The organism is Desulfosarcina sp. (assembly GCF_055467485.1).
In genome coordinates this window covers 1-42,503 of sequence record NZ_JBUOIV010000043.1, presented here as the reverse complement: position 1 = coordinate 42,503, position 42,503 = coordinate 1, and the positions used below count along the sequence as shown (strand labels likewise).

Annotated in this window: 39 protein-coding genes and 2 tRNA genes; 12 read left to right on the top strand and 29 right to left on the bottom strand. The window is 57.7% G+C overall.

Features of this window, described 5'->3' with window-relative positions; genetic code table 11:
* A partial coding sequence (locus tag ACZCED_RS17890) for a hypothetical protein (RefSeq protein ID WP_464861344.1) occupies positions 1-208 on the top strand: 208 nt, incomplete at its 5' end.
* Between the two features lie 186 nt (positions 209-394).
* Here the strand turns inward: ACZCED_RS17890 and ACZCED_RS17885 are convergent.
* The 24 genes from ACZCED_RS17885 to murJ form a co-directional block, all read right to left on the bottom strand.
* Positions 395-469, bottom strand: a tRNA-Cys gene (locus tag ACZCED_RS17885).
* Between the two features lie 14 nt (positions 470-483).
* Positions 484-558 (bottom strand) — tRNA-Gly (locus tag ACZCED_RS17880).
* A gap of 53 nt (positions 559-611) precedes the next feature.
* Positions 612-1,175, bottom strand: coding sequence for a CDP-diacylglycerol--glycerol-3-phosphate 3-phosphatidyltransferase (gene pgsA / locus ACZCED_RS17875; RefSeq protein WP_462970600.1), 564 nt, complete (start codon positions 1,173-1,175; stop codon positions 612-614).
* Between the two features lie 46 nt (positions 1,176-1,221).
* Entirely contained in the window at positions 1,222-1,866 is a 645-nt protein-coding gene (gene fsa / locus ACZCED_RS17870; RefSeq protein WP_462970599.1) for a fructose-6-phosphate aldolase, read from the bottom strand.
* A 118-nt stretch (positions 1,867-1,984) separates the two neighbouring features.
* Positions 1,985-2,242: a hypothetical protein gene (locus tag ACZCED_RS17865; RefSeq protein ID WP_462970598.1), complete on the bottom strand. Its 258-nt coding sequence runs from the start codon at positions 2,240-2,242 to the stop codon at positions 1,985-1,987.
* A 114-nt stretch (positions 2,243-2,356) separates the two neighbouring features.
* Entirely contained in the window at positions 2,357-2,884 is a 528-nt protein-coding gene (gene folK / locus ACZCED_RS17860) for a 2-amino-4-hydroxy-6-hydroxymethyldihydropteridine diphosphokinase (RefSeq protein WP_464861343.1), read from the bottom strand.
* Positions 2,872-3,702, bottom strand: coding sequence for a diaminopimelate epimerase (dapF, locus tag ACZCED_RS17855; protein ID WP_464861342.1), 831 nt, complete (start codon positions 3,700-3,702; stop codon positions 2,872-2,874). Before dapF ends, folK begins: the two co-directional genes overlap by 13 nt.
* Positions 3,699-4,208, bottom strand: coding sequence for a hypothetical protein (locus ACZCED_RS17850; protein WP_462970595.1), 510 nt, complete (start codon positions 4,206-4,208; stop codon positions 3,699-3,701). The genes dapF and ACZCED_RS17850 overlap by 4 nt, the downstream gene beginning before the upstream one ends.
* Positions 4,189-5,583: an argininosuccinate lyase gene (gene argH, locus ACZCED_RS17845; RefSeq protein ID WP_464861341.1), complete on the bottom strand. Its 1,395-nt coding sequence runs from the start codon at positions 5,581-5,583 to the stop codon at positions 4,189-4,191. Before argH ends, ACZCED_RS17850 begins: the two co-directional genes overlap by 20 nt.
* A 9-nt stretch (positions 5,584-5,592) precedes the next feature.
* Entirely contained in the window at positions 5,593-6,801 is a 1,209-nt protein-coding gene (locus tag ACZCED_RS17840; RefSeq protein WP_462970593.1) for an argininosuccinate synthase, read from the bottom strand.
* 183 nt (positions 6,802-6,984) lie between these two features.
* Entirely contained in the window at positions 6,985-8,169 is a 1,185-nt protein-coding gene (locus tag ACZCED_RS17835) for an acetylornithine transaminase (protein WP_462970592.1), read from the bottom strand.
* Positions 8,170-8,261: 92 nt separating this feature from the next.
* Entirely contained in the window at positions 8,262-9,158 is an 897-nt protein-coding gene (gene argB / locus ACZCED_RS17830; RefSeq protein ID WP_464861340.1) for an acetylglutamate kinase, read from the bottom strand.
* Positions 9,159-9,246: 88 nt separating this feature from the next.
* Positions 9,247-10,611 (bottom strand): ATP-dependent protease ATPase subunit HslU, encoded by a 1,365-nt coding sequence (gene hslU / locus ACZCED_RS17825; protein WP_464861339.1) that lies wholly within the window; start codon positions 10,609-10,611, stop codon positions 9,247-9,249.
* Positions 10,612-10,614: 3 nt separating this feature from the next.
* Positions 10,615-11,172, bottom strand: a complete 558-nt coding sequence (gene hslV / locus ACZCED_RS17820) for an ATP-dependent protease subunit HslV (protein WP_462970589.1) — start codon at positions 11,170-11,172, stop codon at positions 10,615-10,617.
* Positions 11,173-11,192: 20 nt separating this feature from the next.
* Entirely contained in the window at positions 11,193-12,128 is a 936-nt protein-coding gene (locus ACZCED_RS17815) for a tyrosine recombinase XerC (RefSeq protein WP_462970588.1), read from the bottom strand.
* Complete coding sequence (locus tag ACZCED_RS17810) at positions 12,125-12,697, bottom strand: 5' nucleotidase, NT5C type (RefSeq protein WP_462970587.1); 573 nt, start codon at positions 12,695-12,697, stop codon at positions 12,125-12,127. Before ACZCED_RS17810 ends, ACZCED_RS17815 begins: the two co-directional genes overlap by 4 nt.
* Positions 12,698-12,729: 32 nt before the next feature.
* Positions 12,730-13,053 carry a transcription termination factor Rho gene (locus tag ACZCED_RS17805; protein ID WP_462970586.1) on the bottom strand — a complete coding sequence of 108 codons (324 nt, stop codon included), beginning with the start codon at positions 13,051-13,053 and terminating at the stop codon, positions 12,730-12,732.
* Positions 13,054-13,186: 133 nt separating this feature from the next.
* Positions 13,187-13,945: a slipin family protein gene (locus tag ACZCED_RS17800; protein WP_464861338.1), complete on the bottom strand. Its 759-nt coding sequence runs from the start codon at positions 13,943-13,945 to the stop codon at positions 13,187-13,189.
* A gap of 93 nt (positions 13,946-14,038) precedes the next feature.
* Positions 14,039-15,352 (bottom strand): NfeD family protein, encoded by a 1,314-nt coding sequence (locus ACZCED_RS17795; RefSeq protein ID WP_464861337.1) that lies wholly within the window; start codon positions 15,350-15,352, stop codon positions 14,039-14,041.
* Positions 15,353-15,393: 41 nt separating this feature from the next.
* A complete protein-coding gene (locus ACZCED_RS17790; protein WP_464861336.1) occupies positions 15,394-16,101 on the bottom strand; it encodes a uracil-DNA glycosylase in 708 nt (235 codons plus the stop codon).
* Between the two features lie 52 nt (positions 16,102-16,153).
* Positions 16,154-17,371, bottom strand: coding sequence for a bifunctional phosphopantothenoylcysteine decarboxylase/phosphopantothenate--cysteine ligase CoaBC (coaBC, locus tag ACZCED_RS17785; protein WP_462969601.1), 1,218 nt, complete (start codon positions 17,369-17,371; stop codon positions 16,154-16,156).
* A 10-nt stretch (positions 17,372-17,381) separates the two neighbouring features.
* Positions 17,382-17,663 carry a hypothetical protein gene (locus ACZCED_RS17780; RefSeq protein WP_462969600.1) on the bottom strand — a complete coding sequence of 94 codons (282 nt, stop codon included), beginning with the start codon at positions 17,661-17,663 and terminating at the stop codon, positions 17,382-17,384.
* A gap of 1 nt (position 17,664) precedes the next feature.
* A complete protein-coding gene (locus ACZCED_RS17775) occupies positions 17,665-17,964 on the bottom strand; it encodes an FtsB family cell division protein (protein WP_462969599.1) in 300 nt (99 codons plus the stop codon).
* Positions 17,961-19,568, bottom strand: a complete 1,608-nt coding sequence (gene murJ / locus ACZCED_RS17770) for a murein biosynthesis integral membrane protein MurJ (protein ID WP_464861335.1) — start codon at positions 19,566-19,568, stop codon at positions 17,961-17,963. Before murJ ends, ACZCED_RS17775 begins: the two co-directional genes overlap by 4 nt.
* A 110-nt stretch (positions 19,569-19,678) precedes the next feature.
* On the opposite strand from murJ, the gene rpsT reads away from it, so the two are divergent.
* Positions 19,679-19,942, top strand: a complete 264-nt coding sequence (gene rpsT / locus ACZCED_RS17765) for a 30S ribosomal protein S20 (protein WP_462969597.1) — start codon at positions 19,679-19,681, stop codon at positions 19,940-19,942.
* 89 nt (positions 19,943-20,031) lie between these two features.
* On the opposite strand, the gene lptE is transcribed toward rpsT, so the two are convergent.
* Positions 20,032-20,553 carry an LPS assembly lipoprotein LptE gene (gene lptE / locus ACZCED_RS17760; RefSeq protein ID WP_462969596.1) on the bottom strand — a complete coding sequence of 174 codons (522 nt, stop codon included), beginning with the start codon at positions 20,551-20,553 and terminating at the stop codon, positions 20,032-20,034.
* A gap of 168 nt (positions 20,554-20,721) precedes the next feature.
* Entirely contained in the window at positions 20,722-23,316 is a 2,595-nt protein-coding gene (leuS, locus tag ACZCED_RS17755; protein WP_462969595.1) for a leucine--tRNA ligase, read from the bottom strand.
* Positions 23,317-23,621: 305 nt separating this feature from the next.
* Here leuS and ACZCED_RS17750 point away from each other — a divergent pair, with 305 nt between their 5' ends.
* The 9 genes from ACZCED_RS17750 (at position 23,622) to ACZCED_RS17710 (ending at position 36,023) form a co-directional block, all read left to right on the top strand.
* A complete protein-coding gene (locus tag ACZCED_RS17750) occupies positions 23,622-25,115 on the top strand; it encodes an Rne/Rng family ribonuclease (RefSeq protein ID WP_464861334.1) in 1,494 nt (497 codons plus the stop codon).
* A gap of 183 nt (positions 25,116-25,298) precedes the next feature.
* Positions 25,299-25,670 (top strand): preprotein translocase subunit YajC, encoded by a 372-nt coding sequence (gene yajC / locus ACZCED_RS17745; RefSeq protein WP_464861333.1) that lies wholly within the window; start codon positions 25,299-25,301, stop codon positions 25,668-25,670.
* A 165-nt stretch (positions 25,671-25,835) separates the two neighbouring features.
* On the top strand, positions 25,836-27,386 hold the full coding sequence (gene secD / locus ACZCED_RS17740) for a protein translocase subunit SecD (RefSeq protein WP_462969592.1): 1,551 nt from the start codon (positions 25,836-25,838) through the stop codon (positions 27,384-27,386).
* Positions 27,387-27,460: 74 nt separating this feature from the next.
* On the top strand, positions 27,461-28,495 hold the full coding sequence (gene secF, locus ACZCED_RS17735; RefSeq protein ID WP_462969591.1) for a protein translocase subunit SecF: 1,035 nt from the start codon (positions 27,461-27,463) through the stop codon (positions 28,493-28,495).
* The gene (gene dprA / locus ACZCED_RS17730) at positions 28,496-29,647 is read left to right on the top strand and encodes a DNA-processing protein DprA (protein ID WP_462969590.1); all 1,152 of its coding nucleotides are present in this window, start codon (positions 28,496-28,498) and stop codon (positions 29,645-29,647) included.
* A complete protein-coding gene (gene topA / locus ACZCED_RS17725; protein ID WP_462969589.1) occupies positions 29,640-31,934 on the top strand; it encodes a type I DNA topoisomerase in 2,295 nt (764 codons plus the stop codon). The genes dprA and topA overlap by 8 nt, the downstream gene beginning before the upstream one ends.
* A gap of 94 nt (positions 31,935-32,028) precedes the next feature.
* Positions 32,029-34,326, top strand: coding sequence for a Tex family protein (locus ACZCED_RS17720; protein ID WP_462969588.1), 2,298 nt, complete (start codon positions 32,029-32,031; stop codon positions 34,324-34,326).
* A 21-nt stretch (positions 34,327-34,347) separates the two neighbouring features.
* Positions 34,348-34,779, top strand: coding sequence for a D-aminoacyl-tRNA deacylase (dtd, locus tag ACZCED_RS17715; protein ID WP_462969587.1), 432 nt, complete (start codon positions 34,348-34,350; stop codon positions 34,777-34,779).
* A 284-nt stretch (positions 34,780-35,063) separates the two neighbouring features.
* Complete coding sequence (locus tag ACZCED_RS17710) at positions 35,064-36,023, top strand: P-loop NTPase (RefSeq protein WP_462969586.1); 960 nt, start codon at positions 35,064-35,066, stop codon at positions 36,021-36,023.
* Between the two features lie 5 nt (positions 36,024-36,028).
* Here ACZCED_RS17710 and ACZCED_RS17705 read toward each other — a convergent pair whose 3' ends face one another.
* Complete coding sequence (locus ACZCED_RS17705; RefSeq protein WP_462969585.1) at positions 36,029-37,462, bottom strand: mannose-1-phosphate guanylyltransferase/mannose-6-phosphate isomerase; 1,434 nt, start codon at positions 37,460-37,462, stop codon at positions 36,029-36,031.
* Between the two features lie 85 nt (positions 37,463-37,547).
* Entirely contained in the window at positions 37,548-38,855 is a 1,308-nt protein-coding gene (locus ACZCED_RS17700; RefSeq protein WP_464861332.1) for a CinA family nicotinamide mononucleotide deamidase-related protein, read from the bottom strand.
* A gap of 194 nt (positions 38,856-39,049) precedes the next feature.
* On the opposite strand from ACZCED_RS17700, the gene ACZCED_RS17695 reads away from it, so the two are divergent.
* The gene (locus ACZCED_RS17695) at positions 39,050-40,504 is read left to right on the top strand and encodes a TrkH family potassium uptake protein (protein WP_462969583.1); all 1,455 of its coding nucleotides are present in this window, start codon (positions 39,050-39,052) and stop codon (positions 40,502-40,504) included.
* Positions 40,505-40,631: 127 nt separating this feature from the next.
* On the opposite strand, the gene trkA is transcribed toward ACZCED_RS17695, so the two are convergent.
* Positions 40,632-42,038: a Trk system potassium transporter TrkA gene (gene trkA, locus ACZCED_RS17690; protein ID WP_464861331.1), complete on the bottom strand. Its 1,407-nt coding sequence runs from the start codon at positions 42,036-42,038 to the stop codon at positions 40,632-40,634.
* Between the last annotated feature and the right edge of the window lie 465 nt (positions 42,039-42,503).

Below are 42,503 nucleotides of genomic sequence, written 5' to 3'. Positions count from 1 at the left end.
TGGGAATCAATTTCTTTCATCTCTGAAATTCGTATTTCAAAATTGTAATTTAAAGTCAATGTTCCCCTGCGAAGCAGGTGACTTGGATTTCCGGTTAACGGTTATAAAAAGGATAGAGGCCGGCAGGTTTATGGTCGAATTTGCAATCCGCTGGCGTGGCTCTGGATGGCGCGAATGGAGTTTGGGACCATCGGCAACGGTCGCCTAAACCGGCAGGTGGGTTGATTTGGAAAATGAACTACCCCGCTGCAGGCAACGGGGTATCCAGCGGAAAATTATAATCACCCCAAGGGGCGGGGAATTAAACCCTCGTCCGCCGAAGGCGGATTAAGGCGACCCAAACAAAAAAAGCTTCCAGGATGCTCAATTACCCTGAAAGCCCTTAATGCGGTAATGGAGGCGGCATCCGGATTTGAACCGGAGAATGGAGGTTTTGCAGACCTCTGCCTTACCACTTGGCTATGCCGCCCGTATAAAAAAAAATGGAGCGGGAAACGGGATTTGAACCCGCGACTTCGACCTTGGCAAGGTCGCACTCTACCACTGAGTTATTCCCGCTCAGTTGAAGTGGCACTTTTATAAATTAATGGTCTCCATGTCAACAGAAAATTTCAGCCGCGGAGTAATTTTCTGAACCGAAGGAAGTAATCCGTCCCCGACCAGAGGGTGAATATCAGGGCTCCCCAGAGGAAAACCATACCTACCGCTTGAAAGTCCAATCCAAAGACCGGATAATGAAACATCAGGGGAATAATGGCAGCAATCTGGAAGCCGGTCTTGTATTTGCCCAGGCTGGACGCGGAGACGTCAATTTTATTCTGGGCAATGATGTTCCTGAGCCCCGTAACGGCCAGTTCGCGCCCGATAATGATGCAGGCGATCCAGGCAGGCATCCATCCCAGGGCGGTGAGCATGATCAGCGAGCAGGAAACCAGCAGTTTGTCTGCCACCGGGTCCATGACTTTTCCCAGATTGGAGACCAGCCCGTATCGACGCGCCAGGTATCCGTCAAAATAGTCGGTGATGGCGGCGGCACTGAAAATAATACCGGCCAGCAGCGCCGTGAAGCGGTTGGGTACCATCAGCAGCAGCACGATGATCGGCACAGAGATGACCCTGAACAGCGTCAGCGTGTTGGGATGGGTGAGAAATGAGTTGATTCGCTCGTTTTTCATTTGCGTCAGATTGATGGTCCAATCGGTCCGGTTACCGGTTCAACCGCTATTTCTGGGCCTTGTTCCAATCGGCCAGGAAGGCACTGATGCCCTTGTCCGTCAGCGGGTGAGCCGCCAGTTTGTTCAGCACGTTGAATGGGATGGTTGAGATATCCGCTCCTGCCAGGGCCGCGTCCAGCACATGCAGGGGATTGCGGATGCTGGCCACGATGATCTCGGTATCGTAGGCGTAGTTGGAAAAAATTTCGACGATCTGTTCAACCAATTGCATGCCGTCCTGCGAAAGGTCGTCCAGCCTCCCGACAAAAGGGCTCACATAAGCGGCCCCGGCCTTCGCCGCCATCAATGCCTGAAGTGGAGAGAAGATCAGGGTGACGTTGGTCTTGATCTTCTCCTGGGCAAGCTGGCGGGTCGCTTTGAGGCCATCCACGGTCATGGGCACCTTGATGACGATATTCTTGTGGATTTTAGCCAACTTCCGTCCCTCGTTGACCATCCCCTCGGCCTCCAGACTGATCACCTCGGCACTGATGGGGCCGTCGACGATCTCACTGATCTCCTTGATGACCTCTTCGAAAACGCGCCCCTCTTTGGCGATCAGCGACGGGTTGGTCGTCACCCCGTCCACCATGCCCATGCTGAGGGCCTCTTTGATTTCATCAACATTGGCGGTATCAATAAAAAATTTCATATTCGGATTCCTTCCTGAGTATCACCTGTTAATCGGCAATGCCGGATTCTGTGCGCCTGATTGTAGATGCTTTTTCATCATGTGCAATGTGCGCGAACAACGGTCAGTCGCGATGGCGTTATTCGTGCTTCGGTTCCTTCAAATACCGGTCACGGCAGGCCGCGGAGCAGAACAGGATCGTCTGCCCACCGTGGTTTAATGCCACCCCTTCCCGCTGGGGGAAGTAAATCCCGCACACCGGGTCCTTGACCATCACATCATCGATGCTGGGGTGGCGGGCCCCGTTCTGGTCAGGGGCCTGCAGATTTCGCATCACCCACGATTTGACGACCCGATAGGCCAGGTAGGCGATGATGATCAGCAGAAGCAGTTTCACGGCGGCCTGCCTTGCATAAGAGTTGCGAAAGTTAATGTGGGCTGCGTTAGCGGTCGTCGCGGTGCTGCCATGCGGCCGGTTCCCTCTGCCGTTCCCGATGAACCATCCAAAGTCCTACAACAGTGTGGGTTGGTCCTCCAGTGGAATGACCCGCTGGTCCTCATCGTCAAGGTGGCTGAGCAGATCGGCGACCGTCTGTCCCAGCACCGGATGAATGATCGACGGGTTTATATCACAGATGGGCTGTAAGACAAAGGCTCTTTTGTGCATGCGCGGATGCGGGATCGTCAGCCTCGGCATGCGGATGACCCGGTCGTCGTATAACAGGATGTCCAGATCCAGCACCCGCGGACCGAACCGGACGGCATCGGCTTTTCTCCCCATCCGGCGCTGAATGGCAACCAGTTTATCCAGCAGAGCCAGCGGCGCCATCGTTGTCCTGATTTCTATGGCTGCATTGACGAACCAGTCCTGGTCCGCGTAGTCCACCGGCGATGTCCGGTAAAACCGGGAGACCCCCGCAAGCGACGATTCGCCGGATTCGGTCAGGGCGGCGATGCCGCTCAGGCAGTTGTCCAGTTTGCCGCCCAGGTTGGACCCGATGGAAACGAACACGGCGTGATCCGTCTTCACGGCCGCCATGCTTCCTCCCACAGGTCGCCGCGGTAAATCACCCGCGCGTCGCCTTCCAGGAACACATCCTGGAAGCGGCCGCCTTGTTTGTTGAAATGAACCGTCAGTTTCCCCCCGCTGCGGGTCGTCAGCGTAACCGGCGAGGCCAAACCCTGTTCATGGGCCAGGATCAGCGCTGCAGCCACATTTCCCGTTCCGCAGGCCAGGGTTTCATCCTCGACGCCGCGCTCATAGGTACGGATGAAAATCGTCCCGTTTTCCTTTACAGACACAAAATTCGCATTGGTGCCGCCGCCAGGGGCAAACGTCGGGTGATAACGAATAAGCCGCCCCGCTTTAACCACATCCACCGCTTCGATGTCGTCAACGACCATTACGACATGGGGCACACCGGTGTTCACGCTGCCGACGGTCGCTGGCGTTCCCTCTATGTCCAAAATGGTTCCGGTCTGAATATCCCCCGGCTCGGTCATGCGGATCTTCACGGTGTCGTCGCCCACGGTGGCCTCAATCGTTCCGGCCAGGGTTTCAAAGGCCATCTGCCGACCCGCGATTCCGTTCAGGAAGGCAAAACGGGCCGCGCAGCGGGCGCCGTTACCGCACATATCCGGCAGGCTGCCGTCGGCGTTGAAAAAGCGCCACTTAAAATCAAGGCTCACCGACGATTCGATGAAAATCATGCCGTCGGCACCGACCGACATCTTGCGGCGGCAGGCCCCGATGACCAGGCGCTTCATCTGGGATTCGGCCACCACCGCATCCCGGTTGTCGATAACTATAAAATCATTGCCGCTGCCGCTCATTTTAAAAAAGGGGATGGTTTTCATGGGGTCTCCGTCGTTCCGGATGGCATGTCGGGCAGAGGGTCCACCTTCACAGCGTTTGAATCAGTCCCGGCAGCGCCGTCCATCTCCAGGCGCACTTTGAACACATAGCGATAACCGGGTTCCAGGGGAGCGTCCGTAGAAAACCGGTTGGACGGCGTACTAACGTATGGAATCGTGGCCACTTTTTCAAATACCAGGGGGCAGCCGTCGCAGTCCGATTCACCCAAGGCGGTCCGGGAGCGTTGGAGAACGAATACCGCGTGCGTTGCCTGCCTACCGGAAAGCGGCCCAGGCAGACGCCAGGTCAGTGCAATGGTTTGGTCGGCCAACGTGTATGCCAGATCCAGTACCGCCGTTACCGGCTGCTGACGGGGTGCCAGCGGGGGGCCTTTGACTCCGCACCCGGTATAACCAACGCCGAGCAGCAAAAAAAGTCCGGCCAGGATCCCACCGGTTGTCTTACGCGGCCATCCCACCGCCGGTCGTTCAGTCGCCGTTCGTTTCACCGGCCAGCGCCTTTCTGGCTTCCGCAATCGACCGGGCCACGTTTTCCGTTGCCGTTCCACCCAGGCTCTGCCGGCGGTCGATCATGACCTTCAGGGTCAGGTGATCGAAGATATCCGCCTTGATCAGGGGGGAGAATGATTTGAGTTCATCCAGGGTCAGTTGGTCCAGTTCCTTGCCCTTTTCCAGGGCGCAGGCCACGGCGCCTCCGACGCAGGCGTGGGCTTTTCGAAAGGGCATGCCCTGCTTCACCAGATAATCGGCCATGTCCGTGGCGTTGAGGAATCCGACGGATGCGGCCTTGCGCATGATCTCTCGGTTCACGGTAATCCGGGGGATCATCTGGATGTTGATGGTAAGGCAGGCCTTGATCGTGTCCGCGGCATCGAAGAGCGGCTCCTTGTCTTCCTGCATATCCCGGTTGTAGGACAGGGGCAGGCTTTTCATGAGGGTGAGCAGGGCCACCAGCGCGCCGAACACCCGACCGGTTTTTCCACGGACCAGTTCCGGGACGTCCGGGTTTTTTTTCTGGGGCATGATGCTGCTGCCCGTGGCAAATGCATCCGAAAGGGTGATAAAGCCAAACTCCGATGTGGACCACAAAACGAACTCCTCGGACAACCGGCTCAGATGAACCATGCAGATGCTGGCGGCCGCAAGGAATTCCATGGCGAAATCTCGGTCTGACACCGCATCCATGCTGTTGGCGCTTACCCGGGGAAAGTCCAGCAGCTTGGCCACATAGTGCCGGTCGATGGGATACGTGGTCCCGGCCAGGGCCGCGGCGCCCAGCGGCATCACGTCGATGCGGGCCAGACAGTCGGAAAAGCGTGCCTGGTCCCGGGTGAACATCTCGTAATAGGCCATCATGTGATGGGCGAAGAGCACCGGCTGGGCTCGCTGGGTATGGGTGTAGCCGGGCATGACCACATCCTGGTGACCGTTGGCCAGATCCACCAGCACCGTCCGCAGGGTCTGCAGGAGATCGATGGTCCGGTGCGTCTCGTCGCGCAGGTACATGCGCACGTCCAGGGCGACCTGGTCGTTGCGGCTGCGGGCGGTGTGCAGCTTCTGCGCCACCTTCCCCGCCACTTGAAGCAGCCGGGCCTCGATGTGCATGTGGATGTCTTCCAGGCTGTCGTCGAAGACGAACTCGCCCCGATCCAGTTCCCGTTTGATGGTGCCCAGCCCTTCCACCAGTCCACTGGCCTCTTCATCGGTGATGATACCGACCTTGGCCAGCATCTTACAGTGGGCGATGCTGCCGGCGATGTCGTACGGGTATAGCCGGCAGTCATAGGCGATGGAGGCCGTAAACGCCTCCACGCTTTTGTCCGTTTTCTCCAAGAACCGTCCGTCCCAGGGTTTTTCAGCCATAATCGACGCCTACCCTTTCCGCTGCATGAGTTTACGGATGCGGAGCCGCAGGGCATTGAGACGGATGAAGCCTTCGGCGTCCGCCTGGCGGTAAACATCATCGTCCTCGAACGTGGCGTGTGCCTCACTGTAAAGCGAGTGGTCCGACTTTCTGCCGCGGACGATGCAGTTGCCCTTGTACAGCTCCAGGCGCACCACGCCGGAAACGGTTTTCTGGGTGCTGTCGATCATGCCCTGCAGCACCTCCATCTCCGGGGAGAACCAGAACCCGTTATAGATAAGCTGGGCATACCGCGGAATCTGCGAGTCGCGCAGGTTCACCACTTCACGGTCCATGGTAATCGACTCCATGGCCATGTGTGCCTGCCGTAAAATGGTGCCTCCCGGCGTTTCATAAACCCCGCGGGACTTCATACCCACGAACCGGTTTTCCACGATGTCGATGCGTCCGATGCCGTGTTTGCCGCCCAGGCGGTTCAACTCGGCCAACAGGTTGGCCGGTGAAAGCATGGTGCCATTCACCGCCACCGGATCGCCGTTGGCGAAAGTTATCTCGATGGTCTCGGGCGTGTCCGGGGCATCCTTGGGCGAGACCGTCATGGTGAAGATGTCGTCAGGTGGACCGGCCCAGGGGTCTTCCAGAATACCGCCCTCGTAACTGATATGCAGCAGGTTGCCGTCGGTGCTGTAAGGTTTGGCATGGGTGGTGGGCACCTGGATGCCGTGGGCGGCGGCGAAGGCCATCAGCGCGGTCCGGGAATTCAGGTCCCATTCGCGCCAGGGCGCGATGATCTTGATGTCCGGATCGATGGCGTAATAGCCCAGTTCAAAGCGGACCTGGTCGTTGCCCTTGCCGGTGGCGCCGTGACTGACCGCATCGGCGCCTTCCAGGGCGGCGATCTCCATCTGCCGCTTGGCGATGAGCGGTCGGGCGATGGATGTCCCCATCAAATACTGACCTTCGTAAATGACGTTGGCCCGAAACGCCGGGAAGACATAATCTTTGACAAAAGTCTCCTTAAGGTCATCCACGTAGGCCTTGACGGCACCGGTCTTCATGGCATTGGCCTCGACGTTTTCCAAAGAATCGATCTGGCCGATGTCAGCGGAAAAGGTAACCACCTCGCAATCGTAGGTTTCGATAAGCCATTTCAGGATCACCGATGTATCCAAACCGCCCGAGTAAGCCAGCACCACCTTGTTGATCTTTTCAGTCACTGTTTCTTTTCTCCTTCTAAATGGTAAATCGGATTCATCGAGCCGGGTTCAATACGTTGCCGTTCGACCACGATCAAGGCGGACGATCATTTCAACCGGAGGCATACCTAATGGTATGTCGAGGAATGAAATGGGGGGCCTACGCCGATAGTGGTCGACATGGGGCATTTTGGAAACGGCTCGCTATCGCGTCAGCACCTCATCCAGACACTGGACCAGCGCGTCAATTTCATTTTTGCGGATGATCAGGGGAGGAACAAACCGCAGGATGTCCCCCTGAACACAGTTGACCAAAAAACCTTTTTCCATCAAGACCGGCACCAGTCCTTCAGCTGGCCTGTCCAGCTGAATACCCAGCAGCAGCCCGTTGCCCCGCACATCGGCGATACACGGGTGACGACTCTTGAGCCGTTGGAGTGCATCCTTGAAATAGTCCCCGGTTTCTCGGGCCCGATCCACGATTTGTTCCGCAATCATGATCTTCAGGGTCTCTGCCGCGGCAGCCGCCACCAGGGGGGTCCCGCCGAACGTGGAGGCGTGGGCGCCGATGCCGAAAGCGGCCGCCACCCGTTCGGTGGCCAGCATGGCGCCGATGGGAAGACCGTTGGCCAGCGCCTTGGCCAGGGTCATGATATCCGGCGTCACCCCGTATTGTTCGTGGGCGAAGAGGGTTCCGGTCCGGCCCATGCCTGTCTGGATCTCGTCAAGGATCATCAGCACGCCCCGCTGGTCGCAGAGCGCACGAACCTGTTGGAGGAAACCGGGGTCCGGGCAGCGGACGCCCCCCTCCCCCTGGATGGGTTCCAGCATCACGGCACAGGTATGGTCGTCGACAGCCGACTTCAGGGCCTCGATGTCGTTGAAAGGCACAAAGGAAAAACCCTCCAACACCGGGTCGAATCCTTGCCTTATCTTATCCTGGCCCGTGGCGGACAAGGTGGCCATGGTTCGCCCGTGAAAGGACTTTTCCATGGAAACGATGCGAAACCGTTCCGGCTGACGGTCGTCTTTAAAAAATTTCCGGGCCAGCTTGATGGCGGCTTCATTGGCCTCCGCACCGGAGTTACCGAAAAAAACGCGGTCTGCAAAACTGTGCTCCACCAGCAGGCTGGCCAGCTCGGTCTGGGGAATGGTGTAGTAAAGGTTGGACACATGCACCAGCTGCCCGGCCTGGCGGGCCACCGCATCGGCAATGCGCGGGTGGGCATGGCCCAAATTGCACACGGCAATGCCGGCGACAAAGTCCGTATAACGGCGGCCCTGAGTATCCCAGAGCGTGCATCCCTGGCCCCGTTCCATAACGACGGGAAACCGCTTGTAGGTCGCTGCAATCACCCGGTCCGCCGTCCGCATAATGGTCTCTGTCATCTTTCAGGTCTCTGTTTGTGGGTTCTGGTTATTGAATTCCGTGTTCCGGGTTCGGCTTTGAGCTTTGTGCTCCACGCTTACCAGCTTATCTACTATTCTATTACCTCCGTGCCGATACCCCGATCGGTGAACAACTCCAGCAGTATGGCGTGACGGCGCTTGCCGTTGATGATGGGCACCTTTTCCACGCCGTTTTTCAGGGCAAAAAGGGCATTTTCGATCTTCGGGATCATGCCGCCGCTGATGCTGCCTTCAGCGATCATACGGCCGATGGTGGCCGCATCGATGGAGGAGATCAGTTCGCCGTCGGCATTCATCACGCCATCCACGTCGGTGAGCAGGACCAGCCGGCCGGCAGACAGAGCCGTGGCGATGTGGCTGGCCACCAGATCCGCATTGATGTTGTAAGTTTCCCCTCCCGCACCCGCGCCCACCGGGGCAATGATGGGGATGAACCCCTTTTCGGAGAGGGTGTGGATGATCTGGGGGTCAATCCGGGTCACTTCACCCACCATTCCCGGATCGATGATCTCGGGTGGGCTTCCCGCATCGCCCTGATGGAGGATGCGCATCTTCTTGGCTTCGATGAGCCCGCCGTCCTTGCCGCTCAGCCCCACGGCCCTGCCTCCCTGCTGGTTGATCTGGGCCACGATGCTCTTGTTCACCTTTCCGCCCAGCACCATCTCCACCACGTCCATGGTCGGGCCATCGGTGAGCCGCATACCCCGCACGAACTGGGGACGGATACCCATCTGGTCCAGGACCCGGTTGATCTGCGGGCCGCCGCCGTGAACCACCACCGGATTGAGGCCGATGAACTTGAGCAGGGTGATGTCCCGGGCGAAATCGGTTTTCAGCTGCTCGTCGACCATGGCGTGGCCGCCGTACTTCACCACCACAGTCATCCCGGAGAACTTGCGGATATAGGGCAGCGCCTCGATGAGGATGTCCGCTACGGTCGAGTGGGGGGGGGTGGGGTCTGCTGTCATGGTGGTTCCTTATCTAATTTTGAATGGATGTTTCCAAAGAAAAACCCAATCAATCCACGATTAATCATTTAAGATTTAACATTGATCTTTAGAGGATATAGCGACTCAGGTCTTCATCATCCTTGATCGCCTTGAGTTTTTGGCCAACGTATGCTTCATCCACGGTCAGGTGGGAATCCTGCACATCGGGTGCATCGAAAAGGATGTCTTCGAGCAGGCGTTCCATGAGGGTATGAAGGCGACGGGCACCGATATTCTCCGTGCGAACATTCACCTCTTCGGCAATCTCGGCAATCTTTTCGACCGCATTGTCGGAGAAGACCAGTTCCACCCCCTCCGTCTTGAGCAAGGCGATATACTGGAGCAGCAGCGCATTCTTCGGTTCCGTCAAAATGCGGACAAAATCCCGGCGGTTCAGCGCATCCAGGGTCACCCGGATGGGAAACCGTCCTTGGAGCTCCGGGATCAGGTCGGACGGCTTGATGGTGTGAAAGGCACCGGAGGCGATAAACAGGATGTGGTCGGTCTTCACCGGACCGTACTTGGTATTCACCGTGGACCCCTCCACAATGGGCAACAGATCGCGCTGTACCCCCTCCCGGGAGACATCCGGACCGTGCCCTTTGCCGTTGCCCGCAATCTTGTCGATCTCGTCCAGAAAGATGATGCCGGACTGCTCCACCTTGGCGATTGCGTCCTGGATCACCGTGTCCATGTCCACCAGGTTCTGGGCCTCCTCAGCCGCCATGGTTTTCATGGCTTCGGGCACCTTGATCTTGCGGCGGCGGGTGTTCTTGGGCAGCAGGGAACCGAGCATATCCTTGAAGTTGAATCCCATCTCCTCCATGCCGACGTTAGAGAAAATCTCAACCATGGGCGTGTTTCGCTCGGCCACGTCCAGGTCTACATAACGACTGTCCATTTTTCCGGCCTGCAGCATCTTGCGCAGCTTCTCCCGCGTGGATGAGGCCGCGTCGGCGGATGTGTTGACCACCTCCAGTCCGCCTTCTCCGGCAGCCTCCGCCCGGCCCCGATCGGCCTTGGGCAGCAGCAGGTCCAACATCCGCTCTTCAGCAATGCGCCAGGCCTTGTCCGTGACCGCCTCCTGTTCGGCCGCACGAACGGCGTTGACCGTCAGTTCCAGCAGGTCACGGACCATGGACTCCACATCCCGACCCACGTATCCCACCTCGGTGAACTTGGATGCCTCGACCTTGAAAAACGGTGAGTCGCTGAGCCGCGATAGACGCCGGGCAATTTCCGTTTTGCCCACCCCGGTGGGGCCGATCAGGATAATGTTCTTGGGGGCGATCTCGTCCCTGAGCGAATCAGGCACCTGCTGGCGTCGCCATCGGTTTCTCAGGGCAATGGCCACGGAGCGCTTGGCATCATTCTGACCAATTATGTATTTGTCCAGTTCAGCGACGATATCGACGGGTTTCAGGTCATTCATGGATCAGAGCTCTTCAATGGTGATACGATCGTTGGTGAATACGCACAGGGAGGCGGCGATTTGCATGGACACCTCGACAATCCGGCGCACGTCCAGTTCGGTCTGATGGAAAAGGGCCGTTGCCGACGCCTGGGCGGCCACAGCGCCAGATCCGATGGCCACAATGCCCTCGTCCGGTTCAATGACATCCCCGTTTCCCGATATGAGCAGCATGGACGTGTCGTCCGCGGCAATCATCAAGGCCTCCAGACGGCGCAGGTACTTGTCCGCCCGCCAATCTCTGGCCAGTTCAACGGCCGACCGGGTCAGGTTACCGTTGTAGCGCTCCAGTTTCTGTTCCAGTTTCTCGGTCAGGGTCAGGGCGTCCGCAGTGGCACCGGCAAACCCTACCAGGATGGTGTCGTTGTATATGCGCCGAACCTTGCGGGCGTTGTGCTTGATGACCGTGTTGTTCAGGGTCACCTGGCCGTCACCGGCCATGACCACCTTGTCCTTCGATCGCACAGCCAGGATGGTGGTACCGCGGAATCGCGGTGAAGGTTGACGGGGTTGATGGGTCATGAATTAAACCCGGATCCTTTCTATCGCCTGGGGTGGGCGTTGTCGTAGGCCGCCATCAGCCGGTCAATGCTTACATGGGTGTATTTTTGGGTGGTTGAGAGGCTCTTGTGGCCCAGCAGTTCCTGAACGGTGCGTAAATCCGCCCCCGCATCCAGCATGTGGGTGGCGAAACTGTGCCGGATGCCGTGGGGGGAAATCGGCACCGCCAGACTGCACTTGCGAATCAATGCTTCCAGAATCCGGGCTACGGAACGTGAGCTCAACCGGCCTTTGTTTTTATTCAAATAGAGCGGGCCATCGACCGCCATGCCGATACCCGCCTCGGCAAAAAGCCGATCGCGGTAGATCTGAATACGCTTCAGCGCTTTTTCACCCACCGGCACGATTCGTTCACGGCCCCCTTTTCCCGACACCCGCAGACATCCCGAGGAAAAATCGACATCGAACACATTCAGTCCAGTCAGCTCGGACACCCGGATTCCCGATCCGTATAGGGTTTCAAACAGAGCCCGGTTGCGCAGTCCCAATACGGTGTCGTCAGCCGTCTGATCCAAGAGGCGAAACATGTCGTCGACAGACAGGTAGGATGGCATCCGCCGGCTGTGCTTGGGCGTCAGGATGGCGGCCGTGGGATCTTCATCGGTCAGCCGGTGTTTCACCAGGTGACGGAAAAAGGATCGAAGGACCGACAGTTTCCGGGCAATGGTAACCTTTTCGTTCTTGCGGTGCAGAAGCCCCAGGTACCCCCGGACCGTCAGGTTGTCGATATCGTCAACGCCCAGCGACCGCTTGTCCGCTTCTCCTTCAGCGGACAAGCCTGCCTCGCGGGCGGCATAGCCGGCAAACTCCGCCAGATCATGGCCGTAGGCCCGGATGGTGTGAGTGGAGTAGCCTTTTTCCGAAGCCAGGGCCTGCAGGAAAAAATCGATTTGCTCTAAGAGCCCGGTCCGCGTCATGGGAATGCTATCCGTTGTTCGAGCGCCTGCCACGATTCCACCTGAAAGTAATCATGAGGCTCCCGGTTCCACGGTTGGTTGAACACGACGGGTGTGATGCCGGCAGCGTTGAGCAGGTGGCAGGTTTCCAGGCGGTCTTCCACAAACCACTTGATGCCGTTTTCCAGCAGCACATCGGTTTTGGCCTCGAATGAACCGGTCGCCACGATTCTGGCCCGGTGATGCTGACCGTCGAGCAGCTGGTTCATCCATGCCTCGATGGGACCCGGCTCGGGCCGCGCCGTCACCATCAAAATGCGCCCCGTCGTCTCGCCGATGCGCCTCAGCACCGTTGCGGCGCCGGGAATGGGTTTCAGAACCGCCCGGTATCCCCCGTCGAGAATCCGGGCCGCCGCCCCCTCCAGAACCTCGCCGTCGATATCCAGGCAATGATCCAGCCGGTAGCAGGTGATGTCGTCGTAACGCACCGTGTGGACATCGTAGTGATCCTTGAGGATGTCCAGAAACAGGTGCATGGTGTCGGCGATTACGCCATCGATGTCAAAGGCAAGTGCAGCCGGATCAATCATCGGTCCTTCCTGGTTCCACAACTGTCGGCCCGTCAGGCCACGTTGCGTGTCTTTTTCTTCAAGCGCGAGATCCGGCGGCGCAGGATGCTGGATTTCTTACGGTCTTTTTCTGAGGCGATTTCCTGTTTCAGGGCTTTGAGTTCCCGGATATGTTGTTTGATCTGTCGAAGCGACCGACTGGCTTTTTTGGGTTTTTCTTCCTTGATACCCCGGTGCGCCTTGACGGCATCGAGCAGGTCCTGCTTATTCATGCCGTGAATGCCCTTGAGGTCCGGTATTTCATGGGCGACTTCACGAAGTTCCTTGACGGTCATCTTGTCCAACGGTTTTTCTGCGCCTTCCGTACCTTTGGTCATTTGATCCAGTCTCCTTTCATGAATTAACGGACAAAGCCCCGATCATGGGTGCCACGGGCACCCCGCCAAACCTGCACGATCTTCATCAAAAACTGTTTTAGTAGTCCCATCCCACCGAGTGTGTCAATAGGGATCACGCTTTGTCTTCCTTTTCCACCAGCTTCATGAATGGCCGGAACAGATCCAGGGGCAGCGGGAAAATGGTGGTCGTGTTGTGCTCGGCGGACATCTCCCGCATGGTCTGCAGGAAGCGCAGCTGGATGGCGGTGGGATACTGGTCGATGATCCTGGCCGCCGCAGCCAGGCGGTCGGCAGCCTGGAATTCGCCTTCCGCGTTGATCACCTTGGCCCGTCGCTCCCTTTCGGCCTCGGCCTGCTTGGCCATGGCCCGCTGCATCTCCTGGGGCAGGTCGATGTGCTTGAGCTCCACGTTGGCCACCTTGATGCCCCAGGGGTCGGTGTGGGTGTCCAGAATCTCCTGAAGCTTGGCGTTGATCTTCTCCCGGGCCGACAGGAGTTCGTCCAGTTCGGCCTGGCCACAGACGCTGCGCAGGGTGGTCTGTGCCAGCTGGGCGATGGCATAGGAATAGTTTTCCACCTCCACAATGGCCTTGATGGGACCGATCACTCGAAAATAGATGACCGCGTTGACTTTTACAGACACGTTGTCCAACGTAATCACGTCCTGGGGATCCACATCCATGGCCACCAACCGCATACTCACCTTGACCATCTTGTCAACGATAGGAATAAGGATGATCAACCCCGGCCCCTTGGCCTGGATGACCCGGCCGAGGCGGAAAATGACTCCCCGTTCATATTCGTTCAGGATCCTGAGGGCGGCGGAAAGAAAAAAAACGACCAGAACAACTGCACCGATGGTTGGTAGCATGGATTCCTCCTTTGGCCCGGCTGGGCGACTGATTGCGCGGATGACAAGCAGACGGTGAGAACTGTTCGGAGCGCATCTGTCCGGTACCGCCGGCTATGGCGTAATCCCCTTCGATACGGCGGCCGACACCTCCGGCTCCACCTCCAGGGTCAGGCCGTCCACCGCCGTCACACGGACCCGCTGACCGGCGTTCAACGGCATGCGGGACCGGGCGAGCCACAGCTCACCGTGAACCTGAATCCGGCCTGTGGGTGTCAAGGGTGTTTTCACCACACCGGTTTCACCGATCAGTCCCGACTCCCCCGTCATGGGTCTACGGATTCTCGAGCGAAACACCAAGCCGGCGACCACGACGAAAAAGCCCCCGACGAGGCTGATGGTCGGCAGCATGACGGTCCAGGAAATACCGATTCGCCCGCCCGACCGTTCAAAAAGCATCACCGACCCCAACAGCAGGCTGATCAGGCCCGCCACGCTGAGCAGGCCGTAGCTGGCGATTTTCATCTCCATGATAAAAAAGATCAGGGCCAGCAGGATCAGCAGGACGCCGGCAATATTTACCGGCAGGGTCTGGAACGAGTAAAAGGCCAGGATCAGGGCGATGCTGCCGATGACCCCCGGCAGGATAACGCCCGGATGGGACAACTCGAAATAGAGGCCGGCCAAGCCGATCATCATCAAAATGTAGGCGATATTGGGGTCGCTGAGGGCTTTGAGTATCCGGGTTCTCATCGATTCGGCAATCCAGATCCGATTGGCCGGGTCGATGTCGACAGGCCCTTTCCCCTTGATATCGAGGCTGTTGATCTGGACGACGAGGTCGTCCACATCCCGGGCCACCAGGTCGATAATCCTTTTCTCAAGGGCTTCGGTTTCCGTCACCGACACGCTTTCACGCACCGCCTTTTCGGCCCACTCGATGTTTCGCTCACGCTTTTCGGCGATGCTTTTCACAAAGGCCACCATGTCGTTGGTGATCTTCTCGGCCATGGTTTCTCCCAGATCCTTGCCGCCGGCGTTGACCGGGTGGGCGGCTCCGATGTGGGTCCCCGGCGCCATGGCGGCTACGTCGGCGGCCATGGTGATCATCACACCGGCGGATGCCGCCCGGGCGCCCGACGGCGCCACGAAAACGACCACCGGGATCCGACTCTCATAGATAGCCATGACCATCTTGCGCATGGATTCGGCCAGGCCGCCGGGGGTGTCAAGCATCACGATGAGACAGCCGGCGCCTTCCGTGTTGGCCCGGTGGATGGACGAGTCCAGAAAATCGGCATTGGCGGGAGAAATGGCGCCGGTGATCCGAACCAGATAGACCGGTGCGGAACCGGCATCGACCGGACGCATCGACAGCAGAAGCAACAGTGCAACGAACAGGCTGACGGTGAAGGATCGTTTTCTCATATCAACCCCCCTCGAAGGCGGGAAAGGGGCATGGGCCGCTGCTATTCCAGCATTTTCATGATCTGTTGGACATCTTCCCACACTTCTCTTTTCTTTTCCGGGTTGCGCAGCAGGAATGCCGGGTGAAAGGTCGGCATCACCGGAATACCCGAAAACTCGTGGAACCGCCCCCGGAGGCGGGAGATGGGCGTCTCGGTTTCCAGCAAGGCCCGGGCGGCCACACTTCCCAGTGCACAGATCACGTGCGGATTGATGGCGGCCAACTGGCGCTTGAGAAACGGCAGGCACTGGCGGATCTCTTCGGGTTCCGGATTCCGGTTGTTCGGGGGCCGACATTTGACAATGTTGCCGATATATATTGTCTCCCGGGTCAGCCCCATGGCAGCTATGATTTTGGTCAGCAGCTGCCCGGCTTTGCCGACAAAGGGCCGGCCGCATTTATCTTCGTCGAATCCCGGTCCTTCACCCACGAATACCACTTGCGCGTTGGGGCTGCCTTCACCAAACACGATATGGGTCCTCGATTCGCAAAGCACACAGCGGGTACAGTCGCCCAGGTCGGTGCAGACCGCTTCCAGAGTTTCCCGACCCATTGTTGCACCATAGGGTGGAGGTGGCAGTCCCAGCTGATTCAGGATCTTCAGGCCCGCCTCGCTGGCGTCAAAACCGGTACATCCGCTTCGCTTAAGATAACACAGCGCATTACGAATGTCCCGGATGATTTGGTAATGTGGCGCGTCGGCAGGCATCTCGGCTCTCGTAAAGGACAGCTTGTTCAAAAGCGTCATGGATTCGGTGATCTCAGGAAACGTCTCTCTTTTGGACCAGGTCGGCCACACGGTCGAGGATCAGGTGGGCAACCGCATCCTTGTCCATCACATCGAGGATCTCTTTTCGGCCGTCTGCAAAAAAAAGGGTCATGCGGTTGGTATCGGATGCGAATCCGGAATCGGGTGGTCCGATCAGATTGGCGGCAATCATGTCCAGATGCTTCTCTTCCAGTTTTTTCCACGCATGGGTTTCCATATCCCGGGTCTCAGCGGCAAACCCCACAACAATCTGATGTTTTTTCCGCTGCCCGACGGTTTTCAGGATGTCCGTGGTGCGCTCCAGGGTCAGTTGCAGGCGGTCCTGACGCTTTTTAATCTTGTGGGGCTCGGCGTTGACGGGCCGATAGTCGGAAACCGCCGCCACCTTCACGACCACGTGGGATTGGTCGAGGCGGTCAAAAACGGCGGCGGCCATATCGTCGACGGTGACGACCGGCACCACCTCGACGTTTTGTGGTGGATCTAGGCACACGGGACCGGTGATAAGGGTTACCCGGGCACCACGGTATTCAGCGGCCCGGGCAATGGCGTAGCCCATCTTTCCGGAAGAGGGGTTGCTGATAAACCGAACCGGATCGATGGCTTCCCGGGTTGGCCCGGCGGTGACCAATACATTTTTACCGGTAAGGTCGTCGGGCGTAAGGAAGCTGGCCAGCCGGTCCACGATTGCTGCGGGCTCCGGCAGCCGGCCCGGCCCCACCGTACCGCAGGCCAGCGATCCTTCGCCGGGTGCCAGAATGTGGTAGCCGTCAGCTTCGATCTGTTTAAGGTTGCGTCGATGGGCAGGGTGTTCGAACATGTTTGAATTCATGGAGGGGCAGATCATTACCGGGCAGGTTACCGCCAGCATGAAGGTGCTCAGGGCATCGTCGGCGATGCCATGGGCCAGTTTTGCCACCATGTTGGCCGTAGCCGGCGCGATGATCACGCCATGGGCCGCTTCCGCCCATGCGATATGCCGGATGGCCGCGTCATCCGTGGCGCCGAAAAGATCGACACACACCTGGTTTTCCGACAGCACCTCGAAGGTCATGGGACTGACGAATCGGGTGGCGCTGCGGGTCATGATCACCCGTACGCTGGCCCCCAGCTTCACCAGCCGCCTGAGAAGCTCTACGCTTTTATAGGCGGCGATTCCGCCGCATACACCCAGAACGATCGGTTTACCATGCAGAACGCTTTTTTTCATGTCACTCAGATCACTTATTTTGAACGCGGCATTGTTGAAGGCGCCGGATTGCATTGCGCCTGACCATCAGGCGAACCCACCGCTCGATCAGACCGGAAATATCATGCCAGTCACCCGGGGGATCTGGCAGCATGGATGTCACCGCCTCCAGCGCCTGCTTGAGATCCGGCCGATCGGGGGTCTGATCCAACAGATAACGGTAGATCCGGGCGGCCTGCTCATATCTGCCCTGATCGGCGTAAACGCGGGCCATCGTCACCGTATAAAAAGTCTTGTCCCCTGTGCTTTCCATATCATTTCCTTTGCCCCGTGGAGCCCGGGAGAATAACGATTACATCTTCTTTGCCGATCATGCCCAGTTCATTGCGGGCCACGCTCTCGATGAATACTGGATCGTTCTTCAGCCGCCCGATGGTACGATACAGGCTGACATTCTCCCTGGCCAGTATCTCGTTTTGCTGCACCATGGTCTGCTCCTTTACCCGCAACCGGTGCAATTCCACCAGGCCGTTGTCGCCAAAGACGATCAACAGCATCAGATTGAACAGGGCAACCACGGCCCCTGCAACGATGATCTTCCGGCGACGGTTCATGACCGGTTTAGACTCCTTTTGATCAACACCATCACTTTTTGCCATTCCGGGACCTTCATCACCCAGGCCGCCGCGCAAAAGATAGCGACACCGCCGAGGATGCCGGCGCTGATTCCCACCAGTTGCCGCAGACTGTCCGTTGCGGTTCCAGGCGGGATGAAAAACCGGCTGGTCAGCACCACACCGACAGCCATGAGTCCCGATGCGGCCAGCGTCTTCAGGCAGCTGGAAAAAATGAGCCGCCACCGGATCGCTCCGAGCCTCTTTCTCAATACATACACCAGGAGCGCCAGGTTCACAATGGAGGAGAGCGCGGTGGACAGGGCCAGTCCGCAGTGCAGCATCGAACCCATGAGGGCCATACCCAAAAGGATGTTGGTCGCGATAGAAAAAATGGCACTGATTACCGGTGTGCGGGTATCCTGCATGGCGTAAAAGGCTGAAACCACGATACGCACCGCAGCGAAGGCCCACAGCCCCAAAGCATAATACAAAAGGGCATCTGCGGTCAATCGTGCAGCCTGGTTGTCAAAGGCACCCCGCTGGAACAGCAGCGCCACGATGGGTTCACGCAGAATGATCAGTCCGATCATGGCCGGGATGGTCAGAAACAGTACCAGGCTCATAGAGTGACAGAACGTCTCACCCATCCCGGCAAGGTCGCCTCTGGTCGCCTGTCGCGACAGACTGGGCAGCACAGCCGTGGCCGCCGCCTGGCCGAAGATACCCAAAGGGAACTGGACCAGACGGTCGGCGTAGTAAAGGTAGGAAACGCTGCCCTCGGGAAGCAATGAGGCCAGCAAGGTCCCCACCAGGATATTGATCTGATAGACCGCCGCTCCGAAAATAGCGGGGAGCATGAGGAGGCCGACGGTTTTCATCCGTGGGTGCCACAGCCCGGAGCGCTGCCAGAACCGGACACCGTATTTCACCAGAAAAGGCAGTTGAAGCGCCAATTGAAACATCCCGCCCACCAGCACCCCAACGGCCAGCCCCATAGCGCGCACCGTTTCCGAATCCGAAAACCGGGATACGCAAAAAACAGCGCCGATCATGGCCACATTCAAAAATACCGGCGCAACCGCAGGAGCCGCAAAATGCCCCAGCACATTGAGAATCCCCATGCACAGGGCCACCAGCCCGATGAGAATCACATAAGGAAACATAATGCGGGTCAGCAGTACCGTCAGGGCCATTTTTTCCGGGGGTTCGGCAAACCCCGGTGCCACCGTTTGGACAATGACCGGTGCCGCGACCACGCCGGCAATCGCAATTACCGACAGGCAAATCAGCAACAGCTTCAGGGAACTACCGGCCAGGCGCAGGGCATCCTTACGATCCTCACTGGCCATGGCATCCGTAAACACCGGCACGAAAGCAAGGCTCAACGATCCTTCACCGAACAGACGGCGCATCAGGTTGGGAATCCGGAAGGCGGCGATGAAGGCATCCGCCGTCATCCCGGCGCCAAAAAAAGAAGCCAGAACCATATCCCGAATATAGCCGAAGACCCGGCTGAGCAGGGTCGCCACGCCCACCACACCGGCGGCACGGGTGACATGGCGGTTCTCACTTGTTACCTGGTGCCTGGCGTCGGAATACATAGGATCCTGGTCTTGAATGGAAGGCACAATAACCCTTGACTTGCCCAATTTTTTTGGATATCAGGAAGTTTTGTGTTTTCCCAATAAATTTCCGAAAGGAGTAACAGAAGGTGGCCAACCATAAATCAGCATTGAAGCGCGCCGGGCAGAATGAGCGTCGGCGCCTGCGGAACAAAGCGGTTCAAACTCGGGTAAAAAACGTGGTCAAGGATGTGCGCCTTGCCGTGACTCAAGATGCGGGAAATGCCGTTGAGCATCTTAACGCAGCCAAATCCGCCATCGACAAAGCGGCGAAAAAAGGGGTGCTCCATAAAAAGACCGCCTCCCGCAAGATTTCCCGTCTCAACCGACTGGTCAACGCTCAGCAAGCCTGACCCGTAACGCCCCCCGCAGTCATGAAGAAGCGGCGGTGCATGCTCGTTTCCGGACGTGTTTAGACTGCAGGAGCGCGGTTCCCCAAGCATCAGAAATCATCCGTCAGGCGGTTGAAGGCGGATTCAGCCAGTTTTTGCGATACGACGGCAATGGCATCGGACTTGTTCTGATCCGTTGCCGTTTTATTTCCATCCACAACCGAATAGGCCTGGCGCTCAACGAGATTCCCCGAGGCCCAGAGTATACGACCCTCAGGAGATTCCAGCCGCAGGCTCAGTATGCCGGTCACACGCCGCTCCACCGCAGTCGAGACGGTGGAGCGGGCAATATTTTCCACCGAGAGTGAAACGATGGTGCCGGTCAGGATACTATCGGCCGAAGCACGTTCCTGGGCCAAACTTTCCTTGCGTTTCCGGGTGAATTCATAGATCAGATCGTTGGTGAAGATGCTCTCCGCACCGCTTTCGGCAGACCGGTTCTCCAGAATGGGTATGAAGACCCGGGATACACCGGCCGGAAATTCCCCGCTGCCGGCGAAGTGGTAGCCGCAGCCGAACATCCAAGCCGTCAGGGTTGCGGTCATGCATGCATATATCGTCCACTTTACCATCAACTTCTCCGGATGGAAAAATTTTTAAGCTTAAAGTGGTTAAGTGATTAAATTGAGGAATACTATCGATCAGAGGGAAAACAGGTGCCGATTTTATTTACCGCAGACATGTTAAATAGAATCTCGCATCCCCAACTTCACACTTAAAACTTAACGCTTAACACTTTTTTATATTACGATATTAACCAGTTTATTCTTTACGGTAATCACTTTTTTAATGGGTTTTCCGTCGATGAACCGGAGGATTCGCTCGTCGGCCATGGCCCGTTGCTTCAGCGTCTTGTCATCCGTATCCAGAGCGGCCGAGAACCGGCTGCGCAGTTTTCCGTTGACCTGGATCACCACCTCGACTTCCGCTCTTACCGTGGCCGCATCGTCGAATCGCGGCCAGCGACTCAGTAAAATACTGTCCGTGTGGCCAAGGGCCTCCCACAACTCCTCGCAGAAATGGGGGACAATGGGAGACAGCAGCAGGACGCCCGTCTCCAGGGCAAACCGCATGGTCCGATTCCCGGCGCGATCCGACTCGGATTCATCGATGGCCTGCATGGCGTTGACCAGTTCCATGACAGCGCTGATGACCGTATTGAAATGGAATCGATCCTCGATATCCTGGGTGACCCGCTTGATGGTTTCATGGGTCTTTCGATAGAGTTCCCGGAAGGGTTCATTTAACCCCTGGACGTCCTTTGGGCCGGGTTCGCCATCGTCAAGCAGCGGCAGCCAGCGGTCGGCCAAACGCCAGACCTTCTGGAGGAAGCGGAAACTGCCCTCTACCCCCTGCTCGCTCCATTCCAGATCGCGTTCGGGCGGCGCGGCAAACAGGCAAAACAGCCGGGTGGTGTCGGCCCCAAATTCGTCGAGCAAAATGTTCGGGTCGATGACGTTCTTTTTGGACTTGGACATCTTTTCCACCCGCCCGATCACCACCGGCTTGCCGCATTGCAGGCAGGTCCGCCGGGCGTCGCCGTCTTCCGCGACCTGTTCGGGAAAAAGGAAGCCGTGTTCCTCGCATGCAGTGGTCTCCTTGCAGACCATGCCCTGGGTGAGCAGCCGGGTAAACGGCTCCTTGAACGTCACCAGCCCCAGGGATTCGAGCACCCGGGTAAAGTAGCGGGAGTAGAGCAGATGCAAAATGGCATGCTCCACACCGCCGATATACTGATCCACCGGCATCCAGTAATCGACCGCCCGCGTGTCGAACATGGCCGTATCGCAACGGGGGCTGCAGTAGCGCTCAAAATACCAAGAGGACTCCACGAAGGTGTCCATGGTGTCGGTCTCCCGCCGGGCATCGTCCCGCCCGCACTGAGGGCAACGGACCTTGCTGAAAGCCGCCAGCACGGGGAGCGGCGAACGTCCGCCGTCGAGCAGGCCGGCGTCTTCGGGCAGCACGATGGGCAGGTCCGCCTCGGGTACGGGAACGATGCCGCAACTGCCGCAGTGAATCATGGGGATGGGCGCACCCCAGTAACGCTGTCTGGAGATGCCCCAATCCCGCAGCCGGAAACTGATGGTCTTTTTGCCGATACCGTTTTTTTCCATGAATGCCGCAATGGCTTCCATGGCATCCCGGTTGCCCAATCCGTTGAACTCCCCGGAGTTGATCATGGTGCCGTCGCCGGTATAGGCAACACTCATGCTGCTGCCGTCAAGTTCCTCGTCCTGAGGGCTGACCACCACGATAACGGGCAGGCCGTATTTGCGGGCGAAATCGAAATCCCGCTGGTCGTGGGCCGGCACGGACATGACGGCGCCGGTACCGTACTCCATCAGGGCGAAGTTGGCCGTATAAATGGGCATTCTGCGGCCGTTCATGGGGTTGATACAATAGGCGCCGGTGAAGACGCCTTCCTTTTCATAGCTTTCGATGGCCTTGGTGGAGCGGTCCTGAAGGGAGATGCGCTCGACAAAAGCCGCCACGGAGGCTTCCTGGTCCGTTCCAGCCGCCAGTTCGGGAACCAGCGGGTGCTCCGGTGCCAGACACATGAACGTGGCTCCGAAGACCGTGTCCTGGCGCGTGGTGAACACGCTGATGACCGCCTCGCTGTCCGCCACGGGAAATCGAATCTCCGCGCCGACGCTTTTCCCGATCCAATTGCGCTGCATGGTGGTCACTTTTTCCGGCCAGCCGGGAAGCATGTCGCAATGGACCAGCAGGTCCTCGGCAAAGTCGGTAATCTTGAAAAACCACTGCCACAGCTTCTTCTGGCGCACCGGTTTGCCGCAGCGCCAGCACAACCCCGCCTCCACCTGCTCGTTGGCCAGCACGGTCTGGCAGGGTTCGCACCAGTTCACATAGGACTCTTTGCGGTAAGCCATGCCCCGTTCGACCATCTTGAGGAAAAGCCACTGCTCCCAGCGGTAGTATTCCGGACGACAGGTGGCCAGTTCCCGATCCCAGTCATAGGAGAATCCCAGCCGTTTAAGCTGGGTCCGCATGGCGTCAATATTTTCATAGGTCCACTTGGCCGGATGGGTGTCGTTGGCAATGGCCGCGTTTTCAGCCGGCATGCCGAAGGCATCCCAGCCCATGGGGTGCAGGACATTGAATCCGCGCATCCGCTTGTAGCGGGCCACCACGTCTCCGATGGTGTAATTTCTCACATGTCCCATATGGATCTTACCCGATGGATAGGGAAACATCTCCAGCAGGTAGTATTTTTTCTGGTCAGGCTTCTCGACGACATTGAACAGCCGGTCGTTGTGCCAGCGGTTCTGCCACTTTGTTTCGATGGTCTGGGGATCGTAACGTGAATCCATGAATCGTCCTATCTTCTTGCGAACATTATTAATTTAGTATGGCCAACGTGCATCCTCATGCCATAAAGCCCGGTAAAGATCAAGAGCCGTTGTGGCCGTCCGACAGACCGGAAACGCCCTTCTTGCCGTCGTTTGCCGGGGTTTATAGCGGCTCCGGCCGGTCAACGGCCGGACGGTGATCGTTTTCGCTGACCCGGCTTTTTATGGATATTGCCTAAAAATCCGTTGACTTGATTGTAACAATTCCTTATTTATACGAATTTAACATCGTCAACCAAAAGCGGAAGGAACAGAACCGTCACCTAATGACTAGTAAAATTCTCATCAATGCTGTTGACTCTGAAGAGGTTCGCCTCGCCATCGTCAAAGACAGCCGCCTGGAAGAATTTCACATTGAAAGCACAGCCCGGGAAATTCTGCACAGCAGTATATACAAAGGTGTGATCACCCGCATCGAACCCAGTCTTCAGGCCGTGTTCGTGGACTTTGGCGGCGAACGTCACGGCTTTTTACAAAAGCAGGAGATCCACAGCGACTATTATCAGGGCCCACCGGCCAACGGTAACACCATCCAGAACCTCGTGAAGCGTGGCCAGGAGTTGATGGTGCAGGTGACCAAGGACCCCATCATGAAAAAAGGGGCCATGCTCACCACCTTCATTTCCCTGCCCGGACGCTATGCCGTGCTGATGCCGGGAAGCGACAGCCGGGGCATCTCGCGCAAGATCGAAGAGGAAACCGAGCGCAAACGGCTCAAGGAAATCGTTGAAAAGCTGGACCTGCCCGATGGATTCGGCATTATTATCCGAACCGCCGGCCAGGGTTGCACCAAGACCATGCTGGCCAAGGATGTCCAATACCTGCTGCGCCTGTGGAAAAGCATCACCGCCCGGGCCGTGAAGGCGCAGGCACCCTCCGCCCTTTACAAGGATCGAAACCTTGCCGTCCGCTCTATCCGCGACCACTTCACCCCCGACATCAAGGAAATCCTGATCGACGACGAAGCCGTCCATCAGGAGGTGAAAAGCTTCGTCCAGATCATTGCGCCGAAACAGACCGGCATCGTCAAGTTCCATAAATCGGACAAACCCATTTTCACCCGGTTCCAGCTGGAAGACCAGATCGCAACCATTTTCGACAACCGGGTTACCCTCAAGTCCGGTGGATCGGTGGTGCTGGAGCGCACCGAAGCGTTGGTGGCCATCGACGTCAACTCCGGCAAAGGCACCCAGAAAAAGAATGTCGAAGAGACGGCATTGATGACCAACCTCGAAGCCGCGGCGGAAATTGCCCGGCAGTTGAGGATCCGTGACTTAGGCGGCCTCATCGTCGTGGACTTTATCGACATGCGCGAGCAAAAGCACCGCAACCAGGTGGAAAAGACCCTTCGCGCCAGCATGAAACAGGACCGGGCCCGGGTAAAAATCGGTAAAATTTCAAAATTCGGCCTGCTGGAACTCTCCCGCCAGCGCCTGCGGCCATCCATCGATTTTGGCAGCATGGAAACCTGCTCGCGCTGCAACGGAAAAGGCCAGGTCTCCTCCACCGAATCTCTGGGGCTGAGTTTTTTAAGGAAGCTGAAACTCGATACCCTGAAAGCGGATATCCTTCAGGTTACGGCACAATTGCCCGCCGCGGTGGCGACCTACCTGCTCAACCGCAAACGCAAGGAACTGAGCGACCTGGAGAGCAAACGGTCGATCGGAATCACCATTTTCGCCAGGGATGACCTGATCCCCGGCCAGATGGAGGTTTCCTACGACAAAAAAACCAAGACCGTGGAGACCCCACCCATATAGGCCTTTCCGGCCATTTCATTCCCGCGGTGGATTGCTGTCCGCAAGAACCATTTGACGGGGCGGGTGATTTGCAGTATACCAGCGCCACTTTTAACGGTTGGCAAACAGGTGTGACGCCGATGAACGCGATTTCAAGATTCACCGGCGCCCGCTTGAAATATCTGACAGGAGGTTTTGATACCAATGAATATCGCTTACGCAATGGGACAGGGGGGGGCGGGAGCCCCGGGTGGTTCGGGAGGATTCGCGTCGTTCATTCCGCTGATTCTCATGTTTGTCATCTTTTATTTTCTGCTCATCCGTCCCCAACAGAAAAAGACCAAAGAGCACCGGCAGATGATTGACAACCTGAAAACCGGTGATCGGATTATCACCAGCGGCGGCCTTCACGGACGGATCACCGGCGTCACGGAAAGCGCGCTGACAGTTGAAATTGCTGAAAAAGTTCGGGTGAAAGTCAACCGGAGCAGCGTGTCCGCGCTGATGCAGACCTCCCCGCCCCCGGCCGCGCCCAAAAAAGAAAAAAAAGACAAAACCGACAACAGCAAAGCCTGATTTTAAATCGGTTTCCTCTAAAAAGCCCCATTGCCACCGGACCATTAACCCGATTCGACCGCAGTTTCGCCTGCTGTCGGTCCAGGGGTGACACGGCGGCTGGGGCTTTGGCGTGTATATCGTGAAAGGAACGAAGCGTTGAAGAATCTTTCGTGGAGACTCATCGTGATTGCGGCGGTTATCCTTGCCGCCGTAGTGTATGTGATTCCAACATTTCAACCCGGCGTCTGGCCCCACAATAAAATCAACCTGGGACTGGACCTTCAGGGCGGCATGCACCTGGTGCTGGAAGTCGATGCGGACAAGGCCGTTGAAAACACCATCGAACGGGTGGGCCAGGAGATGCGGGACCTGCTGAGAAAAGAACGGATTCGCACCTTGGGCATCGAGCGGGTGGAAACCGTCAAGTTGGCTGTCAAGGTCGCCGAGGAGGACAACGTCAAGCGCTTCGAAGAACTGCTGGACGAAGAATTCGGAGATCTTCGGATTGCCGGCCGCACCGTCAAGGACGGTGTGCTGAAAATCGTCCTGGACCTTCCCGACAGGGAGGCCGACCATATCCGCAAGCTGGCGGTGGATCAGGCCCTGGAGACCATCCGCAACCGCATTGACCAGTTCGGGGTCAGCGAACCGGACATCCGCATTCAGGGAGAGCGACGCATTCTGATCCAGCTGCCGGGCATCAAAGACACCCAGCGCGCCAAGGAACTGATCGGCAAGACCGCCCTGCTGGAGTTCAAACTGCTGGACGAGGATCACGACGTGAACGCCGCCCTGAGCGGAAACGTTCCCGCCGGCAGCGAGATTCTCTACGAGACCAAAGAGGACCCGGCCACCCGCCGCGTTCAGAAGATTCCCTATCTGATCAAGAAGCGCACATCCCTGACCGGCGCATATCTGACCGATGCCCGGGTGCAGATCGACAGTCAGTACAATGAGCCGTATGTCTCGATCACTTTCGACAAGAAAGGCGCCCGGATCTTCGAGCGCATTACCGGGGAGAACGTGAAAAAACGCCTGGCCATCGTGCTGGACAGCAACGTCTACTCCGCACCGGTCATCCAGGACAAAATTGCCGGCGGAGAGGCCCGGATTACGGGAAATTTCACCACCGAAGAAGCCCGGGACCTGGCCATCGTGCTTCGTGCCGGTGCGCTGCCGGCACCCGTTCAGATTCTGGAAGAGCGCACGGTCGGCCCCTCCCTGGGTACCGACTCCATTCAGATGGGCCTGCTTTCCATGTGCGTGGGTGGCATCCTGGTGATCCTGTTCATGGTCGTCTACTACAAAGGTTCGGGAATTGTGGCCGATTTTGCCCTGGTGCTCAACATCCTGCTCATCGCCGGCGGGTTGGCTGGATTTGGCGCCACGCTCACCCTGCCCGGTATCGCCGGTATCATCCTGACGATCGGCATGGCCGTGGATGCCAACGTATTGATATTCGAACGGATCCGGGAAGAGATGACTCTGGGCAAAACACCCAGGGCCGCCGTGGACGCCGGCTACGACCGGGCAACCCTGACCATTATGGATGCCAACGTCACCACCCTGATCGCCGCCCTGGTGCTGTTTCAATTCGGCACCGGCCCGGTAAAGGGTTTTGCCGTCACCTTGAGTCTCGGGGTGGTGGCCAGCCTGTTCACCGCGTTGGTGCTGACGCGGGCCATATTCGATTATTTTCTGATCACTCGCAAGGTTCGAACCATCAGCATCTGAGCCAGACGGCCCCGGTCCGAGCAGGCATTTGCACCTTGGCCGGCAATGGAAAACCACAATCAAGGACTTGATTCATGCAGTTTATCAAACCGGGTATAAATATCGATTTCATTGGGAAGCGCAAGATCGCCTTCGTTCTTTCGGTGGTGATGATTCTGATCAGCATCGGCTCACTAGTCGTGAACAGAGGACCCCGCTACGGGATCGACTTTGCCGGCGGCACCCTGGTCCAGGTCAAATTCGAAGCACCCGTCACGATCGACCAAATTAAATCCGGACTGGCAGCCTTGGACCTGGCCGCTTCCGCGGTGCAGCAATTCGGCCAGGCGCACGACCATGAGTACCTCATCCGTACCGATGCCACCAACCCGGCCATGGAAGGGCTGTCGGAAAAGATCGAAAAAAACCTCAAGGAGGCAACCCATGTGCCGGTGGAGATCCGCCGCGTCGAGATGGTCGGCCCCCAGGTAGGTCAGGACCTGCGCGAAAAGGCCCTGTTCGCCATGTTTTACGCCCTGCTCCTGATAACCGTATACATTTCCGGTCGTTTCGAACTGAAATGGGCGATAAGCGGCATTGTCGCGGCCGCCATCATGGGGGCGGTCTACCTGCTCTCCCTGTTCCATGTCTCCGTTCCCTTTCTCATGCTGGCCGCCCTGATCGTCTCTCTGGTCATCTTCTGGTTTTTTGAATTCAAATATGCCATGGGGGCCATTGTGGCCCTGATCCATGACGTGACCATTACCGTGGGCATGTTCTCCCTGTTCGACAAGGAATTCACCCTGCCCATCGTCGCCGCGCTGCTCACCATCATCGGCTATTCACTCAATGACACCATCATCGTTTTTGACCGCATCCGGGAAAACCTGCGCAAGTATCACAAGGACCCCCTGAGCACTATTTTGAACAAGAGCATCAACGAGACCCTGAGCCGCACCATCCTCACTTCGGGAACGACGATGATCGTCGTGGTTGCCCTGTTCGTCCTCGGTGGCGGAATCATCCACGATTTTTCATTCGCCCTGCTGGTCGGAATCCTGGTCGGCACCTATTCGTCTATCTTCGTGGCCAGTCCCATCCTGCTGGCATGGCAGACCCGGAGAAAATAGATGGTTTCATTACGGCCCTGGTTCGCCCTGAAAAGCGTGCCAGGGGTCGGCAACCTGTTGTTTCGACGGCTGGTGGAGCACTTTGGGTCCCCCGAAGCCGTTCTGTGCGCGGACGACCCTGCATTGCAGGCGATCCCAGGGGTCACCGCCCGTTTGGCCGCAACCATACGACGCCACCGGGTACCGGATGCCGTTGACCGGGAACTGGAAGCAGTCCGGCAAAAAGGCTACACCATCGTCACCCAGACAGATCCTGCCTTCCCCTCGCTCCTGCGCCAGATTCCTGACCCGCCGCCTTTTTTATACGTTTACGGGACGCTGCCGGCCATGGGGTTGAACATCGCCGTCGTGGGGTCCCGCAACGCCACCGATTACGGCATCTCCACCACGCGCCAGCTTTGCATGGATCTGGTCAGGCAGCAGGTGAATATCGTCAGCGGCATGGCCAGGGGGGTGGACACCGCAGCCCATAAGGGGGCCATCGCTGCCGGCGGGTGTACGGTCTCCGTTTTAGGCACGGGTCTGGATCAGATTTATCCAAGGGAAAATACGCGGTTGTTCCACCAGATCGCCGAAAATGGCGCGGTGGTCACCGAATTTCCCCTCGATACCGGCCCCGACGCGCATCATTTTCCCGCGCGCAACCGCATCATCAGCGGCATGTGTCACGGCACGGTGGTGGTCGAGGCCACCGGCCGGAGCGGCTCGTTGATCACCGCCCGTCTGGCCGCCGAACAGAACCGGGAGGTGTTTGCCGTGCCGGGGAACATTCACTCGTTTAAAAGCGTCGGGACCCACACCCTGATCAAAGCGGGTGCCAAGCTGGTGGTGCATGCCGGGGATGTCCTGGATGAATTTCACCACCTTCAAACCCGCGAGCTGCCGGTGACAAAGCCCCCGGCACCGGCACCGCCGGCATTGACGGACGACGAAGCCATGGTTATCGATAGTCTTGAAGCCGATGCCGTCCACATCGATGACCTGGCCAGGCGCCTGACGCTTTCGTCGGCCCGGCTGTCCGGGCTGCTGCTTCAGCTGGAACTCAAAGGGCTGGTCATCCAATCACCGGGTAAACGGTTTTGCCTTTCGCCCGGCATCGATCGACAACAACTGAAACAACGCAACGCAAACCAAGAGGTATCCAGTGAGTAAACCCCTGGTGGTCGTAGAATCACCCACAAAGGTCAGAACCATCAAAAAATATCTCGGCAACGACTACAACGTTGCCGCTACCGTGGGACACATCAAGGACCTGCCCAGCAAAGACCTGGGCATCGACATCGAGAACGACTTCGCTCCGCAATACAAGACGATTCCCGGCAAAACCAAAGTGTTGAGCCAGCTGAAGTCGGCCGCCGGTGATGCGACGGACATCTATCTCGCCCCTGACCCGGACCGCGAGGGGGAGGCCATCGCCTGGCACACCTCCGAAGTGCTCAAGAAAAAAGGCCGCCATTTCCACCGGGTGCTGTTTCACGAACTGACCAAAAAGGCGATTCTCGAGGCCATGGCCAAGGCCCAGGATATGGACCGGGACAAATATGAAGCCCAGCAGACCCGCCGCATCCTGGACCGACTGGTGGGCTACCAGATCTCGCCTCTGCTGTGGCGAAAGGTGAAAGGCGGCCTCAGTGCCGGCCGGGTGCAGTCCGTGGCCGTGCGCATTATCTGCGACCGGGAACGGGCCATTCAGGCGTTCACACCCGTGGAGTACTGGTCCATCACCGCCAATCTCAAAGGAACGGCACCGCCGGCATTCGCAGCCAAGCTGGTGCGCAAAAATGGGGAAAAAATCGAAATCCCTGATGAAGCCGCAGCGGCGGCCATCTTGAAGGATCTGGAAACTGCTCGATTTGTCGTCGACAAGGTCGTCAAACGGACCACCCGGCGCAACCCTTTGCCGCCCTTCATCACCAGCAAGCTGCAGCAGGAGTCGATTCAAAAGCTGCGCTTTTCCGCCAAAAAAACCATGATGGTCGCTCAGCAGCTCTATGAAGGCATCGACCTGGGGCCGGGTGAACCCGTGGGGTTGATCACCTATATGCGCACCGACTCCACCCGCATTGCCGACGAAGCGGCACAGGAAGCGTTGGCCTTGATCAACCAGCGGTTCGGCAAGGAATACGCCATCGACCGACCGCGCTTTTTCAAGAACAAGAACAAGGCGCAGGACGCCCATGAGGCCATCCGCCCGACCTCGGTCCATCACACGCCGGACCAGGTCAAACGCTATCTGTCCAAGGATCAGCTGGCCTTGTACACCCTGATCTGGCAGCGTTTCGTAGCATCCCAGATGGCCCAGGCGCTCATCGACCAGAAAACCCTCTCCATCGCCGCCGGCGACTATACGTTCACTGCCAGCGGCTCTTCGATACGATTTCCCGGCTTTCTCGCCGTGTATCAGAGCACCGACGACGAAGCGGAAAGCAACAAGAAAAGCCAGCCGCTGCCGGAACTGGCGGAAAAGTCGCTTCTGGAGCTTCTGGGAATCGATCCCAAGCAGCATTTTACCCAGCCCCCCCCACGGTTTTCAGAAGCATCCCTGGTCAAGGAACTGGAGGAAAACGGCATCGGCCGGCCAAGCACCTACGCGGCGATTCTCTCTACCATTCGGGGCAAGGGATATGTGGAACTGGTCAACAGGTATTTCAAGCCCACGGAATTGGGCTTTATCGTCAACGACCTGCTGATTGCCAGTTTTCCGGAAATCCTTGATGTGGAATTCACCGCGCGCCTGGAGACCGATCTGGACCGTGTGGAGCAATCCGAAGTAGAGGCACTGACCATCCTCAACCAGTTTTACGGCCCCTTCAGTCGCAAGCTGGCAGAAGCCGGAGAAAGCATGCTCAGCGTCAAGGGCGTGGGTATGCCCACAGGCCTGACCTGCCCGCTGTGCCAGAAAAACGCCCTGCGCATCAAGATGGGTAAAAACGGTCATTTCCTGGCCTGTTCCGGCTACCCGGAATGCACCTATTCCAGCGATTACGAGCGGAATGAAAAGGGGATCATCGCCCCGGTTGCACCGGTTCAACAAAGCGAAGCGACCGATAAAGTCTGCGAGCTGTGCGGCAAGCCCATGGTGGTCAAACGTGGCAGATACGGGGATTTTCTGGCATGTACCGGCTACCCGGAATGCAAACATACCCAGTCTCTCAACGGCGGTCCCAATGCCAAGCCCACCGGTGTCGCCTGCCCCGAAAAGGACTGTGACGGCGAGATCGTGGAAAAATCCTCCAAACGGGGTAAGATCTTCTACGGCTGCAACAGGTATCCGAAATGCAGTTTTGCCAGCTGGGATAAGCCGGTGGCAATCCCCTGCCCCGCATGCGGCAACGCCTACATGGTAGAAAAAACAACCAAACGGGACGGCACTTCGCACGTCTGCCCCGAGCGCGACTGCCGGCACCGCCAGGCACCTGTCGAGCAGACGGAAAACTGAGTTCAGAAGACGGTGGCCGGATGAGTCCTTCGTCCATGAACGATCCATATTTTTGCCGTGCGTTACTTTCAACCCAATAAACCCGACGAATTCAATGAACCCAACCAACATCACCCATATCGGCCTCATCAGCGCAGAAATGCATCTGGACGAGGCCCAGATCAAATCCGTTGCTCAGCTGCTGGAAGACGGGGCCACGGTGCCCTTTATTGCCCGCTACCGCAAAGAGGCAACCGGCAGTCTTGACGAGGTAGCGGTTTCCACCATCCGGGACCGGCTGACCCAGCTGCAGGAGTTGGACAGCCGGCGGGAGGCCATCCTGAAGTCTCTGGAGCAGCACGGCCATCTGACAGAGGATATCAAGGCCCAGGTGCAGGCCGCGAAGACGATAAGTGACCTGGAGGACATTTACCTGCCCTTTCGGCCCAAGCGACGAACCAAGGCCACGATTGCCCGCGAAAAGGGATTGGAGGCCTTGGCCCTGGCCATCCTGAACCAGACGGGTGCGGACCCGATCGCCCTGGCCGACGGCTACGTGGACCCTGAAAAGGACGTCGATTCCGTTGAAGCGGCCCTGTCCGGCGCAAGGGACATCATTGCCGAAACGATCAACGAAGACCAACGGGCCCGGTCGCGGGTTCGCGACCTGTTTTTTGAAAAAGCGACCATCACCAGCCGCGTAGTCGCCGGCAAAGAAAGCGAAGGGGCCAAGTACAAAGACTACTTCGAGTGGGAAGAACCCGTGGCAACCGCGCCATCCCACCGGATCCTGGCCATGCGCCGTGGAGAGAAGGAGGACATGCTGGGCCTGTCCATCGCCCCGCCGCCGGAACTGGCCATCGCCATACTGGAGGACCTTTTCGTAACGGGCGACGGCCCCGATGCCGAGCAGGTGCGAACCGCAGCCCATGATGCCTATAAGCGCCTGTTGTCCCGCTCCATGGAAACCGAGGTTCGGGTGGCCATCAAAGAACGGGCCGATGCAGAAGCCATCCGGGTTTTTTCCGACAATCTTCGCCAACTGTTGCTGGCCTCCCCCTTGGGGGCCAAACGGGTGATGGGCATCGACCCGGGTTTTCGCACCGGCTGCAAGGTTGTGTGCCTGGACCGCCAGGGAAAGCTGCTGCACAACGATACCCTTTACCCCCACACCTCGGAGCGACAGGCAGCGGTCGCCGCACAAACCCTCTTAGGCCTGTGCCGTCAATTTGAGATCGAAGCGGTGGCTGTTGGCAACGGCACCGCCGGCCGGGAGACCCAGGCCTTCGTGGAAGCAACCGTCGACGCCAAATCGCTGCCGGTGATCATGGTCAACGAAAGCGGCGCATCGGTGTATTCGGCATCGGAAATCGCCCGCCAGGAATTTCCCGATCACGACCTTACCGTGCGCGGCGCCGTCTCCATCGGCCGCCGGCTGATTGATCCCTTGTCGGAATTGGTCAAGATCGACCCCAAGTCCATCGGCGTGGGCCAGTACCAGCATGACGTGGACCCGTTTGCCCTGAAAGGGTCCCTGGACGACGTGGTGGCCAGCTGTGTCAATGGTGTGGGGGTCGAAGTGAACCAGGCCAGCGTCCAGCTGCTGACCTATGTATCCGGACTAGGGCCGCAGTTGGCCAGAAACATTGTCAACCACCGGGACGAACACGGCGCCTTTAGCGGCCGCGAAGACCTGAAAGCGGTCAAACGGCTGGGACCCAAAGCATTCGAACAGTGCGCCGGTTTTTTACGGGTCAAAGGCGGCAAAAACCCACTGGATGCCAGTGCGGTCCACCCGGAAAGCTACCCGGTGGTCCAGGCCATGGCCGGAGACCTGAACTGCAGCGTGGCCGACCTGATGAACGATGCCGGCCTGCGCAAAAAAATCGATCTGAACCGCTATGTCACCGAGGCCATCGGACTGCCGACCCTTACCGACATCCTGGACGAACTGGCCAAGCCCGGCAGGGATCCCCGGGAGCCCTTCGAGCATTTCTCTTTCGATGCCAACGTCTCTTCCATCCAAGACCTTGAACCGGGCATGAAGCTCCCCGGGATCGTCACCAACGTCACCAATTTCGGCGCATTCGTAGACATCGGCGTTCACCAGGACGGGTTGGTCCATATCAGCGAGTTGTGCGACCGATTCGTCAAAGCCCCGTCAGATGTGGTCAGCGTTCAGCAAAAAGTCACTGTCACGGTGATGGCGGTGGACCTTTCCCGCCAGCGCATCTCGCTGTCCATGAAAAGTGAGCCGGGAAAACGACCGGCACCGAAGCAGCGTGAGGATCGTCCACGACAATCAAGGCCGGCCGGCAACCGGCCCAAACCGAAAACCGCTCCCAAACCGGCATCGCCCGCGCCCTTCAACAACCCCTTTGCCGACGCGTTCCGCAAAACGTCCGGCCGGTAGAAAGGGTTCCCTGTGATCGCCGTGGTTCAGCGAGTCCTAAGCAGCAGCGTCACCATTGACGGAGCAGTGGTGGGCACCATCGGTTCCGGTGTCAATGTACTCCTGGGGGTGGCCGATGGTGACGGCGAAACCGATGCCGAATACCTGGCCGCCAAAGTGGCCAACCTGCGTATCTTCGAAGACCAACAAGGCAAAATGAACCGCTCATTGATCGAGATGGGGGGCCAGATGCTTGTGGTCTCGCAGTTTACCCTGCTGGGGGACTGCCGCAAGGGCAGACGGCCCTCATTCATCCAGGCCGCCGCCCCGGATCTGGCCGAACGGCTCTACCTGCATTTCATCGAAAAGGTCAATCAACTGGGTATCGATGTCCGGACTGGCCGATTCGGTTCGATGATGCAGGTCGACATTGTCAACGATGGACCGGTCACCCTGCTGGTTCACAGCCGATAATCCCATCCCGCACCAGCTTTTCGATTCGTACCGACTTTCCTTAAAGTTTCACGCCAATTGTCCGATACCTCAAATCATGCGGCCTACCATGCGATTGAAAGGCCCGCCATTGGACAGGTGACGACTGGCTTTCGGGCTTTACGGAAAACAGCTTCCACAGGCGATGAGCGGTATGCGCGGTGGGAGACGGTATATGGCGGTTTGAAACCGCTCCTTCAGCCGGGTCCAAGGCATGATCGGTGGCCACCACAAAGCATGAATGTTGAATATTGACAGGCGAAGGCATGTTCCCAAAAAACACTCCGAAGAAAAAAGACACTGCCGGCCCCGGCAAGATGATCGCCATTGGCGGCGCCAAGGGCGGTATCGGAAAGAGCCTGTTCGTGGCCAATCTCGGCGTTTTTCTCTCCCAGATGGGAAAACGAACGGTGGTGGTGGACCTGGACCTGGGGGGAGCCAATCTGCACCTTTACATGGGTATCTGGAGCCTGACCCGACGTATCGACGATTTCCTCACGCTGAAAGTGCCCACCATCAGCGACATCATGACGCCGACCAAATACGGGCCCACGCTCATCGGCGGCGGAGGGGGGAAGTTGGGGTCCGCCAACCTTCATTTTTCACGTAAGCTGAAGCTGCTGCGGGCCCTGAAAACCATCGATGCGGATTATGTGATCCTGGATCTGGGTGGAGACACCACCTACAACATCCTCGATTTTTACCTGGCGGCCGACCAGGGGTTCGTGCTGACCACCTGCGAACCCGCTTCGTATCTGGATGCCTACGGGTTCATAAAGATGTCCCTTCACAGGAAGCTTTCCCGCCTCTTCGGCCCCGAATCCGATTACCGCAAATATAAGGATTTTGAGGTGGCGCGGCTGATCAACGCGTTCATCTACTCCAACACCTCGACCAACGGCCGCCACATGAGCGATCTGGTTGAACAGATGGCGCATTCAAAGCCCACCCATCAACGACTGATAACCGAACTGCTGGACCGCTTCAGACCGGGCACCGTGGTCACTATGTCCGATGCGCGGGAACAGGTGGACGAACTGGTGTCCCGCCTGAAAAAAGTCTCCGAAAAGATGCTCTCCGTCCAACTGAACCACTTCGGCTGCGTGGCATTTGACCGGCAGATCCAAAAAAGCGCCAAGGACCTGGTGCCCAGCGTGGCCAAAGCGCCGGACGGCGCCTTTGCCAAGGCCTTGCGGCGCATCGTATTGAAGATGGAAATGGCCTGAGCGGTTCACCCCTCGCGGTGCCGGCCGTAAATATCCTCGAGCCGGGTGATATCATCCTCTCCGATATATCCGCCGGTCTGAACCTCGATCAGTTCCAGGGGAATTTTCCCCGGATTTTCAAGTCGATGGGCGATACCGGCGGAAATGTAGGTCGAACTGTCCTCTTTGAGTACGAGTTGCTCGTCCGCCTTGGTGACCAGTGCAGACCCGCGGACAACGATCCAGTGCTCGGACCGGTTGAAATGCTTTTGAAGCGACAACACCCCGCCTGGCTTGACCGTGATCCGGTTCACCTGGAATCGGTTGCCGGCCACCAATTGATCCACCGTACCCCACGGCCGGTAAACCCGCTTGTGCGTCCGTGTCTCTTCACGATTCTGGGACTTGAGCCGGTCCACCAGCCCTTTGACGTCCTGGACCCGGTCCCGGGGGGAAATCATCACCGCATCCGAGGTCTCCACGACGATGTGATCCTTCAATCCCACCGCTGCGATCAGGCGGTGGTCGGCGTGCAGGTAGGAATCCTCAACGTCGTGGAGCACCACATCTCCCTTGACCACATTGTGCAAATCGTCTTTCTCGCCAACCTGCCAAAGGGCTTCCCACGATCCCAGATCGTTCCATCCTGCCTCCAGGGGCAGCATGGCCCCGCTGTCTGTTTTTTCCATCACGGCATAGTCGATGGAGTCACTGGGGCAGGCCGCAAAGGCGGCTTTGTCAAGGCGGAAAAAATCCAGGTCGGACTGGCCCTTTTCTATGGCTTTCCGACAGGCAGCGACAATGTCGGGGACAAAGCTATCCAGTTCCTTCAGCACCTGCGAGGCCTTGAACATGAACATACCGCTGTTCCAGCAATAAGCTTTCGAGGCCACGTATCGCCGGGCGGTTGCCAGGTCGGGTTTTTCCACGAAGGCCGCAATGCTCACCGCCGCAGCATCTCCACCGGCCGGCGGCAACGGGTCGCCCATTTTAATGTAGCCGTATCCGGTTTCCGGTTTGTCCGGAACGATTCCGAAGGTAATCATTCGGCCCGCCTGGGCGTAGGCATGCCCCGACTCGATCACTCCCCGGAATTTTGCGGATAGCTGAATGTGGTGATCGGCCGGCAGGATCAACAGCACGGGATCCTCTCCCGCCTTTATTGCCCGTATGGCCGCCACGGCCAGGGCGGGTGCGGTATTCCTGCCCACCGGTTCCAGGATAATTGAACTGGCCTTGATGTCGATCTGGCGAAGCTGTTCGGCCACCATGAAGCGGTATTCGTCGTTGCATATCACGACCGGTGTTCCTGCACCGTCCAGGCCGTCCAGCCGAAGGACCGTATTTTGAAGCATGGTGCGCTGGTCAACCAGGCTGATGAGCTGCTTGGGATAAAGGGCTCGGGAAAGCGGCCAGAGTCGGGTACCGCTGCCGCCTGCAAGTATAACCGGTAGAATCATCGACCAACCTCTTGGGGGTTCTGGGTTCTGTGTTCAGCTTTGAGCCTTCAGCCTTCAACTTTTTGACTGATCAGCTTATCAGCTATTAAGTTCCGGGTTCGCCTTTGCACGTTGAGCCTTCAGCTTTTCCGCGGCCCACCGATTTGTCTGTCCCCAACAAATTCCTGCGCAGGATATCCAGGGCCGCCATGGAAAAGATCTGCTTGTTCATCAGGCGCTTTCCGAATGGGAAATAAAGCCGACGGCCGAAGGAGCGGTCCGGTCCGGCGTACCCGACGCACACGGTTCCCACCGGTTTGTCTTCGGTCCCGCCGTCCGGGCCGGCAATGCCGCTGGTGGAGAGCCCGTAGGTGGTGCCGGCAACCCGCCGCACCCCTTCGGCCATCTCCCGGGCCGTCTCTTCGTGAACCGCGCCGTGTTTTTCCAAGGTTTCGGGCCTGACACCCAACACGTCGATCTTGGCCTGGTTTGAATAGGTGACGCCGGCAAAGAAAAAATAGGCCGAACTGCCGGCTACATTGGTCAGCCAGTTGGCAAGCAGCCCGCCGGTGCAGCTTTCCGCCAGCCCGATGGATGCCGATCGTTCCAACAGCAGTCTTCCCACCACCGCTTCCATCCGCTCGCCGTTTTCGGATATCACGTTGCGTCCCAACCGTTCCAGGGCCCACTGCCCCGCCCCGGCCATGCGTTGATCCAGCTTGGCCGGATCCGTGTCACGCCCGTAAAGCTTGACCTGAATCTGAGGAAAATTGGCACGAAGGCCCAGCTTGATACCCGGGAAGGCGGCTTCCACACCGGCCACTTTTTCACCGGCCAGCGATTCAGGCAGCCCGAAGGTGGTAATGGTCTTCACCCGGCTGTGCATGGCCGCATCGCCCTGCAGGGAAAGCATGCCAGGAATCACGTGCTCGTCCAGCATGCGTCTCATCTCATAGGGCACCCCCGGGAGAAAGAAAAACCGACAGCGCCCAACAGCCAGGGAAAACCCGGGGGCAGTGCCCACCGGGTTGTACAACAGTTGACTGCCTTCGGGAAGCAGCGCCTGCTTGCGGTTGGATTCGGTCATGGGACGGTTGAACTTCTTGAAAAAGCTCTCGACATTCTCCAGGGCTGACTGATTCAACGTCAGCCTAACACCGGCCGCTCCGGCTGCCGCTTCGGCAGTGAGATCATCGGTGGTGGGCCCCAGTCCGCCGGTGACCACCGCCAGATCCACACGATCGCCGATCTCACGAAGGGTGGCGACCAACAGGACCAGATCGTCCCCCACGCAGGTGTGGCGCATCACTTGGATGCCGTTTTCTTCCAGCTTTGCCGAAATATAGGCCGAGTTGGAGTCAACCAGGGCGCCGGACCGGATCTCGTCTCCCGTTGCCAGAATTTCCGCTTTCATTTGACCGCATCCTTAATATGCTCAGATGTATCGAGTAGGATCATCGCACTGGACAATAGCGGCACCGGGACGAATGTGTCAACGAAACAATCGCCGCAAGGGAACAGACCTTTTGCTTTTTCAAGGGACCTGGGATATGAATTGCCGCTAAACTCAATTTTCTTTCGACCCTAACGATAAATCTCCAAAAACCCATGCACCTGTTTTCCATTCTTCATGTTTTCGGCACCCTGTTCATAGTCACGGGCATCTCCATGCTGTTGCCCCTGGTCTGTTCACTGATATATGCTGAAGGGGATTTTTTGGCGCTGCTTGTTTCCGCCGCATTGACCCTCTTATTGGGCTTGCCGTTATGGTGGCTTTTCAGGAAGCACCTGGACTTGAGTATCAAAGACGGCATATTCATCGCCGCTTTCGGCTGGGTCGTCGTTTCAGCGCTGAGTGCCATTCCCTTCATGATTCACGGGTCCATCCCGTCCTTCACCGATGCCTTTTTCGAAATGATGTCCGGTTACACAACTACCGGCGCCACCATCCTGACGGACATCGAGGTGGTGCCCCACGGGCTGTTGTTCTGGCGCAGCGAGACACACCTGTTGGGGGGTATGGGGTTTTTGACCCTCACGGTCATCTTCCTGCCCCACGGCATGGGCGGGCTGCGCATCTTCCGGGCGGAGTCATCGCCGGGCCAGGTTCTTACCAAAGAAAAATTCCATGCCCGAAACCGGGATACCATGGTCCGCCTATGGATCATCTACATGGTATTGAACCTGGCCCAGACCCTTTTGCTCTGTTTCGGTGGGATGTCCCTGTTCGACTCACTGTGCCACGCTTTCGGCACCGTATCCACCTCCGGCTACTCACCATGGAACGCCAGCATCGGGCATTACAACAGTGCCTATTTTGACTGGATTATCATCCTGTTCATGTTTCTTGGCGGTATGACGTTTGTGCTTTTCTACCAGATCGTCCGGGGGGATTGGCGGGCGCTGGGCATTAACACGGAGTTTCGCTGGTACCTGGGGCTCATGCTCTTTTTCTGCGGCATGGTCTCCTGGATACTGTGGAAGGAGAACACCTACGGCCTGATGGATGCGATCCGCTACGGGACCTTTCAGGTGACCAGCCTGTTGACCACCACCGGCTTTACCACTGCCGATTATGAAGGCTGGCCCCATGCCTCCCAGATGTTCTTGTATGCCGTGTGCTTTATCGGCGCCTGCGCGGGATCGACCACCAGTGGGATCAAGATCGTCCACTATGTGGTCCTGTGCAAATTCATGTCGGCCGCCATCAAAAAAATATTCTTCCAGCCCATGTCCGTCATCTCGGTGCGCCTGAACCAGCGCCCGGTTGATGACGCCATCATTCACCTGTCCATCTGTTATTTCATCGTTAATATTTTTATGGTGTTGGGAGGTGGGTGTGTGATGGTGCTCACCGACGATATGGATTACACGACCGCCATGAGTTCGGTCATCGCCGCCCTCATGAACATCGGGCCGGGTTTTGGTGCGGTGGGGCCGTCGGAAAATTATGCATTTATTTCCGATACGGGCAAGTGGTTTCTTTCCTGGAACATGCTGGTCGGTCGCTTGGAGATGTTCTCCGCGCTGGTGATCTTTTACCCGTCCTTCTGGAAAAGATAACCTAAAAATGACTATCGGCTCAATCTCTGCGTTGGATACTGGTTTCAAGTCCTCGACATACTGCAGTATGCCTGCGGGTTGAAACCAGTATCCGCCTTGACCTTGAACCGATCTCCTATTTTTAGGATCAACCCAGAAAAAGCTTGTGCACATCCTTAAGATGCAGCGATTTGCAGATAACGATCACGCGTTCATTGGGAAGGATGCGGGTATCACCAACGGCGATTTTCCATTGGTCATCGCGGTAGACGCCGCCGATCAGGATTTTCCCGCGAAAATCCGGATCGATTTTGGAAAGCGGAATTCGCGTGATGGGAGAATCCGGCGCCGCTAATATCTCCACCACTTCAGCGTCAAAACCGTGAAGGTGGGCGACCGACAGCAATTCCCCGCGTCGGATGAACTTCAGGATTTCGTTGGCCGCCAGCACCTTCTTGTTCAGGGCGATGTCCGAACCGCTGGTGGCGGCCAGCACTAAATACTCCTCTTTATTCACCAGCGATATCGTTTTGCGATCCTTGCTGCGAGCGCCGCCATTGCTCGTGTTCATCAGGTGTTTGGCCAGCATGCAGCTCATGATGTTGGTTTCATTCTCGCCTGTCGCCGTGATAAAGGTGTCCATGTCTGTCAGGCCGGCCTGCTCGAGGGCGTCGGCATCGGAGCCGTCCCCGTGAAGCACCTCGACGTCGGTCAGCAGATGGCACAGATCGGCGGCCACGGTTTCGTCCTTTTCGACGATTTTCACCCGAACGTCCTTGCCCATCAGTTCGGCCACACGGCAGCCCACCAGCCCTCCGCCCAGGATCATCACCCGGTGCCGCCGCTGCTGTTCGACCCCGGTCAGGGCCATCAGTTTGGGTAGATCCTGCTTCGAGGCCATGATCAGCACCTGGTCCTGGGGAAGGATTTCATGATCGCCGCCGGGCAGGATGGTGGTAATCCCCCTGGCGATGGCCACGACCCTGAACGGAAAGGTGTTGTGGGTCATGGAGAGGGTCTTCAATTTCTGGTGGGCCAGGGGCGACCCCTCGTGCACACGGGTAGCCATGACCTGGGTCTGCCCGTCGGCGATATCGATGATCTCATTGCCGGCCGTCCGCTTGACCAGCCGGACAATTTCCTGGGCAGCCAACTCCTCCGGGTGAATGATCAGGTCGATCTTCAGGTCATCGGCGCTGAGTACCGAATCCTTGTTATCGAAATCCATGGAACGGACGCGGGCAATCTTCAGCGGAATGCCAAACCGGTCGGCTATCATTGCCGACAGCATGTTGACCGCGTCGTTGTCGGTCACGGCAATCAGCACGTCTGTGTTCTGGGCATTGGCTTCACGCCAGCAGGCGATGCTCATGGCCGAGCCCTGAATAAGCCGGGCGTCCAGCTGCCCGTCAGTATGGCGGATCAACCGGCCGTCCGGTTCGATGGCGGTAACGGCATAGCCTTCATGGACCAACCGTTTGGCCAGGTAGGTGCCCACGCCACCGAGGCCCAATATCAGTATGTTTTCCGCAGATGACTTTTTCTTGCCCAGCATGAATGCCATTCCTTGTGTCTGGCCCGACAAATAAAGGGGCTCTTTGTTTTATATAAACCCCACACCATTGTCAACGTGGCCGGGCCGTCATATCAGCAGGCGCCTGTCGGGGTGTCGCCTTGATTCGGATGCAGGCGCCACCTGACAGAAAACAAAAAAGCCGCTCGTGCGGTGAGAACCGCTCAAACGGCAGTAAATAGGAGATTACATATATTTTAAGTGGCGTCCCCAAGAGAACGCCAGAGTTTTCATTGTTCCTGTAAATACAGCTAAATACTGAGTTTTAACGGTCTGTATCCAAAAGGAAAGGGGTAAATACACACTCTCCTTTTTGGTGTCAAGCATTTTTTTGATGGACGAACATAAATCTGATAATTTTGGTGTCAATTCCGATTTAGCTCAAATTTTCATGGTGCTGATCATAAAATCCATCCACCTACCCTACCACACTAAACCACTATATGA

Coding starts and splice junctions, on each gene's coding strand:
- pgsA (WP_462970600.1), bottom strand. CDS start 1,175: ATGAAAAACGAGCGAATCAACTCATTTCTCACCCATCCCAACACGCTG.
- fsa (WP_462970599.1), bottom strand. CDS start 1,866: ATGAAATTTTTTATTGATACCGCCAATGTTGATGAAATCAAAGAGGCC.
- folK (WP_464861343.1), bottom strand. CDS start 2,884: ATGGCGGCCGTGAAGACGGATCACGCCGTGTTCGTTTCCATCGGGTCC.
- dapF (WP_464861342.1), bottom strand. CDS start 3,702: ATGAAAACCATCCCCTTTTTTAAAATGAGCGGCAGCGGCAATGATTTT.
- argH (WP_464861341.1), bottom strand. CDS start 5,583: ATGGCTGAAAAACCCTGGGACGGACGGTTCTTGGAGAAAACGGACAAA.
- ACZCED_RS17835 (WP_462970592.1), bottom strand. CDS start 8,169: ATGACAGAGACCATTATGCGGACGGCGGACCGGGTGATTGCAGCGACC.
- argB (WP_464861340.1), bottom strand. CDS start 9,158: ATGACAGCAGACCCCACCCCCCCCCACTCGACCGTAGCGGACATCCTC.
- hslU (WP_464861339.1), bottom strand. CDS start 10,611: ATGAATGACCTGAAACCCGTCGATATCGTCGCTGAACTGGACAAATAC.
- hslV (WP_462970589.1), bottom strand. CDS start 11,172: ATGACCCATCAACCCCGTCAACCTTCACCGCGATTCCGCGGTACCACC.
- ACZCED_RS17815 (WP_462970588.1), bottom strand. CDS start 12,128: ATGACGCGGACCGGGCTCTTAGAGCAAATCGATTTTTTCCTGCAGGCC.
- ACZCED_RS17810 (WP_462970587.1), bottom strand. CDS start 12,697: ATGATTGATCCGGCTGCACTTGCCTTTGACATCGATGGCGTAATCGCC.
- ACZCED_RS17805 (WP_462970586.1), bottom strand. CDS start 13,053: ATGACCAAAGGTACGGAAGGCGCAGAAAAACCGTTGGACAAGATGACC.
- ACZCED_RS17800 (WP_464861338.1), bottom strand. CDS start 13,945: ATGCTACCAACCATCGGTGCAGTTGTTCTGGTCGTTTTTTTTCTTTCC.
- ACZCED_RS17795 (WP_464861337.1), bottom strand. CDS start 15,352: ATGAGAAAACGATCCTTCACCGTCAGCCTGTTCGTTGCACTGTTGCTT.
- ACZCED_RS17790 (WP_464861336.1), bottom strand. CDS start 16,101: ATGCCTGCCGACGCGCCACATTACCAAATCATCCGGGACATTCGTAAT.
- coaBC (WP_462969601.1), bottom strand. CDS start 17,371: ATGAAAAAAAGCGTTCTGCATGGTAAACCGATCGTTCTGGGTGTATGC.
- ACZCED_RS17780 (WP_462969600.1), bottom strand. CDS start 17,663: ATGGAAAGCACAGGGGACAAGACTTTTTATACGGTGACGATGGCCCGC.
- ACZCED_RS17775 (WP_462969599.1), bottom strand. CDS start 17,964: ATGAACCGTCGCCGGAAGATCATCGTTGCAGGGGCCGTGGTTGCCCTG.
- murJ (WP_464861335.1), bottom strand. CDS start 19,568: ATGTATTCCGACGCCAGGCACCAGGTAACAAGTGAGAACCGCCATGTC.
- lptE (WP_462969596.1), bottom strand. CDS start 20,553: ATGGTAAAGTGGACGATATATGCATGCATGACCGCAACCCTGACGGCT.
- leuS (WP_462969595.1), bottom strand. CDS start 23,316: ATGGATTCACGTTACGATCCCCAGACCATCGAAACAAAGTGGCAGAAC.
- ACZCED_RS17750 (WP_464861334.1), top strand. CDS start 23,622: ATGACTAGTAAAATTCTCATCAATGCTGTTGACTCTGAAGAGGTTCGC.
- yajC (WP_464861333.1), top strand. CDS start 25,299: ATGAATATCGCTTACGCAATGGGACAGGGGGGGGCGGGAGCCCCGGGT.
- secF (WP_462969591.1), top strand. CDS start 27,461: ATGCAGTTTATCAAACCGGGTATAAATATCGATTTCATTGGGAAGCGC.
- dprA (WP_462969590.1), top strand. CDS start 28,496: ATGGTTTCATTACGGCCCTGGTTCGCCCTGAAAAGCGTGCCAGGGGTC.
- ACZCED_RS17720 (WP_462969588.1), top strand. CDS start 32,029: ATGAACCCAACCAACATCACCCATATCGGCCTCATCAGCGCAGAAATG.
- ACZCED_RS17710 (WP_462969586.1), top strand. CDS start 35,064: ATGTTCCCAAAAAACACTCCGAAGAAAAAAGACACTGCCGGCCCCGGC.
- ACZCED_RS17705 (WP_462969585.1), bottom strand. CDS start 37,462: ATGATTCTACCGGTTATACTTGCAGGCGGCAGCGGTACCCGACTCTGG.
- ACZCED_RS17700 (WP_464861332.1), bottom strand. CDS start 38,855: ATGAAAGCGGAAATTCTGGCAACGGGAGACGAGATCCGGTCCGGCGCC.
- ACZCED_RS17695 (WP_462969583.1), top strand. CDS start 39,050: ATGCACCTGTTTTCCATTCTTCATGTTTTCGGCACCCTGTTCATAGTC.
- trkA (WP_464861331.1), bottom strand. CDS start 42,038: ATGCTGGGCAAGAAAAAGTCATCTGCGGAAAACATACTGATATTGGGC.